Annotated in this window: 54 protein-coding genes and 3 pseudogenes; 27 read left to right on the top strand and 30 right to left on the bottom strand. The window is 59.7% G+C overall.

Annotation, left to right across the window (positions count from 1 at the left end; genetic code table 11):
* Positions 1 to 5: 5 nt before the first annotated feature.
* The 6 genes from NKG60_RS05435 to NKG60_RS05410 all read right to left on the bottom strand — a co-directional run bounded on the left by NKG60_RS05435 (position 6) and on the right by NKG60_RS05410 (position 5362).
* The gene (locus tag NKG60_RS05435) at positions 6 to 803 is read right to left on the bottom strand and encodes a sterol desaturase family protein (RefSeq protein ID WP_352862834.1); all 798 of its coding nucleotides are present in this window, start codon (positions 801 to 803) and stop codon (positions 6 to 8) included.
* A 121-nt stretch (positions 804 to 924) separates the two neighbouring features.
* The gene (locus NKG60_RS05430) at positions 925 to 1431 is read right to left on the bottom strand and encodes a prepilin peptidase (RefSeq protein WP_352862835.1); all 507 of its coding nucleotides are present in this window, start codon (positions 1429 to 1431) and stop codon (positions 925 to 927) included.
* Positions 1432 to 1440: 9 nt separating this feature from the next.
* A complete protein-coding gene (locus NKG60_RS05425) occupies positions 1441 to 1992 on the bottom strand; it encodes a tetratricopeptide repeat protein (RefSeq protein WP_352862836.1) in 552 nt (183 codons plus the stop codon).
* Between the two features lie 54 nt (positions 1993 to 2046).
* Complete coding sequence (locus tag NKG60_RS05420) at positions 2047 to 2988, bottom strand: type II secretion system F family protein (protein ID WP_352862837.1); 942 nt, start codon at positions 2986 to 2988, stop codon at positions 2047 to 2049.
* 20 nt (positions 2989 to 3008) lie between these two features.
* Entirely contained in the window at positions 3009 to 3980 is a 972-nt protein-coding gene (locus NKG60_RS05415; protein ID WP_352974311.1) for a type II secretion system F family protein, read from the bottom strand.
* Entirely contained in the window at positions 3980 to 5362 is a 1383-nt protein-coding gene (locus NKG60_RS05410; RefSeq protein WP_352862839.1) for a TadA family conjugal transfer-associated ATPase, read from the bottom strand. The genes NKG60_RS05415 and NKG60_RS05410 overlap by 1 nt, the downstream gene beginning before the upstream one ends.
* 537 nt (positions 5363 to 5899) lie before the next feature.
* On the opposite strand from NKG60_RS05410, the gene NKG60_RS05405 reads away from it, so the two are divergent.
* From NKG60_RS05405 to NKG60_RS05340, 14 genes are all read left to right on the top strand, one after another.
* Positions 5900 to 6073, top strand: a complete 174-nt coding sequence (locus NKG60_RS05405; protein WP_352862840.1) for a Flp family type IVb pilin — start codon at positions 5900 to 5902, stop codon at positions 6071 to 6073.
* A gap of 83 nt (positions 6074 to 6156) precedes the next feature.
* On the top strand, positions 6157 to 7194 hold the full coding sequence (gene cpaB, locus NKG60_RS05400; RefSeq protein WP_352862841.1) for a Flp pilus assembly protein CpaB: 1038 nt from the start codon (positions 6157 to 6159) through the stop codon (positions 7192 to 7194).
* A gap of 57 nt (positions 7195 to 7251) precedes the next feature.
* A complete protein-coding gene (locus tag NKG60_RS05395) occupies positions 7252 to 8697 on the top strand; it encodes a type II and III secretion system protein family protein (RefSeq protein WP_352862842.1) in 1446 nt (481 codons plus the stop codon).
* Between the two features lie 10 nt (positions 8698 to 8707).
* On the top strand, positions 8708 to 8965 hold the full coding sequence (locus NKG60_RS05390; protein WP_352974649.1) for a hypothetical protein: 258 nt from the start codon (positions 8708 to 8710) through the stop codon (positions 8963 to 8965).
* Between the two features lie 74 nt (positions 8966 to 9039).
* Positions 9040 to 10524: a TadE/TadG family type IV pilus assembly protein gene (locus NKG60_RS05385; protein ID WP_352862844.1), complete on the top strand. Its 1485-nt coding sequence runs from the start codon at positions 9040 to 9042 to the stop codon at positions 10522 to 10524.
* A complete protein-coding gene (locus NKG60_RS05380) occupies positions 10524 to 11057 on the top strand; it encodes a TadE/TadG family type IV pilus assembly protein (protein ID WP_352974308.1) in 534 nt (177 codons plus the stop codon). The genes NKG60_RS05385 and NKG60_RS05380 overlap by 1 nt, the downstream gene beginning before the upstream one ends.
* Before the next feature lie 2 nt (positions 11058 to 11059).
* Complete coding sequence (locus NKG60_RS05375; RefSeq protein WP_352862846.1) at positions 11060 to 11695, top strand: TadE/TadG family type IV pilus assembly protein; 636 nt, start codon at positions 11060 to 11062, stop codon at positions 11693 to 11695.
* The gene (locus NKG60_RS05370) at positions 11692 to 12855 is read left to right on the top strand and encodes a CpaE/TadZ family protein (protein ID WP_352862847.1); all 1164 of its coding nucleotides are present in this window, start codon (positions 11692 to 11694) and stop codon (positions 12853 to 12855) included. Before NKG60_RS05375 ends, NKG60_RS05370 begins: the two co-directional genes overlap by 4 nt.
* Entirely contained in the window at positions 12839 to 13429 is a 591-nt protein-coding gene (locus NKG60_RS05365) for a L,D-transpeptidase (protein ID WP_352974306.1), read from the top strand. The genes NKG60_RS05370 and NKG60_RS05365 overlap by 17 nt, the downstream gene beginning before the upstream one ends.
* Complete coding sequence (locus NKG60_RS05360) at positions 13426 to 14019, top strand: hypothetical protein (protein ID WP_352862849.1); 594 nt, start codon at positions 13426 to 13428, stop codon at positions 14017 to 14019. The genes NKG60_RS05365 and NKG60_RS05360 overlap by 4 nt, the downstream gene beginning before the upstream one ends.
* Before the next feature lie 212 nt (positions 14020 to 14231).
* Complete coding sequence (locus NKG60_RS05355; protein WP_502911833.1) at positions 14232 to 14867, top strand: ribbon-helix-helix domain-containing protein; 636 nt, start codon at positions 14232 to 14234, stop codon at positions 14865 to 14867.
* A gap of 177 nt (positions 14868 to 15044) precedes the next feature.
* On the top strand, positions 15045 to 15467 hold the full coding sequence (locus tag NKG60_RS05350; RefSeq protein ID WP_352862850.1) for a hypothetical protein: 423 nt from the start codon (positions 15045 to 15047) through the stop codon (positions 15465 to 15467).
* Positions 15468 to 16535: 1068 nt separating this feature from the next.
* On the top strand, positions 16536 to 16739 hold the full coding sequence (locus NKG60_RS05345; protein ID WP_352862851.1) for a hypothetical protein: 204 nt from the start codon (positions 16536 to 16538) through the stop codon (positions 16737 to 16739).
* A 500-nt stretch (positions 16740 to 17239) separates the two neighbouring features.
* Positions 17240 to 17449: a hypothetical protein gene (locus NKG60_RS05340; protein ID WP_352862852.1), complete on the top strand. Its 210-nt coding sequence runs from the start codon at positions 17240 to 17242 to the stop codon at positions 17447 to 17449.
* 171 nt (positions 17450 to 17620) lie between these two features.
* Here NKG60_RS05340 and NKG60_RS05335 read toward each other — a convergent pair whose 3' ends face one another.
* From NKG60_RS05335 to NKG60_RS05320, 4 genes are all read right to left on the bottom strand, one after another.
* Complete coding sequence (locus NKG60_RS05335) at positions 17621 to 18730, bottom strand: LacI family DNA-binding transcriptional regulator (protein ID WP_352862853.1); 1110 nt, start codon at positions 18728 to 18730, stop codon at positions 17621 to 17623.
* Positions 18731 to 18840: 110 nt separating this feature from the next.
* Positions 18841 to 20370: an amino acid ABC transporter permease/ATP-binding protein gene (locus NKG60_RS05330; RefSeq protein ID WP_352862854.1), complete on the bottom strand. Its 1530-nt coding sequence runs from the start codon at positions 20368 to 20370 to the stop codon at positions 18841 to 18843.
* Positions 20371 to 20446: 76 nt separating this feature from the next.
* The gene (locus tag NKG60_RS05325; RefSeq protein WP_352974303.1) at positions 20447 to 21283 is read right to left on the bottom strand and encodes an ABC transporter substrate-binding protein; all 837 of its coding nucleotides are present in this window, start codon (positions 21281 to 21283) and stop codon (positions 20447 to 20449) included.
* Between the two features lie 159 nt (positions 21284 to 21442).
* Entirely contained in the window at positions 21443 to 22309 is an 867-nt protein-coding gene (locus NKG60_RS05320) for a PfkB family carbohydrate kinase (protein WP_352862856.1), read from the bottom strand.
* A gap of 101 nt (positions 22310 to 22410) precedes the next feature.
* Here NKG60_RS05320 and NKG60_RS05315 point away from each other — a divergent pair, with 101 nt between their 5' ends.
* A complete protein-coding gene (locus NKG60_RS05315) occupies positions 22411 to 23412 on the top strand; it encodes an SIS domain-containing protein (protein ID WP_352862857.1) in 1002 nt (333 codons plus the stop codon).
* Positions 23413 to 23476: 64 nt separating this feature from the next.
* Complete coding sequence (locus NKG60_RS05310; RefSeq protein ID WP_352862858.1) at positions 23477 to 24604, top strand: NAD(P)/FAD-dependent oxidoreductase; 1128 nt, start codon at positions 23477 to 23479, stop codon at positions 24602 to 24604.
* A 406-nt stretch (positions 24605 to 25010) separates the two neighbouring features.
* Here NKG60_RS05310 and NKG60_RS05305 read toward each other — a convergent pair.
* The 6 genes and pseudogenes from NKG60_RS05305 to NKG60_RS05275 all read right to left on the bottom strand — a co-directional run.
* A pseudogene (locus tag NKG60_RS05305) lies at positions 25011 to 25428 on the bottom strand (TA system VapC family ribonuclease toxin); the annotation flags it as partial.
* Complete coding sequence (locus NKG60_RS05300; protein WP_023718512.1) at positions 25425 to 25652, bottom strand: ribbon-helix-helix domain-containing protein; 228 nt, start codon at positions 25650 to 25652, stop codon at positions 25425 to 25427. The gene NKG60_RS05300 and the pseudogene NKG60_RS05305, both read right to left, overlap by 4 nt.
* A gap of 329 nt (positions 25653 to 25981) precedes the next feature.
* Positions 25982 to 27007, bottom strand: a complete 1026-nt coding sequence (locus tag NKG60_RS05290; RefSeq protein ID WP_352974646.1) for a zinc-binding alcohol dehydrogenase family protein — start codon at positions 27005 to 27007, stop codon at positions 25982 to 25984.
* Between the two features lie 93 nt (positions 27008 to 27100).
* Positions 27101 to 28015 (bottom strand): sugar ABC transporter substrate-binding protein, encoded by a 915-nt coding sequence (locus tag NKG60_RS05285; RefSeq protein WP_352862859.1) that lies wholly within the window; start codon positions 28013 to 28015, stop codon positions 27101 to 27103.
* A 93-nt stretch (positions 28016 to 28108) separates the two neighbouring features.
* The gene (locus tag NKG60_RS05280) at positions 28109 to 28894 is read right to left on the bottom strand and encodes an ATP-binding cassette domain-containing protein (RefSeq protein WP_352862860.1); all 786 of its coding nucleotides are present in this window, start codon (positions 28892 to 28894) and stop codon (positions 28109 to 28111) included.
* Positions 28891 to 29943: an ABC transporter permease gene (locus tag NKG60_RS05275; protein WP_352862861.1), complete on the bottom strand. Its 1053-nt coding sequence runs from the start codon at positions 29941 to 29943 to the stop codon at positions 28891 to 28893. Before NKG60_RS05275 ends, NKG60_RS05280 begins: the two co-directional genes overlap by 4 nt.
* 167 nt (positions 29944 to 30110) lie before the next feature.
* Here NKG60_RS05275 and NKG60_RS05270 point away from each other — a divergent pair, with 167 nt between their 5' ends.
* On the top strand, positions 30111 to 31022 hold the full coding sequence (locus tag NKG60_RS05270) for a GntR family transcriptional regulator (protein WP_352862862.1): 912 nt from the start codon (positions 30111 to 30113) through the stop codon (positions 31020 to 31022).
* A 133-nt stretch (positions 31023 to 31155) separates the two neighbouring features.
* On the opposite strand, the gene NKG60_RS05265 is transcribed toward NKG60_RS05270, so the two are convergent.
* Together NKG60_RS05265 and NKG60_RS05260 are read right to left on the bottom strand one after the other, a co-directional pair.
* The gene (locus NKG60_RS05265) at positions 31156 to 31749 is read right to left on the bottom strand and encodes a DJ-1/PfpI family protein (RefSeq protein ID WP_352493019.1); all 594 of its coding nucleotides are present in this window, start codon (positions 31747 to 31749) and stop codon (positions 31156 to 31158) included.
* Positions 31750 to 31900: 151 nt separating this feature from the next.
* The gene (locus NKG60_RS05260) at positions 31901 to 32602 is read right to left on the bottom strand and encodes a GntR family transcriptional regulator (protein WP_352862863.1); all 702 of its coding nucleotides are present in this window, start codon (positions 32600 to 32602) and stop codon (positions 31901 to 31903) included.
* 323 nt (positions 32603 to 32925) lie between these two features.
* Here NKG60_RS05260 and NKG60_RS05255 point away from each other — a divergent pair, with 323 nt between their 5' ends.
* The 3 genes from NKG60_RS05255 to NKG60_RS05245 are packed head-to-tail and all read left to right on the top strand — an operon-like array spanning position 32926 to position 36488.
* Positions 32926 to 34152, top strand: a complete 1227-nt coding sequence (locus NKG60_RS05255; protein ID WP_352862864.1) for an iron-containing alcohol dehydrogenase — start codon at positions 32926 to 32928, stop codon at positions 34150 to 34152.
* Between the two features lie 18 nt (positions 34153 to 34170).
* Positions 34171 to 35658, top strand: a complete 1488-nt coding sequence (locus NKG60_RS05250) for an NAD-dependent succinate-semialdehyde dehydrogenase (RefSeq protein ID WP_352862865.1) — start codon at positions 34171 to 34173, stop codon at positions 35656 to 35658.
* Between the two features lie 8 nt (positions 35659 to 35666).
* Positions 35667 to 36488: an alpha/beta hydrolase gene (locus NKG60_RS05245; protein ID WP_352862866.1), complete on the top strand. Its 822-nt coding sequence runs from the start codon at positions 35667 to 35669 to the stop codon at positions 36486 to 36488.
* Between the two features lie 123 nt (positions 36489 to 36611).
* Here NKG60_RS05245 and NKG60_RS05240 read toward each other — a convergent pair whose 3' ends face one another.
* The 5 genes from NKG60_RS05240 to NKG60_RS05220 all read right to left on the bottom strand — a co-directional run bounded on the left by NKG60_RS05240 (position 36612) and on the right by NKG60_RS05220 (position 41513).
* Entirely contained in the window at positions 36612 to 37691 is a 1080-nt protein-coding gene (locus NKG60_RS05240; RefSeq protein WP_352862867.1) for an ABC transporter ATP-binding protein, read from the bottom strand.
* 10 nt (positions 37692 to 37701) lie between these two features.
* A complete protein-coding gene (locus tag NKG60_RS05235) occupies positions 37702 to 38547 on the bottom strand; it encodes a carbohydrate ABC transporter permease (protein ID WP_352567136.1) in 846 nt (281 codons plus the stop codon).
* On the bottom strand, positions 38540 to 39472 hold the full coding sequence (locus NKG60_RS05230) for a carbohydrate ABC transporter permease (protein ID WP_352862868.1): 933 nt from the start codon (positions 39470 to 39472) through the stop codon (positions 38540 to 38542). Before NKG60_RS05230 ends, NKG60_RS05235 begins: the two co-directional genes overlap by 8 nt.
* 50 nt (positions 39473 to 39522) lie before the next feature.
* A complete protein-coding gene (locus NKG60_RS05225; RefSeq protein WP_352974298.1) occupies positions 39523 to 40761 on the bottom strand; it encodes an ABC transporter substrate-binding protein in 1239 nt (412 codons plus the stop codon).
* A gap of 116 nt (positions 40762 to 40877) precedes the next feature.
* Positions 40878 to 41513 carry a GntR family transcriptional regulator gene (locus tag NKG60_RS05220; RefSeq protein ID WP_502911836.1) on the bottom strand — a complete coding sequence of 212 codons (636 nt, stop codon included), beginning with the start codon at positions 41511 to 41513 and terminating at the stop codon, positions 40878 to 40880.
* A gap of 135 nt (positions 41514 to 41648) precedes the next feature.
* Here NKG60_RS05220 and NKG60_RS05215 point away from each other — a divergent pair, with 135 nt between their 5' ends.
* Positions 41649 to 42788: a mandelate racemase/muconate lactonizing enzyme family protein gene (locus NKG60_RS05215; protein WP_352862871.1), complete on the top strand. Its 1140-nt coding sequence runs from the start codon at positions 41649 to 41651 to the stop codon at positions 42786 to 42788.
* Between the two features lie 292 nt (positions 42789 to 43080).
* Positions 43081 to 43359: a hypothetical protein gene (locus NKG60_RS05210; protein WP_352974669.1), complete on the top strand. Its 279-nt coding sequence runs from the start codon at positions 43081 to 43083 to the stop codon at positions 43357 to 43359.
* Positions 43360 to 43502: 143 nt separating this feature from the next.
* Here NKG60_RS05210 and NKG60_RS05205 read toward each other — a convergent pair whose 3' ends face one another.
* Positions 43503 to 44810 carry an NRAMP family divalent metal transporter gene (locus NKG60_RS05205; protein ID WP_352862872.1) on the bottom strand — a complete coding sequence of 436 codons (1308 nt, stop codon included), beginning with the start codon at positions 44808 to 44810 and terminating at the stop codon, positions 43503 to 43505.
* Between the two features lie 547 nt (positions 44811 to 45357).
* Here NKG60_RS05205 and NKG60_RS05200 point away from each other — a divergent pair.
* Positions 45358 to 45594, top strand: a pseudogene (locus tag NKG60_RS05200) (hypothetical protein); the annotation flags it as partial.
* Positions 45595 to 45864: 270 nt separating this feature from the next.
* On the opposite strand, the gene NKG60_RS05195 reads toward NKG60_RS05200, so the two are convergent.
* The 6 genes from NKG60_RS05195 to NKG60_RS05170 form a co-directional block, all read right to left on the bottom strand.
* Positions 45865 to 46614, bottom strand: coding sequence for a ribonuclease activity regulator RraA (locus tag NKG60_RS05195; RefSeq protein WP_352862873.1), 750 nt, complete (start codon positions 46612 to 46614; stop codon positions 45865 to 45867).
* A 22-nt stretch (positions 46615 to 46636) separates the two neighbouring features.
* Positions 46637 to 47800, bottom strand: coding sequence for a mandelate racemase/muconate lactonizing enzyme family protein (locus NKG60_RS05190; RefSeq protein ID WP_352862874.1), 1164 nt, complete (start codon positions 47798 to 47800; stop codon positions 46637 to 46639).
* Between the two features lie 33 nt (positions 47801 to 47833).
* Positions 47834 to 48931 (bottom strand): ABC transporter ATP-binding protein, encoded by a 1098-nt coding sequence (locus tag NKG60_RS05185; protein ID WP_352862875.1) that lies wholly within the window; start codon positions 48929 to 48931, stop codon positions 47834 to 47836.
* Positions 48932 to 48941: 10 nt separating this feature from the next.
* Entirely contained in the window at positions 48942 to 49832 is an 891-nt protein-coding gene (locus NKG60_RS05180; protein ID WP_023679256.1) for a carbohydrate ABC transporter permease, read from the bottom strand.
* Positions 49829 to 50788, bottom strand: a complete 960-nt coding sequence (locus NKG60_RS05175) for a carbohydrate ABC transporter permease (protein ID WP_352862877.1) — start codon at positions 50786 to 50788, stop codon at positions 49829 to 49831. Before NKG60_RS05175 ends, NKG60_RS05180 begins: the two co-directional genes overlap by 4 nt.
* A gap of 78 nt (positions 50789 to 50866) precedes the next feature.
* Positions 50867 to 52345 carry an ABC transporter substrate-binding protein gene (locus NKG60_RS05170; protein ID WP_352862878.1) on the bottom strand — a complete coding sequence of 493 codons (1479 nt, stop codon included), beginning with the start codon at positions 52343 to 52345 and terminating at the stop codon, positions 50867 to 50869.
* 218 nt (positions 52346 to 52563) lie between these two features.
* Between NKG60_RS05170 and NKG60_RS05165 the strand changes: the two genes are divergently transcribed.
* The 4 genes and pseudogenes from NKG60_RS05165 to NKG60_RS05150 all read left to right on the top strand — a co-directional run.
* Positions 52564 to 53274: a GntR family transcriptional regulator gene (locus NKG60_RS05165; RefSeq protein WP_023679253.1), complete on the top strand. Its 711-nt coding sequence runs from the start codon at positions 52564 to 52566 to the stop codon at positions 53272 to 53274.
* A 54-nt stretch (positions 53275 to 53328) separates the two neighbouring features.
* Complete coding sequence (locus NKG60_RS05160; RefSeq protein WP_352862879.1) at positions 53329 to 54495, top strand: mandelate racemase/muconate lactonizing enzyme family protein; 1167 nt, start codon at positions 53329 to 53331, stop codon at positions 54493 to 54495.
* A gap of 53 nt (positions 54496 to 54548) precedes the next feature.
* A complete protein-coding gene (locus tag NKG60_RS05155) occupies positions 54549 to 55910 on the top strand; it encodes a mandelate racemase/muconate lactonizing enzyme family protein (RefSeq protein WP_352862880.1) in 1362 nt (453 codons plus the stop codon).
* A gap of 17 nt (positions 55911 to 55927) precedes the next feature.
* Positions 55928 to 56895 (top strand): annotated as a pseudogene (locus NKG60_RS05150) (mandelate racemase/muconate lactonizing enzyme family protein); the annotation flags it as partial.
* Positions 56896 to 56977: the final 82 nt, after the last annotated feature.

The raw sequence follows: 56977 nt of genomic DNA, 5'->3' as shown, positions 1-56977 counted from the left end.
TGAAATCACGTATCTCCGGTGGAGGGAGTTTCATTGATTCTGCCCTTCGGGATCACTGGATAGGCGAGTTGCTCGACGTAAGTCGATGGAATCGGATCATCGACGCCATAGCGCTCCGGGACAGCGTTACCGGGCAGGTACATCGTTCCGAGGAGCGCATCGATCAATGAAAGTTGACCTGCGAAGTTCTTGTCGTATGCGGCGCGCTCGTGAGCGTGATGCCAATGATGGAACTGGGGTGACGCGATCAACCACCGAAGCGGGCCGATGTTCAGCCTGACGTTGGCGTGCAGCAAAAGTCCGTGGACGTGAAAAATTATTGCAAACAGGGCGATCGCCGAGCTGCTGAAACCCAGCAGATATACAGGCACGAGTGACGCGCTCTTTGTCAGAGCCTGATCAACAGGGTGAATCCTGTGCGCTGCCAACCAGTCCAGTTCTTCAATGCTGTGATGAATCGAATGGAAGCGCCACAAAAAGGGAACGGCGTGAAAGGTGCGGTGGGCCAGGTAAAAGCCAATGTCCGCAATGACAATGATCTCTGACACCTGGAGCCAAACAGGTTGCGATGATACTGCGCCGCCGACGTAGGCCGGCACCAGCCGCCCCACCGTACTCGTTGCTAGCGTGATAGCCGCGATCAGGCCAAGGCTTATCGGGATCCCATTAAACAGCGCATAGATGAGATCATTGAAAAAGGCTTTCCTGAATATCTTTTGATGGGGGCGCAGAGCGAACAGGTATTCGATCGGAACGAAGATCAGAACCGCAATTAAGAGCGCTTTGATATTCAGAATGTCCATACGGCGTCCCGCCGGCAAGACGCAATCCAAGCACTTCGCCAATTTGAGCGCAAGCTAATGGTTTCTCCCAGCTTGATTGAAAGTTAGTTTGCGCGCCAAACATGTCAGACTGAGAGCCCGCCTAGAACCGTGCGTTGCCATAAATCTGAAGCCCTAGCGTGCAGATGGCACCGATCGAGATTGGCACGCCGAAGGGGACGACGCCTTTGCGATCCAGATGCTCAGCGTAGAGGCGGAAGGCGCCTTCGGGCAGCATCAAGGGGTTCTTCACGACTAACGCGGTCGCAAGCGCGAAGACCAGCAACAGCACGGAAAACGCCAGGAGCCCGCTGCCGCCGATCAGAAACGAAACCACCGCCATTAGCTTGACATCGCCAGCCCCGACTTTGCGCATGGCCCAGAACGGCAATAGCGCAACGAACAGCAGAAGGCCGGCAAGCGCGCTCAGGCCCATGTCCCACCACGACCCGGTTAGGATCGACATAAACTGCAGCGAACCCAGCCCAAGACACAAAAGCAGCAGCACGTCGCGGTTAGATATTTTTTGGGTGGTGAAGTCGAGCCATGCAATCCTTGCAAGCAAGGAAACCGCCAGCCCTTTCATCAGCAGCGCTCCGGCAAGCAACATGCTAGCGCCTTATCGTTCGAGATTCTTCACGCTGGACGACAGGAGCCGCAAATTGTTGGCGACGGTCGGATCGTTGGGGGCCAGTTCGTATGCTTTAAGGAAATTGCTGCGCGCATCCTGCAGCTTGCCGCGCAGCAGATAGGAATAGCCGACATTGTTGTAATATTCGGGCGTAGGCCCAATCAGCCGGAAGGCATGGCCATAGGCCCTGTCGGCGAGATCGAAGCGGTGGATGCGGTCGCTGCAGGCGGCCAGGCCCAGCCACGCAACACCATCGTTGGGGGCAAGTTGCGTCGCCTTGTAGAACAAGGCGCCCGCATTGCCATAATTTTCCGAGCGGAACTGGTTCTTGGCTTCGGCAACGGCTTGGTCCGAGGCATAATATTCGACGTCGCTGACCGTCTTCAGTCCGTCGAAGGCATCGCCGAAGGCAGTAAGCTCCACTTTCGCCGGCTCGTTAGTGCGGACGACTCCCGTTGGGTCCGTCGCATTCGACTGACAACCGGAAAGCACGACAGCCAGCAAACTGGCAGCGGCAACGAGGCACATTGGCCTTGTCATTTTATCCCCCAAGGAATCTTTCCGATCCTGCCCCTGACCAAAGCACATCCCTGTCTAGAAGAAAATGCCCTTCATTCGAATGATCACCGGAAGCATCACGACCATCATCACAACAGGAAAGATGCATAGCCCCAGCGGTATCATCATCTTGACAGGCAAAGCATTGGCGCGTTCCTCGGCGAAGAGAATTCTTTGTCCCCGCATTTCGTCGCTGTAGACGCGCAAGGCGTCGGTCAAACTGGTGCCGAGCTCTTCCGATTGACGGAACAGCACGGCCAGCGCGCGCGCCTCCTCCAGTCCAACGCGGTCGGATAGTTCGCGCAGGGCCTCGCGCAACGGCTTGCCCGCGCGCAACTGAAGATTCATGATCGCGAGTTGGATGCCGAGCCATCTATGGGTGCCAGCCAGTTCGCTGCCGACACGCTCGACAGCCGCTTCGAGGCTCATGCCGGCATCGGCGCAGGTGATCATCATGTCCATGAAATCCGGAAAGCCGCGACGATAGATCTGCTTTTGTCCCTTTTCGAACCGATCGAGAGCGATGCTCGGAATGACGATGCATCCCAGCCCAAGCAGTGCAGCGCCTGCAAAGGCGACAAGACCGGGAAGTTCGGGTGGCAATATCCGCGACAGGAGCGCATACGTCACGGAAAAGCCAAGGCAGACCGCGCCAAGGCGCGACAGAGTATAGATCAATGGCGCGCTTGACTGATAGAAGCCCGCGCGAAAGAGTTTTGCGTCCAGCGCGCTGGGCTCGTCGCGTTCCTTTTCGATCGATCTGAAATAGGCGTCGACCGGCCGCTGTGCTGAAATCTTCGCCAGTTCTTCCTGGCCCAAAAGCGAGCGGCGGTTGGGAATGCCCTCTGCCATCAGGCTTTGCGCAACCAGTTTCCTCGTCTGCAGCGCCGGCAAGAAGATGAGCGCGCCAACCAGGAAAAGCGCTACGGCCGCCAGGAAGACGGCAATGGACACCAGCAGGCTCAGATCCTGGGTCACAACTCCATAGCTCCGACCCCTCAAAAATCGAAATTGACCATTCGGTACATGATGAAGTCGCCGAGCAGCGCCCAGAGCCCGAAAATCAGGAACACAGGCATGATCAAGGGGCTGCCCCAAACATCACCGTAGTAGCTGGGGGCCAGGCCCGTGAGGATGGCGAGCATCAAAAGAGGAAACAGGGAAATGATCCACGCGGACATTCGCCCCTCGGCAGAGAGCGCCCTAATCTTCAACCTAAGTTTCTGCCTTTCACGCAGCACCGCTGAGAGATTCGACAGAATTTCGGTAAGATTGCCGCCTGTCTTGGCTTGAATCGACAGCGACACCGACAGCAAATGCAGACCTTCGAAACCGACGCGTTGCGAGAGTTTTCGCACGGCGTTTTCAAGGCTGAGGCCAAAGGTGATCTCGTCGGAAACAATGCCGAATTCGGTGCCCAACGGATCAGGCATTTCTCGTGCGACAAGGCTTATAGCCACGGAAGTCGGATGACCGGCACGCAGCGAACGCACGATCATCTCAAGGGCATCCGGCAATTGCTTCGCGAATTTCTGGATACGCCTGGCGCGCGCGCGACGGAGAACCAGAAACGGTAGGACGAATCCGATGAGCAGAAAGATAATAAACGAAACCACGGTGGAGAAGTGCAGCAGGAACGCAAATACCAGTGCCAGGGCAAGTCCACCGAGAGTAAATGTCGCGACGAACGACAGCGGATTCCCGGTAACGCCGGATTGGGTGTACAGCCTGTTCAGGCCAACAGCATTGAAAAGAAAATCGCCCGAGCCGGTAAGCCCACGTTCTCGCAGCAATCGCTGCAAGGTCTGTTCGGCCGGAGCGTCATCGACGAGCCGCTTCAGCCGACGGTTGATCGTACTGACCGTTGAGCGCCGCTTGGAATAAGTCACGTACAGAGCCTCGGCAGCGAGGATGAGCGACGCAGCCGCCAGTACATAGATGAAGTAGAGCAACGTCTGGCCGGTCGGCATTAGAGCGGGACCTGTGGGTTGAACGCGTCCTTGGCGAACTGATGGCCAAGGGTCGCCGCTTCCTGGGCAAAGCGCGGACGAATGCCGGTCGCACGAAATTCCCCAACGATCTGGCCCTCTGCAGTCACATCGCGGCGGACGAAATGGTAAAGCTCCTGAACCTGTACGACATTGCCTTCCATACCCGTGAGTTCTGATATGGAAACAACCCGCCTTCCACCATCTGAAAGCCGTTGCGTCTGCACAATGACGTCGATGGCTGAGGCAATCTGAGCCCGTATTGAATCGTGGCTCATCGGCATGCCGGCCATACCGACCATCTGTTCCAATCGCGATATTGCATCCCGGGGCGTGTTGGCATGAATGGTGGTCATTGAACCTTCATGGCCGGTGTTCATAGCCTGCAGCATGTCGAAGGCTTCCTCGCCGCGCACCTCGCCGACGATGATGCGGTCCGGCCGCATGCGAAGCGCGTTTTTCAGCAATTCGCGCTGGCGAACTTCGCCCTTTCCCTCAACATTGGGCGGACGCGTCTCGAGACGGCCCACATGCGGCTGCTGCAGTTGCAGTTCCGCTGCGTCCTCGATGGTGATCAGGCGCTCCCTGGCTGGGATGTAGCTCGACAGGGCATTGAGCAGGGTCGTCTTGCCGCTGCCTGTGCCGCCCGAAACCAGGATCGACTTGCGGGCCTGCACGGCAATGCGCAACAGGTCGACCATCGGCTGGCGGATCGAATTAAACGCCATCAGGCGTTCGAGCGAATAGGGGTTCTTGGAGAACTTGCGAATCGAGACCAGCGGGCCATCCACCGAAATCGGCCGCACCGCTATGTTGACTCGCGACCCATCTTCCAGCCGCGCATCGACCATTGGCGCCGATTCATCGACGCGCCGGCCGATAGCCGAGACGATCTTGTTGATGACACGCAGCAGATGGGCTTCATCGCGAAAGCGGATCGCCGTCTCCTCTATGACGCCACGCCGCTCTATAAAGACTCGCTTGTGGGTGTTGATCAGAATATCGGAAATCGAATCATCCTTGAGCAACGGCTCGATCGGACCCAGCCCGAGCATCTCGTCAGCGGTGTCGCTGGTCAACTGGTCAAGTTCGCGGGCGTTAAGCGGCACGTTGCGAGCACGAACGAATTCCCGCACGATCGGGCGGATCTCGTTCAGGATTTCCTCTTTGGACGCACTTTCCAGGGCGGTCAGGTTGAAGCGATCAATCAAGTGGCGATGGAGTTCGACCTTGAGCGTGAGGAAATCATCCCCCGGCGATTCGAATGCCGCAGAACGGGAGAGTGCGGGGACTGCCGGCACGATCGGATCGAGTTTCGGATCGACCCGCGGCTCGCTTGGCCCTTTCGTGAATCGGCCCAGCATTTTGCGCTACCCCCCTTGGACACGCTTTGGGGAACCAAACGTCAACCCCGCAAGACGGCAGGCACCGAGCACGTTCCCGAACTCAATACTTCTTGCATATTTAACATCTATGTCAAAGAAACATCTCATCTATTCGAACGAGGCGTCCGGCCGTAAGTATACAAGGGCGTGCCAAAACATTCCCTGTGTCTTTTTGGCCACAAAGGCGCTTTGCGGGCTCGCGCAACCCGTTGGATATAATGGCATATGCCTATCCGCTAATATCGCCTCGCTTCTGCCACAGGCGCGGCGAAATTCTGAACGGATGGTCAAAGACAGGCGAAAAACAGGCAGATTCAATGTCTTGCTGCAGACAGAACCTCGAAACGTTATTACTATTTCAGGCACAGCACAGGTATAAAGAGGTTAAAGAACCCCTAACTTATTGACTCTGCTTTTTATCGGCCACTACGATTAAGTCGACGGAGGATGCTCAGGTATGCGATTTCATCCTTGGCTCGTCTCGTCGGGGTTTGAACCTCCAAAGGGAGAATTGGCATGAAGAAGCTCATGACAATGGCCCGGCAGTTCCGCGATGACGAACACGGCGCTGCCATGGTCGAATATACTATCCTGCTCGGCATCATCACGGTCGCAGTGATCGCTACCATCATTCTTGTCGGTGCCTGGGTTGCCGGCCAATGGACAACGCTCCTAGGGCAGCTGCCGTGATATCTTGATTGTCATTATCGACGCCGGGGGCTCTCCCGGCGTCGATCCAGGCGGTGGGTGAAGGAGTCTGGCGGGGAAAGAAAGTGCGTGCAAACACTGTCATTATGATCGTTCTCGCCGGCGTATTCGGCGTGCTCGCAGTGGTTCTCGCCAATATCTGGCTGACCAGTCAACGCAGCGCTATGGCGAACACGGACGTGCCGCGCGACACCATTGTGGTGGCAGCCGTGTCGTTGAAATTCGGCGACACGCTGTCGGCCGATAAGCTGCGTGAAATCACATGGCCGGCGGGGGCGGTTCCGGCCGGTGCTTTCAAGACGACAAAAGATCTACTCGCTGGCGAAGGCACAAAGCAGGCGCTGCAGGCGATCGGCGCCAATGAACCCGTTCTCGCCACCAAGATTACCGGCCCTGGCCAGCGCGCCACGCTTTCGGCGGTGCTCGGCGAAGGCATGAAAGCTGTTTCCATCAGAGTCAACGACGTGCTCGGCGTCGCAGGATTCGTTTTCCCAGGTGATCGGGTCGACGTGCTCTTGACCCGGACCGTGCGAAATGCTGGAGGTGCGGACCAGAGTTTCGTCGACGTGCTGTTGCAGAGCATGAAGGTGCTCGCCGTCGACCAGGTCGCCGATGAAAGCACGGATAGTCCGACAGTGGTGAAATCGGTGACCGTAGAGGCCAGCACCAAGGACGCTCAGAAGCTGACGCTGGCCGCCGGCGCCGGCCAGTTGTCGCTGGCGCTTCGCCAGGCAGCAGCCAGCAAGGACGAGATCACCCAACGTATCACCCTTTCCGACCTGACCGGCGAAACGCCGGCCGATGTCGCAGCCAGGCAGGCCGAACTCGCCAGGCAGGCGACAGCCGATGCTGCTGCGGCAGCCGAGCGCAAGCGAGCGGACGACAAGATCAATGGCCTGACTCGGGCCGTCGAACAGGTCGGAACCCGGCTCGACGACTTGAGCAAAGCAAAGCCTGCTCCGGCCGTGACCTCGGCACCCGAGGCGCAAGAGGTCGTTAAGGAAGTGATCAAATATGTGCAGCCGGAGCCGTCAGCCCGTGCGACTATCGGCGTTTTTCGGGGCGTGAAGCTCGAAACATATGATGTACCGCGACAAAGATAACTCTGGTATATTGGGATAAAGAGCGTCCGAAGAGCCGCCAAAAAGAGGGGAACGTAGATGCGAACGGTCCGGGAAACACTGGCAGCCGCCGCGCTGGCCTGTTCGGTGATATTACTGCCGATCGGCCTTGAGGCTACGGCAGCCGATCGCCGCATCGACGTGTCGAACCCCAGCGTCCATCGTATCTTCCTGCCCATGTCGCAATCAGTGACGATCGAAGTGAACGCCACTCTTGGCGATATCGTCGTCGCCGACGAGAAGATCGCAGATGCCCAGCCGATGACAGACAAGACGCTCTATGTCATTGCCAAGGGCGCCGGTACCACCACCGTCAATCTCTTTTCCGAAGACAAGCGCTCGCTTGGCGTAATCCAGATCGAGGTCGGCGTCGACGTCAATGATATGGCGCAGGCAATTCGACAGGTAGCGCCCAGATCGCGGATCGATATCGGCTCGGTCAATGGCAAGGTCCGGCTTGGCGGGCATGTGAAGGACGGTGCCACGCTGGCGTCGATCCTGGAAGTGGCCCAGCAATACGGTCCCGACGCGATTATCAATGCCGTTACCGTTGATGACAGCCAGCAAGTTAATCTGGAAGTGCGCGTGCTTGAGGCCAAGCGCAATGCCGGTCGCGACCTTGGTGTGTCGATCCGGAGCACGAACAACAGCGGAACGACCCGAACTGGAACGGGCATTGCCGCCGTCGATGAAGATAACGTGGTGCTCGGACCGGGCGGTCTGCTCACTGGCCTGCTGTCGAATACCAATCCATTCGCGGCGCTGATCACTCGCGTCATCGACAGCAACATCAAGGTCGATCTGATCATCGAGGCGCTTGAGGCAAAGGGTGTCGTGCGCATGTTGGCCGAGCCCAATCTCACCACACTTTCCGGCGAGTCGGCCAGCTTCAACGCCGGCGGTGAAGTACCCATCCGCAGCCTCAACAGCGATGGCCAGATCAACATTGTGTACAAGCAGTTCGGCGTGAATCTGCAGTTCACGCCAATCGTGCTCAACGACGACAAGATCCATATCGAGCTAGCGCCGGAGGTAAGTGACCTGAACGGCTTCACGCCGGCCGGCGACCCGATCTTCACCACCCGCAAGCTGGCGACCGTCGTCGAGTTGCGCGACGGTCAGAGTTTCGCCGTCGGCGGGCTCTTGTCCAGCAAGAATACCAAAATCCAGAGGCAGGTACCATGGCTGGGCCAAGTGCCGATTGTCGGCGCGCTGTTCCACAATTCAAGCAATCAGAAGGAAGAGACCGAACTGGTCGTCATCGTCACCCCGCATATCGTTCGCCCGGTGAAACCCGGCGAGCAACTGGCGACCCCATTCGACAAGACACGGCCGGCCAACGACCCGGAATTTTTCGTGCTCGGCCAACTGGAGGTAACCAAGGACATGGTGCGCAAATATGAACTGGGCGAAGGCGTCGTCGGCCCCTATGGCCACATGCTCGACCTGAAATCCAAGGACAAGATGATCTATGTCAAGAAATAGGGTGTTGATCATGCTTTTGTGCGCCAGCGGGCTGACGGGCTGCGCGGACTATCTGAACCGCTACGACACGGTGACATTGGCCGCGGGCGACACCCAGAAATACAATTCGCTTCTGCAGACGGTCGACCCTCTCAATCCGGCGTCGAAAAGGACCGCTATTGAGGGGGATGGCGCGCGCGCTGCAGCTCTTGCCCAGAGTTACAAGTTCCCACCGCCACCGCCGCCGCCGCCGGCGATCACGGTCAATGTCGGGACGCCGAAAGACTGAGCGGATTGAACGGAAGGGATCAGCGCGTCAGGTAAACGAAGGATCCTGGCGTCAAGGAGCAAAAGAGCAAGGCCATGCTGCGTATTATTCGCGCGTTCTGGCACGATCAGAGCGGAATAGCGCTGATATTGGTCAGCGTCATGCTGCCGGCGATCATCGGATTTTCTCTGCTGGTGATCGATATGAGCCGGGTCAACAACCTGCATAACGATCTGCAGAAGGGGGCTGATGCGTTTGCGCTGGCAGGCGCGGCTGAGCTGGATGGGACATCGGACGCTATCAGCCGTGCTGACAGGGCGATCGCTACGCTGGTAAGCAATCGATACACCTTCTCGACCGCCGGCCCTCCTCAAACGCTCGCTTCCGCCGGAGTAACACGCCGATATCTTCGCTCGTTGCCGGCCACCGACAATCTCCCCATTGTGCCCGCCAATGTGATCACCGACGAGCTGAATGACGCCAAACTTGCCCGTTTTGTTGAAGTCACTGTAACCCCGGTCGGGTTTGCCGCAATCTTCCCGGCTTCCTTCTTGTCATCCCGCGCGAGCAACAGTTTCAATGTCGGCGCAGTCGCTGTGGCGGGCTTCACCTCCGGCGTCTGCGATTTCACGCCGGTCTTTATGTGCAACCCCTACGAGACGGTGAACGGGACGAATGCAGCGGGCGGATACACACTTGAGCAAGCCATCGCAAATCCGGCTGTCCATCGTCGACTGATCGAACTGAGGAAGGTCGGAAACGGGGCTGCCGCTGGTCCTGGTAACTTCGGCTTCCTCGAACCTCCGGCCGGTGTGGGGAACGGTGCTCAAGCTCTCGCTCAGACGATTGCAACATCAAGGCCAGTTGGTTGCTACAGTTCCGCCAGCGTTACCACGAAGACTGGCCAAAACGCCGGCCCAGTGCAAGACGCCTTCAATGTTCGTTTCGGCATTGCGGCAAGCGGCAACCATTTCAATAGTGCTGAATACGGTCCAGCCGCGAACGTCCGCAAAGGGGCAATCAAGACCCGAGGAAGCGCAAACCAATGTCCTTCCATGAACCAACTTTCATTCACCCAAGCTGGAACAATGGGCCTTCCACGCGACGCGGCCACTCCATACCTCGGCGGCCGGATGGGCGATGGAAATTGGAATTTCTCAGGTTACTGGAGCACCAACTTTGGTTCCGCTGCCTACCCATCTTCATGGAATACGACCAAGCCGACGCGCTATCAGGTCTACCGTTACGAAATATCGGCCGGGTTGGTAGGCACGGCGTCGACCGGTGGAGAGATCGGAACCCCGTCGGCAGCTTGCCAGCCCGCTGTCACGACGGTTGACCGTCGGTTGATTTACGGCGCGATCCTGAACTGCAATGCACTCCAAGCTGCCGGCAACAATCTGTCCGGCCACAGCACGGATCTGCCGGTCCAAGCTTTTGCAAGCTTTTTGCTCACTGAACCAGTTGCGTCCCCATCGGAAGATGCATCCGTGATGGTTGAACTGGTGGACGTTACTGGGGGTGGTGGCCAGGGCACGCTTGACAATTTCCTCCGCGACGAAGCTCAGCTTTACCGGTGATGGCCATGTTTGGAACGCTGTTGCGTCATCTCGATAGATTTCGATGCGACCAGCGCGGTGCAGTGCTCATCGAAATGACGCTGATCACGCCGCTGATGCTGATTTTGGCGAGTGGCGTGTTCGAATTCGGCAATCTGATTCACGAAAAACTCCTGATGGAAGCCGGGCTTTCAGATGCAAGCCGCTTCGCCGCGCGCTGCAACAGCCAATTGTATACACAAGCCGGGCTTGCAGCGATCAACTGCGCCGACATTGCTGCAAATATCGCTGTGTTCGGCAATGCGGCGGGAACAGGCAGTGCACGCGTCAGCGGCTGGCAGAAATCGAATGTGACGGTGACAATCGCTGCCGCCGGTTCCTGCCATGACGCTGTGGTCGCCGGCGTCGCCCAATATCGATCAACCACCGCGCAGGTCTGTATCGTCAGGGCTGCGGGTACCTTGGCGTACAGCGGGGTCGGCATGCTATCGATCATCGGCATCGGCCCGATCACGCTGAACGGCTCTCACGAGGAGCGGCTGATCCGGTTCTGATCATGATCAAGCGTTTTGCGGAATCGGACGACGGCGCGGCGATGGTCGAAATGACCATCGTTTCGACGCTGCTGTTTGCCCTTGTCCTCGGTTTCGTCGATTTCGCTCACGCCTTCTACCAATGGAACGCTGCTACCAAGGCGGTCCAGCTCGGCGCCCGGATGGCCTCGATTTCAGACCCCATTGCGACGGCCCTTGCGACTGCGGCGCCGACGACGACACCGGGTGCGCCAGTCGTTGCCGCGGCATATGGGCCCTTCGTCTGCACATATACTGCTGGTACAGGGGCTTGCACCAACGGGGGCGTATTCAATGCCGCCAACTTCAGCCGTGTCTTCCGCGGGGACACGGCAAACACCAACAACGATGCCTGTCCCCCACTCGCAGCAAATCAACGGCCCGGAATGTGCCATTTCTTTCCGCGCTTGCGCCGCGACAACGTGGTGGTCACCTACAGCGCGACTGGCTTGAGCTATCAGACCCGGCTGGGCGGACCGGTGCCGACAATCACCGTAAGTCTTCAAAACGTGACCTTTCAGTTCTTCTTTCTGCAAGGGCTGATGGGCTTTGCGAACGTCACCATGCCGTCCATGCTAAGCACGGTCACGGGCGAAGACCTGAAGAGCACATCACCATGAACGCTATCAACACCAAGGTTCTCCCAACCAAACGAAAGCAGGTCGCCCTGTTCTCGTCGGATTCGCAATTCAGACACGACGTGGCGACGCGGCTCGATGCGCTGGCGATCTATGATGTCCGGATTTCCGAAACGGATGACTTTCTCAAAGGCCCGACCCCCGACACGCGGCCGGGCATCGTAATCCTCGACTTTGCAAATGGCGATCTGCTTGGCAAGCCCGGCATTGTCGAGGGGCGCGCCCTGTGGGCGGCCGTGCCGCTGATTGCGGTTTCAGACGAGCTGACCTCTGAACAGACGCGCATCCTGGTGCGCATGAACGCCTCGGACTGGCTGCACAAACCACTCGATGCCAAGGAGCTTCTGAATGCGGTCACCTTTCACGACACCGGCAACCAGGGCACCAAGAGCCGCATCATCACCTTCATCAGCGCTAGCGGCGGCGCCGGCGCCACGACGTTCGCTTTGTCGGCCGCGGACTTCCTGGCCTCGAAATCCACCGAACGTGCAGCTTCGACCTGCCTCGTCGACCTCGATTTCCAAAGCGCCAATTGTGGCGCCTATCTCAACCTCTTCAACCAGTTCGACCTTGCCGGCATCATCGGCCAGCCGGAACGGCTCGATGTTGAACTGATGGACGTCATCAAGCTCTCGCGCCCGTCCGGCCTGACGCTGTACGCCTTCGAACGGCCGCAACTCCCATTCGAGCCGCAGGGCGCGGATTTCGTGTTCCGGCTGCTGGACCTCGTCGCCTATCGCTTCGATGACATCGTCATCGACCTGCCCAACATCGAAACTCCCTGGCAGAATCCTGTGCTTTCCACGAGCGACGCGATCTTCATCGTGTTCGAGCTCAACGTCGCCTCGCTGCGGCAGGGCAAGCGGCTCTACAAGAAGATCCGCGATTTGCGCGGCAATTCGGTGAACATCACGCTGGTCGCCAACAAGCACAGGCGCAAATGGTTCGGCAACCACTTTTCGCGCAGCGAACTCGAAAGGATATTCAAGGCACCGCACATAAAATCGGTTACCTTGGACAATGCGCTGCTGACCGATGCGCTGAACCGAGCCATCATGCCTTCCGAGGTGGACGGGCGGGCACGCTTCAACAAGGATCTGAAGCGGATGTTCAAAGAGCGGCTCGATGACACTGCCCGGTAGATATCGCTTCGTTCCAACGCTTGCGGGCGCCTGCATCCTGGGCCTGGCGTTGGGGGCACCGGCCTGGGACTGCGCCCATGCCCGCTCCGCGTTATCGAACCAGCCGCCGCTGCCAGCCATGGGCCCCAGCCTGCGCAAGTTCGTTGTTTTCCAAACCGCGGAACAGCCGGGCACGATCATTATCCGCAAGCAGGAGAAGGCGCTCTATCTTGTGACCCGAGAGGGTGAGGCGCTGCGCTACCAGATCAGCGTCGGGCGTGACGGATTTGGCTGGACCGGCGCTGTTGAAGTGGGGGCGAAAACCGAATGGCCGGAATGGCGCCCACCGAGAGAAATGCGCGCGCGCCAGCCGGAGCTGCCGGAGATGGTGCCGGCCGGTCCCTACAATCCGCTCGGCGCACGGGCGCTCTACTTATCGCGAGACGGGCACGACACGCTTTATCGCATACACGGCACCAACGACCCTTCAGGCGTTGGCTTCGACGGCACATCGGGATGCTTTCGTCTTACCAACACCGATGTGATCGATCTTTTCAGGCGCGTCTCGGTCGGTGCAAAGGTGGTGGTCCAATGACGATGATTAGCGACCCGGACATGCCGGCGATCGACATTGGGCCTGGGACCCAACCTATAGAGCAAGCTGTCGCTGGGAAACCGAGCAATGTCACGATAATCGGCGTTGTCGCTGCAGGCGCCTTGCTGATCACAGCCGCAAATTTAACAGCCGCGATCTATCTCTTCAGCGGCATCAACGAGCTGCGCTCTGTCGAAGGGAGGCTGGAACAGCTCGGATCGTTCGAGCAACGGATTGCGGCCCGGCTCGACACCGTCAATAACGGTTTCCAAAGCCGGTTCGAAAAACTGGACAATCAACTGCAGGGTAGCTTCAGCCAGATCAACGGCAGCATTGCCCGGATTGAACAGAACTTGCCGCTGGTCCACGACGACGCTTCTAGCGTGGCGGAGCCTCTTGTTGAGACGACCAGCGCCACGGCGGAGCCGCTCAGCGATCTCGATGGTGAAGAAGCGACCGAACGCAGTATCGTGGAAGCACCACGCCCGCCCAAAAAGAGGAGCGCAACACCGGTGCCTCCTGCCCCAAGCTCCTCCTACCGGCGCATAGAGCAGCCTGACGGCAAGGTGTATTATCGCAAGATCGATTAGAGCGGGATACGGGAGCGTAGGGAATGCTTGCCAGAGAAGATCGTCCGCCGCTTTTGGCGTCGCGCGTGTCGCGACAGACGAATCGACGCTCGAAAGGGAGGCAAGACTTATTTGGTCATCCGGGACATGATGTGCTCAGTCGACATCGAGACGGGCAATACGACACTGAGTTACCTTTTGAAGCCGACCATCAAGGCGTCAGGAGATCATGAGTGAGCGCTATCGCCACCTGTCCTCCCACCAATCGTGATCGGCTGCTTCTAACGATCACGAAAGAGGATTTCGGGCTGGAATTCCGGGTGGTCGCGCGTGGCGGCATACGCCGCGGCATCCGTCTGGAAAAGGCTTTCTGGATATCTCTGAAGCAGATGGCTGAAAGTAGGAAATGCACTATTGGCATGCTGATCGAGGAGATCGCCGAAAGTGCGACCAACACTGGTAACCTGACATCGGCGATACGGGTGGCTTGCATAAACGGGCTCGCCGATGAAAACATCGTCCTGCGGAAGCTTACATCGATCAGGACGATCAATGCCATATTGCTTGCCTGCCCCTCGCCCGCTTTTGCCTTGGCGTCATCGAAGAAGATCCTGACGTTCAATGCTTCGTTCCAGCAATTGGTCAAGCGTCAGTTGCCGATCGGAGCAAACAATGATGCACGACTAAATCTCAAGCTGGCGCTGGATCTTAATGTCGCCGACATCTTTGCCCAACTCGACGCCGGCGAAGTACCGATCGCCAGCGGCTTTGTAATCGCGGCCGGCGAACGTCGGTATCGAGGTCAATTGAATATGGTACGGGCGCCCGTACCAGAACCGGAGTTGTTGATGGCGTTCGTCAACGGTTAGAGCTGCGGCCTCAGGGAGCGAGGCTCAATCCGGGCTGAAGATGCCTCATTTCGGGCGAATAGGAACTGTCTGCGCGCCTTCGCTTGGACCCGACCGCTATGGCCAGCCCGACGGCCCACGCCGCAGGAGCGGATTCTTTCATTACAATGAAGGGCGACAACCTCGAAGAGAGAGGGCATGACGACGTACTGGCGCCAGAGAAGGCTTGGCGAGCGGAAAGCGGAATTGGATCCGAAGCGGGCTGATCGCCGCGCGAATCCGCGGCGAAAGGCTGCGTCCAAGAAGACATTTCGCAGGACCGAACACATGTGTTGGCTGGAAAATAGAAGGCTTAACCGCTCCGCGAAGCTCATTGCCGAAGCTGAGCATGCCGAACGTACCGAAAAGACAGCAAGATTGAGATCGCTTCGGATGGCAGCTCAGAGCGACCAGAAGGCTCCGTTCCTTGAGGAACTCGATTGCTCTCTACTTGTCGCCGCATTGACTCAAGGCGAGTTATCGGCTGAACCTGCCGACGGCCTGAATGATCGAATTGGCAGGGGCCGAGCAAGGGCAGCGGGCAAAAACCAGTATTCGTCCGCGCTCGCCATTTCGAATTAGCGAGTGTTCCCTCGTTCGATGATTCAGAAGGCGATCTTGACACCTGGCCTGCCGCTGACAGTGGAACTGTCTTGAGACCACTGGCCGCGAATTTCACTGCTGAGCGTGGTCGATTGCGTTGAACCCAGACGACATTGTGACATTGCCACGAGAAGTCTGCGTCTTCAAACTCACTCTCTCTGCCCTCAACGCTTGCCGTGTTGGAATAGCCGAAGCGCTCCTGGATATCCGCTCGCGCATAGGGGCTGATCACCATACCGTCGCCGAACAGAAAATCGGCGTAAACTCCAGGTTCGAACTTGACTGCGCCAAACGACAAACGGCTCTTCCGATACGAGACCTGAGCCCGTCAACAGCGCAGCCTTGGCAAGTTTTTGGCTACCCTGCAGACCCATTGGGCCCCATTTCCATCATCGATGCCGCAGCTTTGATGTTCGCCGCACCTTGGCTTCGCACGCCTACAAGTTCGGTCTCCATGCTGCTCTCGATTGGCTGCCAGTCTCTGCAGGATTAGCTGTCGTGGCCTACTTCACAGTCGTTGCCGATAATTAGAAGCCGTGTGGCAAGGTACTTGCGTTGGTGGGATCGCGTGTCATCATCCCTCATGACCAAGGATGAAGCGGAACAGGCCGTTCGCTATTTCTGTACGAAATGGGCCGAGGAGCGCGGACTTCCTCATGCGCCTGAGAATCCAAATTTTTCCGACTTCTTTTCCTAGCTTGAGCAGAAGTCTCCTGGTCACCTGAAATTCCGGAGTAGCACTCCAGTGCGCGATGACGTGGAGCGATGGTTTGTCGATGAATTCAAGCAGGGCTGGCGCTACTAATTTAGCGGTCTTCCTTACGGCGAAATAGCCGCCTCGAACGCTTGGATTTTTAGATGCAATTCCTTGGGAGCTTGAGAATCTCAAGCCTAACCGGCCCGCGGCTCCAGCCTTCTCGCGCAAGCATAACGACATGTAGGCGCGACTGCGGAGTGCATCTTTAATCGATTGACTCGTGTGATGCACCGGCAGTTAATTGCCCGGTTGGTCCTGACAAAAGAGGGGCAGGAAATTGGGAGCAAACGATGACGGTGCAGAAGGAAGACTATCGAACGAATAGGGCCGACTATGCCATTGCTGCGATGCCTAGCCGAGCTACCGCTGAAGGCGTTCGCGACGATTTACTGGCAAGAAAGAAGTCTCTGTGGCTAAAAGATCGGCGATCTGCGAATTTGGCTGCAAACCCGTCGGAAAGCTCGCCAGAACCGAAGGCCAAACCGCGCGGTTAGCGACAGCACCTCTTCTTGGTGCCTTATCAAGTACGCTCCTTGCAGCGGCGAAGTTTTGTGCGCGATGCTCTGCCGTTACAGGACACGGCTTGAACGCTGCCGCGCGAGATTCCTATTGGGCCGCACCTAAATTCCAGATGTCCCGATGCAGGCGCCACGTCCCGTCGTCGCCTTGTTTCCACACGACGATCTAGTTGCGCGCCACGGTGGAGAGGGCGCCGTTTGCTCGGCACACCGAGCGAAATGCGCCAACTTCGTAGGCGAGATTCCCGCTCCCTTCTGGCGGTCGCCCGACTGGAACCCCGAACTTTTGCGAATTGTTGGCGGATCCGACAGGACTCTGAGGTATAGCTAAGATTGCCTTAGCTCGTGCCCGAGCATGTTCCCGTCTTCGATCATCTGCGGGGTCATCCCAACATCTTCTATGGCATGGGCTTCAACGGAACCGGCATTGCACAGACGCCGATCGGCGGCCGCGTCGCCGCGTCCTGGCCAGTCTGGTGCTCGAGCGCAAGGATCGGCGGAGCGCCAGCGGTCTGGTCGGGATCGACCGGCGGCTGGCATTGCCTCCAGAGCCGTTCCGCTATCTCGGCGCCAGACTTGTGCGCGGCGCTATCCGGCGCAAGAACGACATCGAGATCCGCAACGGGAACCCGGATGTTCTCACCCGTTTTCTTGCGCAGCTCACGCCGGGGCATCGTAAGCAGTAGTAGTCGTGCCCAGCAGTCCGCCTGGGCTGTCATTCAGCCGAGCCGATCCGCACCGGCCGGTGTTACTGTAGGTAAGCGAAGGCGACAAGGCAGTACAATCTCCCTGGATGGCATCGACCCCGGCGTAGAGGCGCTGCAATTCAGCTCCAGCCGGACCGTCGCGGCCGGAGATCAGACGGCCTGGCGGTTGCGATGGACCGCAATTGAGTTACGCTCCACCAAGCGGGCCGCCAGCACACGGTGCTCGAAAGGCAAAGTGGCCTCCCCTAACCTCCTCAAGAGAAGCTCCGCCGCGGCCGCTCCGATCAAATGCGCCGGCTGCGCGATGGCTGTGATCCCCTGTGCCACGAATTGCATCCAGTCGAGATCGTCGAAGCAAAGCAGCGAAAGGTCTCCTGGGATCACAAGCTTCAGTGCCGATGTGGCCTCCAGAACGCCTGTCGACATCACGCCATCGGCGGTAAACAGGGCGGACGGCGCATTGCGCATTGTCAGCAGATCGAGTGCCTCCTTGCGGGCCGCCTCGCTAGAATAGATCGCCACGCGGCGGATCAACTGCGGATCCGGCGTAATGCCCGCGGCGCGATGGGCTTCGAGGTAACCTAATAGCCTTTGCCAGCTTGGATGATGATAGCGAATATCAGCGCTGGAGAGATCGGCATTTGCCACAAACGAGCCAACACCATCGCGTTGGCCCGGCCCGAGCTCGGCCAGAATTCCAATGCGGCTGTGTCCGGCACCGATCATCGCCGCGATGCTGCTACGCGTTACGGAAACATTGTCGACCACGACTGAATCGGTTTCCAGGCCCGCAACCACGCGGTCGAACTGCACGACGGGACAGCGGGCTGCGACTGCCTCACGAAGATGATCCGGTTCGTCCACGAAAGTCGATGAGACAATCAAACCGTCGACCTGCTTTTCCAGCAGCAGCTGCACCGCCTCTCGCTCGAGCTCGGCATTTTCGTCACTATTCGTAACGATAACCCCGAAGCCGCCACGGCGCGCCATATCCCCTATTCCGCGAAGCACGCTCGCGTAGAACGGGCTTTCGATGTCGCCAACCACAACTCCGATAGTCTGCGTCTTACCGGTGATCAGACCTTTGGCCAGGCGATTGGGGCGATAGCCCAGCTCAGCTGCAGCGGCACGCACCTTCTCCTGGACCTCGGGGCTGCTGTAGCCGTAGTCACCAAGTACACGCCCCGCCGTGGCGGAACTCACCCCGGCCCGGCGAGCGACCTCTATGATGGTTGCGTTTTTCGACAATCTTTCAGTCACTCGGCAAACTCCGCCGCCAAGGCGCGCGTTGTGACGGCGACCTAGCGGCAGTTAAGCCCGCCCCGCAAGGCCGAACACTGCAACCCCCGCGGTTGCGCACATCATTGCAATCACAGTACCTCTGACAGAAAGCGCCGAAGACGTGGACTCTGCGGATTGTCGAAAAGGTCCTCAGGCCGTCCTGCCTCGACGATCCGCCCCTCGTCCATGAACACGACCTGGTTCGCGACTTTGCGGGCAAAGTTCATCTCGTGTGTGACGACCACCATCGTCATCCCGCCGCGACCGAGATCGGCCATCAAATTGAGGACACCCTTGACCAATTCAGGATCGAGCGCGCTGGTGACTTCGTCGAACAGCATGATTTCGGGCTCGAGGGCGAGCGCACGCGCGATGGCCACCCGCTGCTGTTGCCCGCCCGAGAGATTGGCTGGCCGGTGATCCTTGCGCTCCAGCAGTCCGACTTCATGCAGCCTCGCCAAGGCCGCGCCCTCAGCCTCCTCGCGCGACATGCGTTTCACCTTGCGCAGAGCCAGGGTGATGTTGGCGAGCGCGCTGCGGTCGGGGAACAGATTGAACTGCTGGAAAACCATGCCGACGCGCCGCCGGAGTTGGTCAGGGGTTTGTTTGTAGATGCTTTCGCCGTCGAGCAGAATGTCACCGGCTCGACACTCTACGAGGCGATTGAGGCAACGCAGCAAGGTCGACTTGCCCGAGCCGGACGGACCGATGAGGCAGGTGACCGTCCCGGGCTGCACCTTCAGACTGACGTCATGAAGCACCTGGACGACGCCGTAAGCCATGTCGATATTCTTCACCTCGATGCCGCCGCCCTTGAAGCGTGTGGGCGCTGCTACAGGCAACGTCGCTGCGCCCGGCACGATCGCTTCGGCAAGCTCGGCGACTTCCTTGAGGCCGCTGTGCACGGCGGTGATACGTTTGCCAACGCGCATGCGCGCGTCGATATAGTTGACGAGGTGGGTTAGCGGGACCGTGATCACGAGATAGAACACGCCGGCCAGCAACAGCGGTGACAGATTGCCGGTCAGCACGGCCTGGTCCTGGCCGACGCGGAACAGTTCGCGTTCGGAAGCGAGCAGGCCAAGGAAATAGACCAGGCTGGAGTCTTTGACGTTGCCGATGAACTGGTTGACCAGTGCAGGCAGGACGCGGCGGATGCCTTGCGGAATCACCACCAAGCGCATGCCTTGGCCATACGTCATACCAAGAGTGCGGGTCGCGTCGATCTGACCACGCTCGACGCTTTGAATGCCGGCGCGGAAAATCTCCCCGATATAGGCGCCCGCAATCAGGCTGAGTGCCAGAATGCCTAGCGGATAAGGCGATGGACCGAACAGCTCTCGGCCCAACCGCGCGAAGCCCTGGCCAATGATCAAAATCGTGACAATGGCCGGGAGCCCGCGAAAGATATCGGTATAGACCCGCGCAAGGATTTTCAGCGGCTGGTTCTCGGAAATCCCCATCACGGCGAGTACGATACCGATCAGCGTCCCGAAAAACGTCGAGGCAAGGGCCAGGATCAGGGTGTTCTTGAGGCCGACCATCACCATGTTCGGCAGAACTTCTGCCATCGCCTGGAAATCAAGAAAGCTGCGGGCGAAGTTGTCGAACCAGCTCATATCAAGTCCATCTATAACTCGGCCGGGCACCGTTGCTCACGGGCCCGGCCGGAAACGATAACGAATACGCGCGAATTTACTTCTTTGGCAGATATTGATCCGGCATCGGGGTACCCGGGAACCATTTCTCGTGAAGCCGTTTCCAGGTGCCATCGTCCATGGCCTCGCGCAGTGCCTTGTTGAGCGCTTCGCGGAAAGCGTCGTTGCCCTTCTTGACCACGAACCCGGCAGGCGCGTCGAAGGACGGCACATTCATTGTTATCTTAAGGTTCTTGTAGCGCTCCACATACTGCTTGGCCGACTCATAGTCGGTGAAATGGCCATCGATCGTCCCGTTGTTCAGCGCCGCCACCGCAGTGTTGTTGTCGGGGAATTTGACGATGTCGCCCTTCAGGTTCTTCTCGGCATAGATTTCCTGGAGCGTTCCCTGGATCACGCCGATGCGCTTTCCGGCGGTGCTCTCATTGCTCGTCAGAGCCGGATCAGCCGAAATGATCGACAGGTAGCCGGCGAGATAGCCGTCGCCAAAATCGGCGGTCTTCTTGCGCTCCGCGGTCGTCCCAATAGCGGCGACAGCGACGTCGAAGCGGCCGTTGGCGACAGACGGCAGGAGCGCCGAGAATTCCTGGCCGGTGAAAACAACCTGCTCCTCCTTGAACCCGAGCCGGCGCGCCACGTCGCGGAAGAGTTCAGCGTCGAAGCCGGTGAAGTTGCCGTTGGCGTCGGTGAAGACATAGGGTTTCGCATCGCCCATGGTTCCGACGCTGATCACCGTCGGGTCGATCAGGTTGTAGGGGTTGTCGGCCGCTTTTGCCTGCGTTGGTGCGGCCAGCGCGCCAAGTCCTGTCACCAGCGCGATCGTCAGCGCCAGACCGGATTTCATCAGTTGGCGCCTGCTCGAATTCGTTTGCATGTCTTCTCCTCTTACGATTGGCCGAACTCGGCCTGCGGTCCCACTCGAAGTCTCATCCGTCAAACGCTCTTGGGGGCGCCTCCGCGAACGAATGAGAACGTTATCACTTTCTCTAGCATTGTCTATTTCTTGCGTCAATTGTTCCGTGGAATTTCGCAGCTAGATGGCTTTCCCGCCTCGAAGGTGCCCCGCTCCGCGGAGGATCTCTGGCGTCATTGTCCCTATGTCGATCGCTGTCGCGTGGCCAATCGCCCCGTAGTACTGGCACGTAGCGGCTGCTGCCTCCGCCGCATGATCGAGAATGGCTTGAGGCGCCTCTTCCCTGAGCAGGCCGACTAACGTTCTGGCGATGAAGGTGTCGCCCGCGCCCAGCGTGTCGACGGTTTCGACCAGTCGCGCCGGCGTGCTGTAGGAGGTCGAGTCCCGGTAGAGTGCGGCGCCGGCTCGACCGCGAGTCACCAGGACCCACTTTGAACCATATGCAAGCAGTTCGGCTGCGATTGCAGTCAATTCCTTGTCGTAGAGGCCGTCACCCGAAACGGAAGCCAGATAGCAATAAGGCCCGATCTCGCGTCGATGTTCCCGTTCGCGCCGCGTGGAAAAATCGTAAGACAACAGTGACTTACCCGACACCGCGGCAACCCACGGGTCTAACCCGCTGGACTGGCCGATGTGGACGGCCTGAAAGCCTGAGAGAAAATCCAGATCTTCTTGCGTTGGCGTGAACATCGACACCCCGAGATCGAAATCCAGGAAAATCCGATCGGCGTTGCGGTGACCTATGAGGCAATAAGCGGTCGCCCCCTCGAGGCGTCGCAATCGGGTGACGTCCACGCGCTCGGACTTGAGTACGGCGTGGATCAAGTCCCCGGCCCGGTCTTTGCCGATTGATCCAACATAGGCAGATTGTCCGCCGAAGCGGCTCACATACACCGATAGATTGAGGCAATTTCCGCCAGGATACATCTCGCCGCGAGCGAGATAGCAATCGACCACGTTATCGCCTATCGCGGCAATCTTGACCATCGCAGGACTTTCAGTTTAATGGATATGAGAACGTTCACACAATGGCCGCCGTTTGTCAATTATGCGCCGGCCCAAGCTCTGTCAACGAAAAGAGGAAGCTCATGATTTCCACCCTGCCCGCCGACGTGGAACGCGCGCTGACCGCTACGGCGGGCAGGCAGTTTTCGCATCTATTCCTCGTGGCGTGCGGCGGCTCGCTCTCGATCATGATGGCAGGCAAATACTTCATCGATCGTCGCAGCGGTACATTCGCCTGCGATATCTACAACGCGGATGAGTTCGTTTGCCGAGACCCACGACGGTTGGGACCTGACACACTCGTTGTTCTTTGCTCGCAGACCGGAACCACCAAGGAGACCGTCCGAGCGGCCAATCACGCAAGAAATCGAGGCGCAACGACAATCGGCATGACGCTTGACCAAGTATCGCCCCTCGCGCGCTCCGTCGACCACCCTGTGGCGTACCAGGCCTCCTACACGACGGGCAAACCGATCGATGCAGCCCGCAGCAATTACGGCGTGCTCTACATGTTGCTCGCCGGCTTGATCGATGCTCGGGAAAATGCCGGGCTGACCGCCGATCTGCTGATGAGCCTGAGCCATCTTCAGCCGGCGATCGAACGTGCGCACCGGACCTATGCCGACCGGTTTAAGGCCTTCGTACCCCGTTTCGCGCCGTGCAATACGATCTACACACTGGCCAGCGGTGCAAGCTATGGCGCGGCCTATTCCTACGCTATCTGCGTGTTGATGGAGATGCAGTGGTACGACTCGCAGGCCATACACGCTAACGAGTTTTTCCACGGCCCTTTTGAGGTGGTGGATCGGGACGCTTGCTTCGTGGTCTTGCTGGGTTTGGACGAAACGCGGAGCCTTTCCGAACGCGCCCGCGATTTCCTTTTCAAGCACGGCAGCCGGGAAAACATCCTGGTGCTCGATGGAACGGAACTCGACCTCAGCGGTATGTGCGAACACATCAAACCTTATCTCGTGCCCCTGGTCTTCTTCGACACTCTATGGCGTTTTGCCTACGAGCTGGCCGGTCTGCGCGGCCAGCCAATGCTCGAGGGCCGGCGCTACATGAAGAAGCTCACGGATTACTAGTTCCGCAGCACTCTGCAGCCATCCAACAACCCCCAGCCCGTCTTCCGCGAAGAAGGATTTCTCCATGACTGCATCCCCAAAGCCGCGCCATGTCGTCGTCATCGGCGCAGGTATCGTCGGCATCTCTTCCGCGCTGCACCTCGCTCGTCTTGGCGTTGATGTAACCATTGTCAACGACGGCGCACCGGCCAACGGTGCATCCGGCCGTTCACTTTCCTGGCTGAACTCAGCGCGACGTGCTGACACTGCTTACCACCGCTTGAGGCTTGCGGGCATCGACCGTTATCGGACCCTGGCGGCCACAAGGCCGGAAACGGCGTCGTGGCTTCGCTTTGACGGCGGCCTCACCTGGGATGCGGATGATGAGACGAACCAGATTGCCTCCATCTGCCAGCTGGAGCAGGATATTGGGTATGACGCGCTTCTGCTCGGCCCTGCCGAAGTCGGCGCAGTGACGCCCGGTGTCAACGCCAACGCAATCACTCCGCAGGGTGCCATCTTCAATCCTGGCGAAGGATGGGTTGACCTGCCCTTGCTTATCGATCTGCTGCTCAATGAATTCCGCACCCGCGGCGGCAGGCTTGCTCAGGACGCTGGACGGGTGCGGATAGATGCCACCGGTGGTCGCGCGCGTGGCGTGGTCACTGCTGACGGTGTGCCGGTAAAGGCGGATGCAGTCGTCCTTGCCGTTGGGCCAGCGACGCCTGCCATGCTTGCGGAGATCGGAGTCGATGTCCCTGATGCCACGCCGATTTCACTTCTCTTGAAGACCAAACCGGTCAAGACCGAGCTCCGTGCCGTGCTGAATACGCCGCGCGTGGCGGTACGCCCGACGCCGGATGGCGCACTTGTTTTGGATTCGGCGTGGTCGGAGGAAGAGGTCGTGGTCAACTCTGACGGAACCTACGCCGTGCACGACAAGACGGTCAAAGGACTGCTCGACGAGGCTAGTGCCGTGCTCGACGGCAATCCGCGGCTTCAACTCGCTACCTATGCCGTTGGCCCGAAGCCAATCCCCGGTGACGGCGAGCCAGTGCTTGGCTTCGTCGAGACCGTCGCCGGCCTTCACGTCGCCTTTAGCCACAGCGGCGCCACGCTCGGATTGATCGTCGGCGAATTGCTTGCCAAAGAAATTGTTTCCGGAAATCCCCATCCCATGCTTGCAAGCTTCCGCGCAAAGCGTTTCAGCTGAAAGGGCAATCGCGGCCGAGGTCGAACTGTCCAGATGGACCGCGCGCCTGAGGAATCTTATCAAGAATCGCTAACAGCGAATATCCGTCTCCCGCGGTTTCAACGTTGGTCGGAGGGCGGTCTAGGTTAAGAAGCTGAGGTGACCTTGCCGAGAGATAGGTGACATGATCGTTTTATCGGGTTGTCGTCTTACGGCAACAGAGACGGCGACGAGTGTCAGCGCCGCGCGTCCAAGCGCGAACGCGCAGGGGAGAGATGAATGCCCCATAAACTATGGTCAGATAGCCGCTCGCGATCCCCTGGAGTGCGCTGAGTGCGACAAGTTCCGGAATCCTCAATTCAAAGCCAAGAAGATCGAAAGGCAGACTGCACCGAAGAGTCCGGCGGTCAACCTTGTGGGAATCAGAATGCAGTGCAGACTTGCCGCCCTTCACGGCCGCCGCTGACAGCTTGCGGTCAAAGCTGGCAAGTTGGCCGCCGCGCGCCTTGGCGAGGGCGAGAAGGTACGTATCCGTCACCTGCGCCGAGGTCGGGATTTTCGCAGCATCGATGCCGCGGAGCCAACCAGGCTCACATCGTCGGGCCAGAAGCTTGGCCCGTGCAGAGTCCGCAACTTAGTAACGATTTGCGCAACGACGGCGGGCGAGCCGGGACATTTGGAATATCTTTGGTTGCCGACGATGCGCAGGACGCCGTTTCGGTGATCGGACAAGTAGCCCATGCCGCATTGCCCGTCTCTTCGAACCAGCCATGCGCGTCGCCATGGGCGACGTGACCAGGATCGATCAGTGCGATCAGCACATTGACACCGAGCAGGAAGGTCAAGGCAGTTCGTTTCGCAAGGCGTTGACCGTCTCAAGCGTGACAGGAGGTGCATGCGGCCGAGGCGACAGAAGAGGAATCCCGTTGCGCTCGCCGCCAGCTTGAGGCCGGCGCAGCGAGCGCCGGGCGAGATCGCTAATGACCTCGCCGAGGCTACGACCCTGCTGCCGGGCCATGGCCCTGGCCGCGACCAGGACGTCGTCATCAATCGCCAGTGTGGTTCTCACATCACTCTCCTGACGCGCATCAAACATCACGCATGATGTGGACTAGCTACGTCGGACACTCAAGCGGTGCGAATACCCGGCGGATTTGCGTGGAACACGTTTTGCCGGAAAGATCGTCGCTCCGCGGCTTCAACCTTTATGCGACGAAAACTGCGCCCGCGGTAATCAGCGAAACGCCAAGCCAGTTCGGCAGGAACAATTGTTCTCTGAGGAAAACCACGCCGAATACCGTGTCAAGCGCGACGCTTAGCCTTGCGTCACCGAGCAACTCCCCCTCCTACAATGCAGCGCCAGGGCTGCGATGACATGTCTTGATAGTGTTGCCGAAGTCAGCCAGATCCCGCTACGTCGATAACGGCCTTGATCAGACCGGACTTCTGCTGCGCCCAGATTGCGATGTCGCGTGGGCTGTCGCGCAGGGTGGTGCGGTGGGTGACGAGCTGGTCGATTGGTATTTTTCCAGCGCGGATCGAGGTAATGACGTGCTGGAAATCGCTACGCGTCGCGTTGCGACTGCCGATCAGCATCATTTCCCGTTTGTGGAACTCTGGATCTGAGAAGGTTATGTCGTCCGGCACGACGCTGACCATCACCATGACGCCGCCATGGGCAACATAGGCAAAGGCAGACTGCATCGAACGGCTGTTCCCCGTGGCGTCGAAGACGACGTCGAAAGCTGCTCCCGCAGTTCGCTCCGCTATCGTTTCGGCGATCGATCCCTTCGATCCGTCGATCACCAGGCAACCCAATTGCCTCGCGGCAAAGGTCAGCCGCTCGGTATCGACGTCCATGACGGTCACGTTCTGTTGCGCGATGCGCGCAAAAAGCGCGGTGCCGAGGCCGATCGGCCCGGCGCCGATAACCAAGGTGCGCATGCCCGGCCCCGCCATGGCTCTGCGGACCGCGTGGGCACCGATGGCCAGAAACTCGACCGTGGCAGCCTCGACCGGTGACAGGCCGGCCGCTGGTATCAAGTTCTGCGCCGGCACGAGAATCTGCTCACTCATGGCACCGTCACGGTGCACGCCAAGCACCTCAATCGACATGCAGCAGTTAGGCTTGCTCTGGCGGCAGGCGGCACAATTTCCGCAGGCAAGATAGGGATTGACGAGGATTTGCTCTCCGACCGACAGGTCCACGGGCGCGTTGATTGCCGCGATTGTTCCCGAAACCTCATGGCCCATGACGCGTGGATAGGCGAGGTAAGGATGCCTGCCCTCGAAGATGTGGTAGTCGGTTCCGCATATCCCGACAAAGGCGACATTGACCAGTGCCCAGCCTTCGGGCGGAGCCCCTGGTGCCTGCTGCTCCTCAAACACCAGTCTGCCGGGCTCGGCGCATCGCACGACTTTGATGGTGGGGTCCATGACTGCAATTCACCCCTAGCTAAGCTGGGGTCCGGCAACAGGAAGTGGTCCAGCGGTGCAATCCGCCGGACCGCTTGTGGATTACTCGAAGTCCTTGACGTTCTGCAGCGTCACCAGGCCGGCGCCGGTATCCACATTGGCCTCGACGGGTTCCCCACGGATAGCCTTGACGACGGTGTCGATGCCAAGCTCGCCCATTTTTGCGGGAAATTGAGCTACGCTGGCGTCCTCCGCCCCCGACTTGATCGCTTCGATCTCACCGCAGCAGGCGTCAAACCCGACCACTATGAGGTTGTCGTTGGCAATGCCAGCATTGCTGATCGACTTGACGGCGCCAGGGATCGGCGGTCCGCAGGCCGCGTAGATTGCCTTGAGATCAGGATTGGCGGTCAGGATGTCTTCGGTCACTGACGTGCCAAGTTCCAGCGTGCAGTTGGTTGCACCCTTGCCGACGACCTCGACCTTGACGTCGCCCAGTCCCTCCATCATGCCCGTGACCCGGTCATCCAGAGCCGGCACCCCGGGAACGCCTTGCAAAATACCGATCTTGTCACCGCTCTTGAGCACCGTCTTAAGATACTCTCCGGCGATCTTGCCGCCATTGAGGTTGTTGGTCGATACCAACGCCGTCTGGCCTTTCCAGTTGGGGATGCTGTTGTCGACGAGAACCACTTTGATGCCGGCGGCCACCGCCTTGTCGAGCGCTGGCGCGACCGTCGGGTCGACCGGCGTGATTGCAAGCCCCTTGACGCCTTGCGTGATCATGGATTCGATCAGAGCGATCTGGCCTTCAATGTCGGTAGCCGCCTGGCCCTGGCCGGTGACCAGTTCGATCTCCGGATGAGCGGCCGCGTATTTCTTGGCGGCGTCCTCCATGGTCGAGTAGAACGGCACCGGGAATTTCGTAATCAGGCCGACCTTGATCTTGTCTGCGGCCGAAGCCGGTACGGAAAACGCAACGGCGATCGCCAGCCCTGCGAACAGTTTTCGGTTCATTGGCATTGTATTCCTCCCTTGGATTGAGACGCCTCCCGGCGGGAGACGCTTCAGGCATTTGCGGACCGGAAAGGTCCCCAAATTTCGAACGGGTCAGGCTCCAACGATCATGGAAACCAGTTCCTGTTTGTTGCCCTTGGTCGGCACCAGCTCGCCGACCCTGCGGCCTTGGCGAAGCACCACCGCGCGGTCGGCGAGCTCGACGACATGTTCCATGTTGTGAGTGATCAGGATGACGGCATTGCCCTGGTCGCGAAGCGCAGCGACCAGATTGAGCACCTGGCGTGATTCACGCAGGCCAAGCGCGGCGGTCGGCTCATCCAGAATGACAACTTTGCGGGCGAACACGGTCGAGCGGGCCACGGCGATCGCTTGCCTTTGACCGCCAGACATCATGGCGACGACGGCATCCAGCCGCGGCAATGTAACCTTCAGGTTTGCCAGCAGAGCGCGGGTCTCGGCGTCCATCCGGCGCTGCTGCAGAAATCGTAGGCCGCGCGGAAGCCATTGCGGCCTAGCTAGCTCGCGACCGGCAAAGAAGTTCTGTCCCGGCGTCAGATTGTCGAACAGCGCCAGATCCTGGTAGACGGTCTCGATGCCGGCGAAGCGCGCATCCGCAGGGGAGCGTATCTGCGTTGGCGCACCGTCCAAAAGGATCGCGCCGGCATCGAGTTGGTGCACCCCGCTGATGCATTTGGTCAGCGTCGACTTACCCGCGCCATTGTCGCCGAGCAGGCCGACGATCTCGCCTCGCCGCACCTCGATGCTGACATCGTCCAGGGCCAGAACCGAACCGAAACGCTTCGTAGCACCACGTACCGCTAGCACGGGATTGTCCGCGGTGACCGCGTGATCGATTTTGGCCGCAACGGCGCTCATGACTGCCTCCCGGCTTGCAGGAAACGCACGCGCCCTTCGAGGTAATTGCGCAGCACGTCGGACTCGACCGCTATGACGATAACCACGCCGATGACGATGAGCTGGAAGAAGACGTTGACGTTGAGCAGGTTGAGCGCGTTGCGGATAACGCCGATCATGATGGCGCCGATCAAGGCATGGCCGAGGTGGCCGCGACCGCCAAGAAAACTGGCGCCGCCAATGATCACCGCCGCGATCGTATCCAGTTCCAGCAGATTGCCGAACAGCGGCGAACCGGCGTCGGTGCGGCCGGCAAGGATGACGGAACCGATGCCGGCGCACAGGCCTGAGATGACATAGACGGAAACCAGGACCCAGGACACGGGAATACCCATGCGCAATGCAGCGTCGGGCCGGCCGCCGACGGCATAAATCCAGCGCCCCCAGACCATGGTTTTTGCCATGATGAAAAGAACCGCGGCAACGCCCGCAACGACGAACACCGATCCAGGCAGACCCCAGACCGCGTCGCGGCCAAGCGCATCGATGGAATCCGGCATGCCGGGAATGGCGCGCCCGTCGGCCAGTTGCAGCGCCAGCCCCTTGGCGATGCTCAACGTCGCCAGCGTGATGATGAAAGGATGCGGCAGCCGGCCGAAGACGTAGAAAAGCCCGTTGACGGCGCCGACCGCGGCACCGCAGCCAACCATCACGGCGATCACAAGGATGGCGGGCGCGCCGGCATGAAAGCTCAGCGCGCCGACGACGGATGCCAGTGCAAGGTTCGAGCCGACGGAGAGATCGATGCCGCGCGTCAGGATGACCAGATGCTGGCCCATCGCGACAACCGAGATGACGGCCGTCTGGGCGAGGATGTTGCTGAGATTGCGTCCCGTCAGGAAATAGGGTGACAGAAAGCTGAGGACGGCGATCAGCAGCACCAGGATGACCACCGGACCAGCGCTCAGCAGCATCAGGCCAAGCGAAAGGCCGGGGACGGCTTCTGACTTCCTGGATGCTTGCAACGCGGCTTCGCCGACAGTCGTGCCGGTGTTTCCCGTTTCAGGCAAATTTCCCCTCCCCGCCGCGGCTCGCGCGAGCCGCGTCGTCAAAAACTCAATTCGTGTTCAGGTCCTCTTCTTATCGATAAAAAACAACCAGCCGGGTCGGGTCAAGTTGTTTTTTATGGATAAAGTTCATGCTAAAAAGGACAAGGTATTGTTGCAGGGAAAATCCGATGAGAACCGACACCGTCTACAAGAAGGCCTTCAATCGAGCTGCAAATATGCTGCGCGACGGGCAACTGGCCGGTGAACTTCCTTCCGAAAATGAGCTTAGACGGCGAATGTGCGTCAGCCGCACAACCGTCAGAAAGGTTTTGCGGGAACTGGTTCACCGCGAACTTGTCACCGAGCGTAACGGCCTCAGGTCGACGGGCCGCCCGGTCAGCGACAACGACCACTATCCGGACGCCGAAACCACGCCTCGCGCCAAGCACGTCGAACAGCAGTTCATGGAGTGGATGCTGCGGGGTGACACCAGGCCTGGAACCAGCATCAATGAGCTCGAGCTTGCGCGCCAATTCGGCGTTGCGACCAATGGAATTCGCGAATTCCTAATCCGCTTCAGCCGGTTTGGATTGATCGAGAAAAGGCCGAATACAGGCTGGCTTTTCAAGGGTTTCACCGAAGACTTCGCACTTGAGCTCTTCGAGATCCGGGTAATGTTCGAACTGCGTTCGGCACAGCTGTTTTCACTGCAGCCGGACAGTTCTCCGATATGGTCGAAACTCGCCGCGCTCAAGATGGCGCATGCCGACCTGCTTGAGCGAATTGAAGGCCGTTTTCACGATTTCTCCGGCCTGGACAACCGGTTTCACCGGCTCATAAACGAGGCGTCGCCGAACCGCTTCATCGATGATTTCTACGACATCATCACATTCATTTTTCACTATCACTATCAGTGGAACAAGCAGGACGAAAAGCAGCGCAACCTTGCCGCAATCCACGAACACATTGCCTATATCGATGCGCTTGAGAGCCGCAACTCCACTCGGATTGAGGTGGCCTGCCGAGCGCATCTGGCTTCAGCAAGGGAAACACTGATGCGCTCGCTTACGGGATTTGATGAAACGAGCATCAATGCATAGTGAAAGACCTCTGTCCCTGGGAGGCAAACTCAGCGTGATGCAGGCGTTTTATGATCCGGACCGAACTGGCGGTGACAAGTTCCCCTTCCAGAAGGGGACCGACGCACCCCTTTGAGATGCGTCGGAAGAAGCCCTAAGCGTGGCGGATTTCCGTTCCCAGCACCTTCAGGCATTCGCGGATGAACGCTGCAAGCGCCGTCCAGCCTTTTGCCGAAACCATCGTCCCATCCACATATGCCTCCGTTGGAGACAGGTCGATATAGGTTCCGCCCGCAAGCGTCACTTCGGGCTCGCACGCCGCCAGCGCGCCGACCTTCTTGCCGCGCACGACACCGTCGACCGCGATCAGGATCTGCACGCCGTGGCAGATCGTGAAAATCGGCTTCTTGGTTTCGTGGAAGTGGCGCACCATCGCCTGCACCCGCTTGTCGGTGCGGATGTATTCGGGCCCGCGACCGCCGGCGCAGTAAACAGCGTGGTATTGCTCCAGCTGCTTCTCAGCGTCAGAAAAGGTCTTGTTGATCAGCGCATAGTGGCCGAGCTTTTCGGTGTAGGTCTGATCGCCCTCGAAATCGTGCAGCGATGTTTTGATCAGGTCTCCGGCGCTTTTGTCTGGGCACACGACATGAACAGTGTGGCCCACCGCTTCCATCGCCTGCTGGTAGACGAAGATTTCGTATTCCTCGGTGAATTCACCGGTCAGCATCAGGATCTTTTTGCCTGGCATGGTACTTCCTTTCCTGTGACAACGGCTGGGCGAGACCTGTACTCGCCTGGTAGGTTTGAGTTTCTAGAAGGGTGAGTCGGGGAAGTAGTCTTGGTTGGCACTGGCCTGCGTGATGACCGTCGAGGGCGGGTACGGGAACATCGGGACAGTCTCAGTCGAACGCTAACAACAAACGGTCGCGGGAATGCTCGATATGGCGACGCATCGCCTGCTCGGCAGCGGCAGGATCGGCCGCAGCGAGAGCGGCCAGAATGGCCTCATGCTCGTCAAGCGCCTCCTCGGTGACGCGCGAATGGAACATCAGGCGAAATATGTGGAAGTGGGTATGCTGGTGCGCCAGTGTCTCGCGCACGAGTTCGTTGTTGGCGAATTCCATGACCTTGTCATGGAAAATGGCATCCTGGCGGGCGAAGTTGGAATACCGCAGGCGCTCGTCCTTGCCCTCACGGTGCGCCATGACGCCGGCCGATTTCTGAAGCTGTGCGAGCTTTACCTCGTCCATGAGCACCGCTGCCTTGGCTGCACCATGAGGCTCGAGCAGCAGGCGAAGCTCGTAGAGTTCGTCGAACCGTCGTTTCGTAATCTGCGGAGCAGCGCGGTAACCGATCAGATGCGTCTTCAGCACCAGGCCTTCGCCTTCGAGCCGGCCGAGCGCCTCGCGGATCGGCGTGTGGGAGACGTTGAATTCCTTGACCAGGCTATCGACCGTGATCCGGGAACCCGGTGCAATCTTCAGCGACATGAGTTGCGCGAAAATCGCTTCGTAGACGTCCTCAACCAGGCTGCTGGAGCGCTGGATACGCCCGCCGGCGAGGTTCGCTTCGTCTAGACTGGGTAAGTTCATGGCCTGCATGTTTTGCGTCTTGACACATTGAGTTGCTAACACGATGCTCCAACCAATGCAATCCTATATCCTATACGATTTTATAGAGGATATAATTTGAGGCTGTTTCGAGACAAAGTAATGGCACTTGCGGTAGCCCTGCTGGAACAGCGTGCCGCCCTGGCAACCCGTGCTTCCTCACCCGCTGAACGGACCGCCAGCGTTACGGGCGATGGTTCGACGCGTCGATACCCAACCGCGCTGCAGGACGGGTTTTACATCGAACCCGGCCTTTGGGCCGAGTTGAACGCCATCTCGCATTCCAGTCCAGACATCATCACAGGATGCAGGTCATGAGCCTTTTCGCTGCCCTAAGGCTGCCGCGCGAAATCCTCTTCGGGAAGGGCCAACGCCACGTCATTCCGGTTGTCGCGGCCAGACTCGGACGTCGCGCACTCGTCTGCACCGATGAACGTTTTGCCGCAACCGGCCCGTTCGGAGAGATCGTCGCGGCGCTGCGAGCCGCCTCGATAGACGTACTGGTGCATGACCGTGTGCTGCCCGACGTTCCCCGGGATACCGTTGCCGTCTGCGTCAAGGAAGCACTGAAGTTCGCGCCCGACATGGTGATCGGGATTGGCGGCGGCAGTTGTCTCGACATGGCCAAATGCGCCGCGTTGCTCATCAGTCACGGCGGTCAGCTCCAGGATTACTACGGCGAGTTCAAGGTGCCCGGCCCGACGCTGCCATTGATTGCGGTGCCGACGACCGCCGGCACCGGCTCTGAAGTGACCCCGGTCGCCGTGATCTCCGATCCGGATCGTACGCTGAAGGTCGGCATCTCCAGCCCGTATCTGATCGCGGCCGCGGCCATCTGCGATCCTGAACTGACGATGACATGCCCGCCGGCATTGACGGCGATCGCAGGCGCCGATGCGCTGACGCATGCAATCGAGGCCTTCACCGCCGTCAGGCGCGGGACCGATCCCGGCCTTCCGCAACAACATGTCTTTATCGGCAAAACCGCCTTGACCGATCACTTCGCCCTGCTGGCGATCAAGCTGCTTGGCCGAAGCCTCGAAACGGCATACCGCCGGCCCTCCGACGAGGACGCCCGGGCCGACGTCATGATGGGTGCACTTGCAGCCGGCTGCGCGTTCGGAACGGCCGGCACGGCGGCAGCGCATGCCGTGCAATACCCGGTTGGCGCGATAACCCACACCCCGCACGGATTGGGTGTCGCCACCATGCTGCCATACGTCATGAAGTACAACAGAACAGCCGCAGCGACCGAGATGGCCGAGATCGCCAGCGCGCTCTGCCTCGATGGAAAAGGCCGGACGCCCGAAGAGTTGGCCGACGCGAGCATTGGCGAGGTCAGTCGGCTGTTTGGGGCAATCGGGATCACTCCCTCGTTGGCCGAGCTGGGACTGCCTGCCGACAAGCTCGATTGGACGGCGGAACAAGCGATCGGTATCGAGCGCCTCATCAAGAACAATCCGCGGCCATTCGATTTGAGGTCCATGCAACGCCTGGTCCAGGCCGCCTTTGATGGCGACCTCGCCAGCTGCGTCATGTAAACAATCGGGAATATCGAGATGAACACGTTTTCACAGGTTCTGTCGGATGATCAGGGCGTCAGCGACTTCCACACAATTTCGCACGGGCTGTATATTGACGGCCAATGGCGGCAATCCGCGGATGGCAGGGTAATTCCGGTCATCGATCCTTCGACGGAAGCCATCATCGCTGCCGTACCCGATGCGACCTTGGAGGACGCGGCCGCCGCCGTTGCCGCCGCTGCCAAGGCGGCCCATGGCTGGAGGACAACGTCGCCGCGAAAGCGCTCCGAGATCCTCCGACGCTGCTTCGAACTGATGACGGAACGATCGGAAGCTCTGGCTACTCTCATCGCACTGGAAAACGGCAAGGCCCTGCGGGATGCCCGAGGCGAGATCGCTTACGCCGCGGAATTTTTCCGTTGGAATGCCGAGGAGGCCGTTCGCATTACCGGTGAATTCGGTACTGCGCCTTCCGGCGCCAACCGCATTGTGGTCGACTACGAACCGATCGGCATATGCGTTCTGATCACGCCGTGGAATTTTCCTGCCGCGATGGCGACGCGCAAGATCGCGCCGGCACTTGCCGCTGGATGCACGGTGATCCTGAAGCCGGCCAGTGAGACCCCGCTTACCGCCTACGCGCTGGCCGCGCTCTACCAGGACGCAGGCGTTCCACCGGGGGTGGTCAACGTCCTGACAACCTCCAGTCCCGGGCCTTTGACAGCCGCCATGCTGGCCGATCCGCGGGTGCGCAAACTCTCCTTCACCGGCTCAACGGGTGTGGGTCGCGCTCTGCTGGCAGAGGCTGCCAGGCATGTGGTCTCGTGTTCCATGGAACTCGGCGGCAACGCACCGTTCATTGTGTTCGACGACGCCGATCTCGAAGCGGCGCTCAATGGCGCAATGGTGGCCAAGATGCGCAACGCCGGTGAGGCCTGCACGGCCGCAAACCGCCTCTACGTGCAAGCTGGCATTTACGAAGCCTTCTGCGAGGGCCTCGAGAAGCGGATGTCGTCGCTCAAGGTCGGCGTCGGCACCGACCCGGACACGGAATGCGGGCCCATGATCACGAAAAGGGCGGTCGAGAAGATCGACCGACTTGTCATCGACGCGGTCGGACGCGGCGCGCGGGTCTTGTGCGGTGGCTCAGTCCTGTCCGGACGTGGTTTCTTCTACCCTCCGACAGTGCTTCGCGACGTGCCGGGCGATGCAAACATGGCGCATGAGGAGATATTCGGGCCGGTGGCGCCAATCTCTAGCTTCGAAACCGAGGCCGAGGTCATCGCACGCGCCAATGACACTGAATATGGGCTTGCTGCCTACATCTACACGCGCGATCTGGCGCGCGGCATGCGGGTGGCCTCCCGGATCGAGGCCGGGATGATCGCTCTCAACCGCGGGCTGATGTCCGATCCGGCAGCCCCCTTCGGCGGCGTCAAGCAGAGCGGGCTTGGCCGCGAGGGAGGGCAGCATCACGGCATTGCGGAATTCATGGAGGCGAAATACCTCGCCATCAGCATGTGAGCAGAAGAATGCAAGGCGATCCCTTTCGCATCCGCGACCACGTCGCGGATTTTGACGAAATCGTGCAGGACTTCGTTGATCGCAGCGAGGCCGCCCGCGCCACCATTGCGATGACCGCTGACGTGGCCTACGGACCGGATCCGACCGAGACCATGGACCTGTTCTTTCCCGCGGGCAAAAGAACGGCGCTTCCGGTGCACATCTTTGTCCATGGCGGCTACTGGAGAATGTTCTCCAAGCGCGACTATTCATACATGGCGACGACGATTACCCAGGCCGGGGCTATTGCCGCCATCCTTGATTATGCGCTGATGCCCAAGGTCCGAATGGCGACGATAGTTGACCAGGTGCGCCGCGCCAAGCAGTGGGTCCTGGCCAACATCGCCGATCATGGCGGAAACCCGGCGGCCCTGACCGTCAGTGGCCATTCGGCCGGAGCCCATCTTGCAACGTTCCTGTTCGGCGGCGAGCATGCCCCCTCGAGTGTGAGGGCAGCCCTTCTGCTGAGCGGGCTTTACGATTTGAAACCGCTCCAGGATTCCTTTCTCGCCAAGGAAATTGGAATAACCGACGAGGAAGTCGCCATGTTTACACCTCTTGCCTATCGGTATGATCCTCAAACCAGGACGACGGTTCTGGTCGGAGCCAACGAGACGCCACCCTTCCATCAGCAGGCCGATCGATTCAAAGCAAGCTTGCTGCGGCAGGGATCGCTGGTAACGTCGCATGTGCTCCCGAACCGCAACCACATGGACAGCGTCAGAGATCTCGGCGTGCCGGGGACTGAGGCTGCCGATTGCCTGGAAAAACTGATCGCCAAGGCCTGCTGACTACCATGCCGGGATACCGGTCAGCGCAGCTTGACCGCTAGCGGTCCGCATTCGCTCCGGATAAGTTCGAGGCGACATCGCGGGACCTGTGCGCAACTGCCTCCAGCCGCTGGTATCCACGCCCTAAATGTCGATGCGCTGTCCGCTATCCGGATCGAACAGGTTGACGCTCGCTGGATCCACAGCAAGACATATTGGCTCTTTGCGCCGGCCGGCAAACCTCGGCGGCAGCCGCGCGATGATCGCGTGCTCGCCGACCTGCACCGTCACCATGGTTTCAGGCCCGGTAGGCTCTACCACATCGATCTCCCCCATGATCGAAGCTCGATTTTGCGGAACGGTTCTCAGCTCTTCAGGCCGTATGCCCAGCACCACCGGTCGCTCAGAGTCCACCTGCCGGTTCCGCGTCGGCAACACGATCGATACTCCGCTCGCTTGAAACCGGACACCTTCCGAATCCGGGACCAGTCGTCCGGCAAAGAAGTTCATTGCCGGAGATCCGATGAAACTTGCCACGAACATATTGGCGGGCCGTTCATAGATGGTGCGCGGGTCGCCCAATTGCTGGATGTAGCCGCCTTTCATGACGGCCACCTTGGTGCCCAGCGTCATCGCCTCGATCTGATCATGCGTGACATAGACGATGCTCGTGCCGAGACGCTCGTGCAGGCGCTTGATCTCCGTACGCATTTCCACGCGGAGCTTGGCATCGAGATTGGACAGCGGCTCATCGAAGAGGAACAGCTCCGGGTCGCGCACGATCGCGCGGCCCATCGCAACGCGCTGCCGCTGTCCACCCGAAAGATTGGCGGGGCGTCGGTCGAGCAGATGGGAGATTTGCAACATTCGCGCGGCATCTTCCACGGCGCGCTTGCGTTGGTCGGCGCCTACGCCACGCATTTCCAATCCGAAGCCGATATTCCTCGCGACCGACATGGTGGGATAAAGCGCGTAGGATTGGAATACCATCGCGATATTGCGGTCCTTGGGCGCAAGGTCGAGGACCGAGCGTCCCCCGATCAGGATGTCACCGCCGGACGTGTCGTCGAGGCCGGCAATCATGTTGAGCAGGGTCGACTTGCCGCATCCGGACGGCCCGAGCAGAACCAGAAAGCCTCCGTCCTCGAGCTCGATGTCGACCCCGTGAAGAACCTGTACGGAGCCATAGGACTTGCGCACGTCCCTGATGGAAAGTGTCGCCACGCGAATACTCCTAACCTTTGATGGCGCCTGCGGTCAGCCCCTGGACCATGGTTCGCTGGACGATCGCGAAGAGCACGATGACCGGGATGATGCTGAGAATGCCGCCTGCCGCCAGAACGCCCCAAGGAAGCTGGAACTCTCCGACCATCAGTTGCAGGCCCACAGGCCAGGTGCGAGACCCCTGCCCGGTCGTCAGCATCAGCGCAAACAGGAACTCGTTCCAGGCTGCGATGGCAATGAACACAGAACTTGCGACCAGGCCGTTCCGCGCAAGGGGCATGACGATACGAACCATGGCGCCAAGCCTTGTCGAGCCGTCGATGCGTGCCGCGCTCTCGAGTTCCTTAGGTGCGGAATCGAAGAACCCCTTGAGCATCCACACGAACAGCGGCAGCAGGAAACTCGTATAGGCAAGCGCCAGGCCGAAACGGCTGTCCACGAGCCCCACACCGCGCATAACGACGTAAAGGGGAATGATCATCATGACTGCCGGGAACATGCGAACGACAAGATAGCCGAGCATGAGCTGATCCCGGCCTCGAAACGCGAAGCGAGAAAATGCATAGGCGGCAAGCGTGCCCGTCACGACGCAGATCGTCACCGTCAGGAAGGTGACGACGAGGCTGTTGCCTATAAGCCGTGGGAAACCTGACTGCGTCCAGATGGCGACATAATTGTCGAAGGTGACGCGGCTCGGGAGGTACTGCATCGTCTGGGTGACAATGTCGGCCTCGTATTTGAGGGATGTCAGGAACATCCAGATCATCGGACCGATGCAGAACACCGTCAGGCTTGCGAGCACGACGTAGGTGGCGATGTTCGCGATCATCCGCCGGTGACGCTTGCTTTCAATCATCGCCCTGTCCTTTGGTAATCCTGGAGATGCGGATGTACCCGGCCGCGAAGATCATCAGGGTCACGAACATCACCACCGACAGGGCGGATGCGTAGCCGAAATTAAATTCCTTGTAGGCGGTCTGAAAGGCATACAACGACAGCACCTGCGTGGCATCTCCGGGTCCGCCGCCGGTGAGAATGAGGAGCAGATCAGGCGAATTGACCAGACCGATGACGCGCAGGATCACTGCCGCCGCGATGACGGTCTTGAGCATCGGCAAGGTGATCAGCCTGAGCTGCGCCGCCAGGCCTGCGCCGTCGACCGCCGCTGCCCTGTAGAGGTCCTCGGGAATACCCTTCAGGCCCGCGAGCAGCAGCAGCGCGAAGAATGGAAACCCGTGCCAGGCCTCGACGAGAATGGTCGCCGCAAGTGCAGTGTTGGGATCAGCAAACCATGCCTCGTAGGACTGCAGGACGCCTATCCGGACAAGAAGATCGTTGATCACTCCGAGTCGCGGATCGAGCAGCAAGGCCCACATATGGCCCGCCACGACGTTGGGCAGGAAGTAGGGAAGCAGGATGAGCACGGCGAAGATTTTCGTGCCCGGCAAATCCCTGTTGAGAGCTGTCGCGGCGAGAAGACCAAGCGACAGTTCCAGCGCGACCGCGGCCGCGACCCACACGACTGTGTTCTTCAGTGCGATCCAGAAGACCGGGTCTGACCACATCGCTACATAATGTTTGAAGCCCACCCAGCCGTCCAACCCGGGACGCGTCAGACGCATCTCGCGAAAGCTGATGGCCATGCCGTAAAGCGTTGGATAGGCGATCACGAGAAGGATGAGGGCGAGGCTGGGAAGGAGCAGCAAATACATCCAGTATCGGGTCTCGGACAGTTCGCCGAGTGCCCGCAAAGGCACATATCTGCTCGAGCTTATTTTCATGAATCTGCGATGCGAAAGCACCATCCTGAGCACAGCTGCAGGTCCGGGGATCAGCGGAGCGCCGCCTCCAGGCCCTGGATCATGCGGTCCACTGCCTGTTCCGGCGTCGACTGACCTGTCAGCACCGACTGGAAAGCGGGATTGACGACATTTTCGGACCAGCCCGCGGCGCCGACAAAATTGTTCGGCAGGCGTCCGAACTTGAGCGTCTCCGTCGCCGCACTATAGATCGGATTGCCGGTGATCCGCTGATCCTGCAGCGCAGCGGCGGAAGCCGGAAAATAGCCGGTCCCCTCGAGCAGGGCCAGGGCAGCGTCCGTTTGGCCCCAGAAACTCACCCACCGCCAGGCAGCTTCGATATTGTCTTCCCTCATGACGCCGTTGCCGGCGTACGCGACGCGAGCGACGTGCGCCTTCGGACCGGCCGGCATCGGCGCAGTCGAGAATTGTTCGCCCTGCTTCATCGCACTCGAGATTTCGTTCAGCGAACCGGTATGATGCCACACCATGGCAGTCTGCCCGGTGCGGAACGCCTCCATGATCTGACGGTAGCTGTCGTGGGGCGCGCTCGGCGGCACGACCTTTTCCTTCAGGAAGAGATCGGAATAGAACGTTATCGCCTCGATCGCCGCGGCCCTGTCGATGGCCGGCTGCCCGTCCTTGACGATCGGCGAGCCGAACGCCTCCATGACATCGATGACATATTTGAAACCGCCGGCGCCGGCGCGCATGCCGAAGGCATACCTGCCCTTCGAAGGATTCGTCAGCTTGCGGGATGCCTGCAGGAATTCGTCGAAATTTCGGGGTGGCCCCGCCAGTCCAGCTTCCTCGAAATAGTCCGCGCGGTAGTACATCCAGTCAACGAAGGCGAAGGCGGGAACCGCATAAATGGCGCCATTGCTGGAAAGCCCGGTCCAGCGGTTGTCGGGAAAGTTCGCCTTGCCCTCCCACCCATTCACGCGCTCGGTAAGATCGATCAATCCCTCCATCGCGGTAAGATCGGCGAAGCGCTCGGCGATCACCATGGCGGTATCGGGACGCCCGCCGGCCAGCACGGCCGAAGACACCTTGGCCATATATTCCGAGTTCGGGATGTTCTCTTGGGTTACCGCCACGTCTGCATTCGCCGCCTGAAACAATCCGATGATCTTGAGCAAGCTGGCCATTTCCGACTGACTGGTGAAGTGGTGCCAGTAACTGATGGCACTTGCGGCACGGGCACCACCAATGCGCCCTGCCATCGCGAGGGCCGCCGAACCCACGAGAAACTGCCTCTTGTTCAACTGCATGCGACCTCCTCCAAGATATCAGATCAGCAGACTGATCGATCAGTTGGAGCGTTGGGTAACATCATTTTCCAAGCCGTGCAACCTCGCCGGAGAGGCAAATGGCAAACGACGACGTGTCAGACCAGACCCAGGTTCCGCTGCATGGCCGCCTGGAAATGGGACTGCAGCTTTGCTTCGGCAGCGTCGGCATTCCTGCTGCTGCAAGCCTCGAGAATGTCCAGGTGCTCCTTGAGCGTCCGGATGATGATCGGCGAGGTGAGTTTGCTGTCCAGCCGCAACAGACGCAGATAATTGTGCATGCGCCGGTAGGTGCTATCGATCAAGGGATTGCGCAGTGCGCCGATGACTGCGCCATGCAGCTCTCCCTCCAGCGCATCCATCTCCTCCAGTTGCTCCTTTCCCACACCCTCACGTTCGATGCGCCTGACCAGCCGGGAGTGCCGCATTTCCAAGGCATTCATGACGGCTTCATCGCCCTGCTCGGCAAAGACGCGAATTGCCGAACGCTCGATGATGGCGCGGAATTGGTAGGTGGCGCGTGTGAGTTCCATGCCAGGTTTTATGAACTGGATTCCGGAGCGTGGATGGATGGTGAGAATTCCTTCCGCCTCGAGCTTGCGCAGAGCGTCACGAAGCGGAGCGACAGGCACGTCAACGATCGCGGATAGTTCGCTCTGCGAAACGAATGCCCCGACCGGAACGCGCCTGTCGAACAAGCGCTCCAGAATTCGTTCGTAGGCAACATCGCTCATACGGGTGGCCGCCACCGGGGTATGAGAGATGGCTTTTGCTTTGCCCGCCACTTGCGGCTCCTCCGCTGATTCGGTACTGAGACATCTTGACTGATAGATCAGTAACTTGCACTAAACGATCAGAAAGCCCATGTGATGAGCCTCTCGCATTTTCGTATAACCCGATTTCAGTTCGCCCGCGACCGGGTAATCGGGGACAGTCAGGTTCGAGCCGACGATGTAAACGTCGCGGCGCTGGAACTCGTTTCGAAAAGTGGCGAGGTGGGGCTGGGCTTCATCCAGACACTCTTCAATCCCCTGCCCGACCAGACTGAGATTGAGACCGTTTTCGAAAACGAGGTTTGGCCGGCCCTGAAAGGACACAAGGCGATCGCGCTGGTTCATCGTGTGAACCGCCCGCGCGGCGGCAATCAGCGGGCCTACTCCCTGCCTTTTCATGAAGCGGTCCAGGTCGCGCTTTGGGACCTTGCGGCAAAGGAAGCCGGCCTACCCCTTCACGTGCTGCTCGGCAGTCGTCGCAACCGTGTGAAAGCCTACGCCAGTGGCCTCGATTTTCACCTCGACGATGATGCTTTCGTTTCCTTGTTTTCCCACGCGGCGTCGCTTGGCTATTCCGCTTTCAAGATCAAGGTCGGCCACCAGGATTTCGATCGCGATCTGCGGCGCCTGGAACTGTTGAAATCCTGTGTGCCGGCAGGCTCGAAAATCATGATCGACCCGAATGAGGCGTGGACCTCGAAGGAAGCGCTGGTGAAATTGGTGGCGATCCGCGATGCCGGTCACGACCTTCTCTGGGTCGAGGATCCAATCCTGCGTCACGACCACGAAGGATTGAGAATGCTCAGGCAGGCAATAACATGGACTCAGATCAACAGCGGCGAGTATCTAGATCTTCAAGGCAAACGGCTTCTTCTGGAAGCCCACGCAGCCGACATCCTGAATGTCCACGGTCAAGTCACCGATGTTATGCGCATCGGTTGGCTGGCCGCCGAGCTCGGCATCCCGGTCAGCATCGGCAACACCTTTTTGGAGATCGGCGTGCACATGGCGGTCGCGCTTCCGGAAGTCGAATGGCTGGAATATTCGTTTCAGAACTTCGATCATCTGGTGGAGCAGCCCATCGAAATCCGGGACGGCTACGCCTATGCACCCGATCGACCTGGCCATGGATTGGTACTGTCCGAAAAAGCGCGCGGTGAATGGACGAGACCAAGGCGCCTGATGCGGTCGGAACTGGATCCCGCGCCAGAAAATGCACGCCTCCCTGGCAAGTGAGTGAATGATCGAGCCGGCTTTGTGCATGGCGCAATTCACGCCACCTCGAAGACCACATGTCCGAAGAAGTGCCGAGGACGCGATGCGCGCGATCATCTCCTGGGGGTGCTACGCGGAGTTGTTCGGCTACGACGAGCGCTCGAAGCAATTCGCCCTCGAGAACCCGGCGTGAGCGAGTTCGCATGGCTGTCTTCTCAGGAACATTCCATGATTTCGATCGAACAGGTTGCCAATTAATCTGGGCATCGTCCTGCCGCGCGGGTCCGGGATCGGGTTCCTCGGTGCTGGTATTATGTTTTTCAAGGAGGAACTGAACGTGTGCGACCTCAATACTGCGCCGACCCGCTGGTCTTCCGCCGCGTTCGGCGTCCTCGCCAAGCCCGCCGGACGCTCCTCGCCGCGGTCGCGGCTGGTTAACCGAGTTCGAGCCCAGTTTCTCGTCCGTGTGGTCTGCCGCAATCCCGACGTCGGCATCGGTCATCTGAGCCTTCGGCGCCTCGAACTGAAGAGCACCGCGCGTGTCGAGGTAACGTCCAGCAATCGGCGACAACCCGCAACCGATGCCGCTTGAAGCCGTTGTGGGACGGCTCGGCCTCGAGCCTGCGGTTTCGGCAGCGCGATAGTCTAGGGCGTCGAGACCTGATTGAGTGTCGAAGATAGCTTCCGGCCTGGTTTGCACCGCCATAAGAACTGCGGCGGGTGATCGATTGGCTGTCACATGAACCAGCTCATGAGCATTCCGACCATGCACATCGCCATAGCGATCGTGGAGGCCCATCCCAGCCAGCGCAGCCAGCCCTTGACGGTGAAGTCGCCCATGACCTTTGGCTGGGCTGTCATTATCATCATGACCGTCATGACCGGAACGGCGACGACACCGTTGACGACGGCTGTCCAATACAGCGCCTTGATCGGGTCGATTGGACTGAACGTGATCGCTGCTCCGAGCCCCGTGGCCGCGGCAAGAGTGCTGTAAAACGCCACAGCCTCCTTAGGTCTGCGCGACAACCCCACGGGCCATCGTCTCGCCTCGCCAATGGCGTAAGCCGCCGCGCCGGCCAGGATCGGTACCGCCAGCAACCCTGTCGCGACGATGCCGAAAGCGAAGATAGCAAAGGCAAAATCGCCGACGATCGGCCGCAGCGCCTCGGCCGCCTGAGCGGATGTCTCGACGTCGGTGATGCCGGCTTTGTTCAAGGTCGCCGCGGTCGCGAAGATGATCGCCAGCGCGATGACGTTGGAGAATGCCATGCCTATGAGAGTGTCGGCGCGTATTCGCGAGAACGCGTCGACCGCCTGACGTGGAGCCCTCAACAACGATTTTCTGCGATGATTTGCGTGGACCTCTTCGGCCTCCTCTGACGCCTGCCAGAAGAAGAGATAGGGCGAAATCGTCGTGCCGAAGATAGCGAGAAGCGTAGTGAAGAACTCGTTGCTCCAGACAATTCGCGGGACCAGCACGCCACCCAGTGCTTCGGCCCAGGGAACTTGCACAGCAAACACGACAGCGACATACGAGAACAGGCTCAACGTCATCCATTTCAAGATGAGCGCGTAGCGATCGTAGTTCACGAAAACGATTCCAATTACGCAAATGGCTGCGAACAGGACGACATACAGAACGGTCGGGCCGCCGATTAGAAGCTTCGTCGCATCGGCCATGGCGCTGAGATCGGCGCCGATGTTGACGGTATTTGCGATGAACAGAAGAGTTACGATGGACTGTAGAAGCCAATTCGGATAGTGGCGGCAGAGATTGCCTGCGATGCCGTGGCCGGTAGTCCTTCCGATACGCGCACTGATTTCCTGAATCGCGACCATCAGAGGATAGGTCAGCAGCATCGTCCATCCAATCCCGAACCCGAGCTGGGCCCCCGCCTGGCTATAGGTGCCGATCCCGGATGGATCATCGTCCGACGCGCCAGTGATCAGCCCCGGCCCCAATCTGCCGAGGATCGTCTTCTTCACGGGCGAGACAGAAGAAGTCGGTTGATTTTTCTTGGAAGCCGTCAGCTCATCCATTGCGTCCGATCCACAGAGCAAAGCCAGCGGCGCCCGTGGCTGCCAACACCTGTCCGATATGGATCAGTTGGGGCGGTTCGGCCGAAGTACCTCTGAAGCAGAAGTGACACGACGGTGGCGCCTAAAGAGATCGCCAAAAGAACGCCGACCGTTTGTGTCCTGCGGATCATGACACTGTCCCTTAGAGTGGACTGATAACTTCTTAGAAGGGTTAAGGTTCCTGGATCTGCTGCTGCCAATGGGAAGCACAACTTCATCGTCTGGGGAGTGCCATAGCGACCGCCGGCACTCATCTCACGCAGTGGCCCTAGAAGCACCGGTATCGACCAACCGGCCACCGGGCGGTTCTCGCGTACGCCGAACCGGCTTGAGCAACTAGTCGGTAGGCTCTCCGCTGACTTCGTTAACCAATACCGCCAGGCTGGGCCCCGCAACCCGATCAACTTGCGGGATATCTGTCTCATGGCGCCGCGGCCGGCACCAATCCAGCAATTCCGGTTAGCACGGTGTGGTGTCACCGCGTGAGACAGCTTGACTGTTCAGACAAGTTGCTGAAATCAGCGCAGGCTTCTCCTGCGCCGCCCTGGATATCGTCCCGACAGTCCGGCACGCCGATTACAGGCCCCTGCGGGAAGACAATCGCGCCATCGTTCGCGCCGCCAGCCGGGCCAGCAAGGCTGCTGACACCGTGCCATACGGCATTATTTCACTCCTCGTGACAGTCGGACCGCACGCGAAAATGACCGCGCTGGTTCGAATCTCAGCTGGCCATGTTACGGGGTGATTTCGGGATTCGGGCAATCGGTTACGGCTGAAACAAACCGGCGGTTCGCCCGATGTCAAGCAGCGCGCCGATGCTGCCGAACACCCGGTGCTACGTCAGCTTCCAGGCGCTTATGATGCTTCCGGTTCGCCTTGGGAGGTCCGCATAGTGTAACGCTTGGTGCTCGCACGAGATGGTGGGAGCCGGACCCGTCTCGGCCGTTCAGTGCAGTGCAGTGGGCGCCCGACGATGAAACTCGACTCCGCAGCCCGCCACGAGGTAATCCATGCGCTAACTCGGGTTCTCCAGGCGATTTGCTTTGCGCCACTCCTCGTACTCCCCGCGGGCATCGTCATGCAGCGGATAGTAGCGTTGCAACGGCCCACCCTCCATGAGCTTCACTCGCGAAAACTCCTCCCAATCGTGATGCTTCTGTGATTCTTCGATCACCTTCGGGGCCATCACGACGGGAAGCACCACCACCCCGTCGTCATCGGCGACGATGATGTCGCCGGGGATCACCGTGACACCGCCGCAGGCAATCGGAACGTTGACGGCATTGGGATAGATGCTGGTCTGCACGTGATAATTTGGCGTCCAGCCGCGCAGCCATAGGGGCAGGTCGAGCTTTTCGACATTGGGCCGGTCGCGCATGCACCCATCGATGACGATACCCGCCCCGCCCCTGCCCTTGAAATAGGTCGACATCATATCGCCGAAGACGCCCGAGCTCATGTCGCCGCGCGCGTCGACCACGACCACATCGCCTTCCTGCGCGTGATAGAGCACGTGCCGGTGCAGCTGCGTCTCCGGGTCGGCATATTCTCCTTCGGTGAACAGGTCCGGCCGCTGCGGCAGAAACTGCAGCGTCAGCGCCGGCCCGACGATCGACTTCCCGTGGTTTTGCGCCACCGGACCGACCATGTGCGGATTGCGGAAGCCCATGTGGCCAAGCGTGCCGGCAACCGTCGCGGCGCCGATCTCCCTGAGTGCGTCGATCAGGTCTTTAGGCGGCCGCACGATGTCGGAAGTATGCGTCATTGTGGACTCCGATTGAATGGAACTACCAGTTCGTAACAGAACCGTCGCGGCGCTTAAGGTGAGGCGCTTCCCAGAAACGCAAACTCTGCGCCTGGACCGCAACTTCGTTGACCTCGACGCCGAGCCCCGGGAGATCGCCGACCGGGTAGTCGGTCCCGTCGAGCCGTGGTTGTACGGGGAAGAAGTCGGAATTGTCGAAGCCCAGCTTTGTTTCGGGCGCCCTGGTCTCTAGCCACGCGAAGTTGGGTACCGCGGCGGCGAGATGCACGGTCGCGGCCGTGCACACTGGACCAAGCGGATTGTGCGGCATCAGGTCCACATAGTGCGCCTCGCTCCAGCCAGCGATTTTCATCGCCTCGGTGAGCCCGCCGACATTGCAAACATCGATCCGGTTGAACTGATGGATGCCGCGCTCGATGTAGGGCAGGAACTGCCACTTGCTGGCAAATTCCTCGCCGATTGCAAAGGGGATTTCGGTCATTGTGCGCAGCGATTCATAGGCCTCCGGCGTCTCGTCCCGTATCGGCTCCTCGAGGAAATCAAGCACGCCGCGGCCGAGCTTGTTGCAGAAGCTCGCGGCCTCTGCCACGGACAGCCGATGATGATAGTCGAGGCCGAGGACCACGTCGTCGCCCAGCGCCCCGCGCGCCTTGTTCAGCATACTCGCGGTAGCGCCGATGGATTCGCGCGGCTCGAAGATGTCCTTGCTGTTTTGCCCGAATGGGAAGAAGCGGATCGCCTGCCATCCCTGCGCGCGGAGTTCGCGGGCGCGTTCGATGGCAAAATCGCCCTCGGTCTCGTCGCCGGTCGAGGCAAAGGTGGGAATCCGGTCGCGCTGCTTGCCGCCCAGCAGCTCGTAGACCGGCACGCCCAGCGCCTTGCCCTTGATGTCATGAAGGGCGATGTCGATGGCGGAAATCGCCGCCTGAAGGACTCGCCCGCCTTCGAAGTACTGGCTGCGGTAAACCTCCTGCCAGATCCGCCCGATCTGCATCGCGTCGCGGCCGATGAGAAACTCGCGATAGTGCTCGACCGCGCCGGCCACGGCCCTCTCGCGACCGCTCAAGCCGCTCTCGCCCCAGCCGAAGATGCCTTGGTCGGTCTCGACCTTGACGAGCATCTGGTTGCGCGTTCCTACCCACACCGGATAGGGCTTGATCGCAGTGATCTTAAGCTTCTCAGTCATCCCCGCCCACGTTTCACGCGCATTCGCCCTATCTCAGTTGGCCTTGAGGGCCATCTCAGTTTCGCCATCGAACAGATGCATCCGCTCCTGGTCGAACTCGAGCCAGATCTGCTCGTCGGGCGCGACGGCAATGTTCGGCGGCACGCTGACGTTGACGATGGCGCCGGACAGGAACGCCTGCACGAAGGTGACGTCTCCTGTCGGCTCCACCGTGTAGGCTTTGGCCGGGACGCCGCCTGGCAGCGCACTCTTGTGGAGTTTGATCGTCGAGTGACGTGCGCCGAGCACGACTTTCCTGGTCGTCGCTTTCGCCACCTTCTGGGCATTGCGCGGTGAGAGCTCAAGGCGCCAGCCCTCGGCGCCGGTCAACACCGTGTTGCCGTTTGCCGTGGAGGCCTGCAGCGGAATAAGGCTCATCGCCGGGCTGCCGATGAAGCTGGCCACGAACATGTTTACCGGATGGGCAAAGACCTGCGCCGGTGAATCGTATTGCTGCAGGTAGCCGCCATTCATCACCGCCATTTTGTCAGCCATGGTCACGGCTTCGAGCTGGTCGTGCGTCACATAGATGATCGTCGCCTTTAGGTCCTGGTGGAAACGCTTGATTTCCGACCGCATCTGCACGCGCAGTTTGGCATCGAGGTTGGACAGTGGCTCGTCCATGAGGAACACGGCGGGGTCGCGAACGAGGGCACGGCCAAGGGCCACACGCTGCTGCTGCCCGCCTGAAAGTTCGCGCGGCTTGCGCTCGAGCAGGTGCGTCATATCGAGCACTCGTGCCGCTTCCTTGACCTTCCTGTCGATCTCGTCCCTGGGGAGTTTGCGCATCTGAAGCGGGAATGCCAGGTTCTTGTAGACCGATTTCTGCGGGTAGAGCGCATAGTTCTGGAACACCATTGCGATGTCCCGGTCCTTGGGGTCGAGGTCGTTGACCACCCGCTCGCCGATGATGATGTCGCCCGATGTGATCGGGGTCAGCCCGGCGACGAGATTGAGCGTGGTTGTCTTGCCGCAGCCTGAAGGGCCGACGAGCGCAACGAACTCGCCGTCATTGACCGTCAGCGAGACGTGGTTGACAGCTTTGAAGCTGCCATAGCTCTTGACGAGATCTTGGAGGACCACGTGGGCCATCGGCAACTCCCTAGTGCTTGACCGCGCCTTCTGTAAGGGCGCGTACGAAGTATCGTTGCAGGACCAGGAACAGCACCACGACGGGCACACTCATCATGAAGCTGGCTGCCATCAGGCCCGGAAAGTCCGTCGTATTTTCCGAGAAGAAGCGCTGGATGCCGACCGGCAGCGTCAACTGCTCGTTCTTGGAGAGGAAGGTGTAGGCGTAGATGTACTCGTTCCACGCGCCGATGAAGGAATAGATTGCGGTGGCGATGATCCCCGGCGTCGAGAGCGGCATCACGATCATGATGAAGGCCTGGAACCGTGTTGCGCCATCGATGCGCGCCGCCTGCTCAAGCTGCACCGGGATGTTGTCGTAAAAGCCCTTGAGCAGCCAGATCGCCAGCGGCAGGCCGAAGGTGAGATAGGTGAGTATCAGCGAGCCATGCGTGTTTATCAGACCGATCGCGCGCATCAGGATGAAGAGTGGCACGAGGAAGATCACCGCCGGGAACATGTTGCGCAGCAGCACGGCAAAGAACAGGAAGTTGCGGCCGGGGAAACTGAAGCGCGAAAACGCGTAGGCCGCAGGGACAGCCACGATCACCGAAAGGATTGTCGTAACGGTCGACACGAAAAGGCTGTTCCAGAAGAAGCGGAGGAAGTCCTGGCCAACGCTGTTCTGCGGATCGAGCAGCTTCTGGTAGCTGGCGAGGGTGGGTTCGTCCGGCCACCATTGCGGCGGGAATTGCGTCGCCGCGAATCCGGACTTGATCGAGGTGATCAGCATCCAGATCATCGGCAACGCGGTATAAAGCAGCATGAACACGAGGAATATGCGCCCCGCCCACCGCCATCCGTCGACGCGCATGCGGCGACGGGTCTGAGCTCGAGGGGCTGTCTCGGCAATCGTGCTCATGCGCTCCCCTCTTTCCGCTCGTTGCCGCTCAACGCACGGACGTAGAAGTAGCCCAGCGTCATCAGTGTGAGGAACAGGAGCACCGAATAGGCCGATGCCACGCCCCAGCGCTGCCGTCCGAAGGCGAGCTCATAAATGTGGGTTATCCAGATGTGTGATGCGTTCGACGGCCCGCCGCCGGTCATGATCCAGGGGATGATGAAGGAATTGAAGTTGGCCACCGCGAGCAGCAGCATCGTCACCACCGAGACGTTGCGCAAGTGCGGGAAGGTGACGTGCCAAAAGCGCTGCCATGCATTGGCACCGTCGACTTTTGCGGCACGCAGCAATTGGTCGGGGACTGTCTGCAGGCCGGCCATCATCATGATCATGGCAAACGGAAACTCGCGCCAGATATTGACGACGATCAGGGAGGGCAGCACCGTGTTGACATTGTCGATGAAATTCGGCGGCTGGTCGGCCAATCCGAGGCCGACCAGCACCGCGCCGATGATCCCGAAGTCCGAATGGTAGATCCACTTCCAGATATAGGAGGCGGCGACGGCGCTGATGACCCAAGGGATAATCAGGACAGCGCGCAAGACACCACGGCCGATGAAGTCGCGGTGGAGCGCCAGCGCTGTGGCAAACCCCAGGACAAAGGAGATGAGAGTTGACCCCAGTGTCCAGATCAGTGTGTTCCAGGTGACTTTCCAGAACACCTGACTGGTCAGGATGGTCGTGTAATTGTCGAAGCCAATGAACGTCTTGTCACGGAGCTGCAGGCCAGGCGGTGTCTTAAAGAACGACAGCTCGACCGTGTAGTAGATCGGATAGGCGATGACGATGAGCATCACGGCGATCGCTGGGAGCACGTACGCGTAGTCCGCGCGATGCGCCCAGATCTTCCGCAGCGTGCCGGATGTACCGGGTTGCAATCTTCGGCGAGCCTCGGCCTTGCCGGTCACGATCGTCACTTGTGGCGTGCCCTTTTTCTTCGGAACGAGGCGGCTGCGCCAGGGGCGCAGCCGGTCAGGTCGTAGGTCAGGCCTGGACTAGAGTCCGCCCATCAGGTCTTTTACCTTCTTGGCCGCGTCGTCCGCTGCCTCGTCGACGGTCATCGCTCCGGTCAGGGCATTCTGCAGCATGTCCGGGATGATGATGTTCATGATCTCGGGGGCCTGCGGCAGCGCTGGGAACGGAATGCCGTATGGCAGCATCGAGGTGGTGACGTCGAGGAACTTGATGTTGTCCAGACGTTCCTTCATCCACTTGGTCTTGAAGCCGTTGAGATTGCCCGGGTTTGATCCGGCATAGGCCATCTTCAGCGACCATTCAGGGCTCGTCCACATACAGATCATAGCTTTCGCAGCCGGCTCGTCTACCTTGCCGCCCTCGACATATTCGGGCTTCAGGATGTGAATGTTCGAGCCGCCGAACACGACGGCGCGCTTGCCGTCGGGACCAGTCGGGATCAGGCCGTAGCGCATGTTGTCGATGACCGTCTGCGCCTTGTCCTTGTCGGTGCCCGTCGCCTTTTTCTGCAGGTCGAGCATGACGTTGTAATCGGACGGGTGCGAGATCATCATGCCGAGCTGGCCGGCGACGAACAGGGGCTGGTTGTCGGCCTGCTGGTTGGTGAGTGCCGAGACCGGCACCGACTTGTCGCGAACATACATGTCGTAGGAAGCTTGCAGCGCTGCCTTGCTCTGCGGACTATCGAGCTGGACCTGCTCATATGTCGGGTTTGCGGTGGCTTCGTCGAAGACGCCGCCGCCATAGGCCCATAGCTGTGGCATGAAGCGGTACGGCGTATTGCCGGCGTTCTTGCGAGCCACGAGGCCGTAGCCGGCAATGCCTAGCTTGTCATGGATCTGCTTGGAATATTTGACGACGTCTTCCCAGGTTGCCGGAGGCTTGTCCGGATCGAGGCCCGCACGCTTGAAGATGTCGGCGTTCCAGATGAACGCCATCGTCTCGTTGTTGGTCGGTATGCCGTAGGTCACGCCCTCCCAGGTCACAGCCTTCATGGCGCCGGGCCAGAAATCCTCGGTCGAATACCCCACGTCCTCTGGCTTGAGCGGCTGCAGATAGCCCTTTGAGGCGAACTCGGTACCACCCAGGATTTGCAGGCGGACCGCCATCGGCGCGGCGTTGCCCAGGAGCGCCGTGCGGAACTTGTCGAGAAGGTCGTTATAGGTGAGGGCTTGTTCCTCGAGCTGGATGTTCGGATATGTCTTGCGGAAGGTCTCGAAGAAGTCCTTGTAGTACTGACGCAGGAGGTCGGGGTCGCCTTCGAACACGCCCTGATACCAGAAAGTCAGTCGCCCCTTGTAGTCGAGCGGTGTGACCTTGGCGCAATCGGCCGCCGTGTCAAAATCCTGTGTGCCCGCAATCGAGCGAACATATTCCGGCGACCACTTGCTCAGGTCGACCGGCGGTGCACCCAGCGCCGATGTAGACGTCAGGGATGCCATCAAAGCAGTGGCGACAGTGCCGCGCAGGACGGCACTGCCGAGCGCAATTCTCGTCATAGGTATCCTCCCTGGTTCTCCCATCCGCCCTGCGCCAAAGCAAAGCGGTCCTTGCTCGTTTCGATCGCGAGGATGCTTCTTTCAGCTCAGTGTATCCTCTCGATCGCTTAGTACGTTTTCAGATCATGGATTGCCTGTCAACGCGCAGAATCGTACATTGTTTGCCAAAGCCGTGTGTGATATCGGGCAAAAGTATGTATTAAATTGGGGAGCCGGCCTTGGCCGAAATAAGCGATTTCAAAGCGATGCCACCGGTCGGGACTGATCCCATCGGGGCCTCGAGCGAGGGCGCCTCGCTCTATGAACTGATCAGGGAAGACATCATCGAAGGACGGCTTGCCGCCAACGAACGGCTTGTGGTCACCGATCTCGCCCGGCGTCACGGCACCTCGACCAATCCTGTGCGCGAGGCCCTGCAGCTGTTGCGTGGCGAAGGCTTTGTCACCTTTGTCGCCAACCGCGGGGCGCGCGTCCGACCCATTGATCAGGATTTTGTCCGGGATATCTATGAGATCGGTGTTCTGATCGAGCCAGCCCTGACACGATGGTTTGTGAATATGGCTACCGGCGAGGACATCGCCGAACTCGAACGTCTCCAAGGCCTGATCGAAGAGAACAACTTCGCCGACACATTCAGGCACAGTGAGCTGGATACTGCTTTCCACACCGTGATGTACCAGCGGCACTACAACCGCCACGCCGCCGAGCTTTGGTGGAAACATCGCGAAGTGCTGCGAGCCGTGAGCCGTCGTTTCAATTTCACGCTGGCGCGACGTGCCGCGATCATGCGCGAGCACCGCGAACTCATCGCACTTGTGAAGGCGGGTGAGGCTGACAAGGCGGCCGAACTCGTTTCCCGCCATGTCGAGGGTTCGGGCCGGCATATTCTCGAACAGATGAGAGCGCGCAACGCCGCTCGGGCCGGATAGAACGTTCAGTCCAGAACATCGTTAGCTGACCATTTTCAGGCAAAGGTAGTTGAGATGAAAATCACGAGCATTCGGCCGTGGCTGATCAAATCCGATGCTTCTTACTGGGGAGAGTTCCTGTTCGTCGAAGTGACGACCGACGAGGGAGTGAGTGGCTGGGGAGAGATCACCACCACGACAAGGCTCGCCAACCGCGCTCTCTGCACGATCCTACGGCAGATCGGCGTCGCCGTGACAGGTGAGAATCCGGCGCGTATCGAGCATCTCTGGCACAAGATCTTCCGCAGCTTCACCTACATGGGAAGCCGCGGCGCCGCCGTCGAATGCGTGAGCGCCATCGATATTGCCCTCTGGGACATCCAGGGCAAAGTCCTCGGCAAGCCGATTTACGAGCTGCTGGGCGGACCAGTACGCGATGAAATCGCGCTCTACACCCATCCCAACCAGTCCAAATTCACCAGCAAGGAGGCTGTGGTCCGCGAAATTCTAGACATTGTCGAGTCCGGACACACTGCGCTCAAGTTCGATCCTTATCCCCACCAGGGCCGCAGCGCCGATGGCCTGCCCCGCGAACAGCGGGACGGCTACCTCGATGGCAGCATGACCCGCAAGGACGAGCGCGAAGCCGCCGAACTCGCGGCTCTGATCCGCGAAACGGCAGGACCCGATGTTGACATTCTCATCGATGCGCATGGCCGCTTCGATGTCCCCACCGCCATTCGCCTCTGTCGGAGCCTCGAGGAGGCCGGCCAGATCGACTGGTTTGAGGAGCCCTGCCCGCCCGAGAGCCTTAACGCCCTCAAGCAAGTGCGTGAGAAGGTCAATACCGCCATCTCATGGGGCGAGCGCGGCCACACGAAGTGGGATTTCGTGCCGGTACTCGAGAACAAGCTCGCCGACTACATCATGCCCGACGTTACCTGGACCGGCGGCATTACCGAACTCAAGAAGATTTCTGCGCTGTGCGAAGCCTACTACGTCCCGGTCTCGCCACATGACGCCGCGGGACCGATCAACGTGGTTGCGGGAGCGCAGGTGATGATGACCGTTCCCAACTTCTACAAACTCGAAACATCGGAGTGGAACCTGGGCAAATACGATCACCTGATCGACAGACCGCTCGACATTTCGAACGGCAGCCTGAAGCTGACGTCGAAGCCTGGTCTCGGTATTGAGATGGACCGCGACTACCTGCAGGCCCACGAGATTGAGCTGGGCTAACAACACGCTGTGCCCGCCAGAGTGCGGGCGACAAGCCGAAACGAGGATAGGTCATGGCAAAGACAGGTGGCGCCGACGAAGCGCTCAATCGAGTGAACGCGAACTCCAAGCCATCCCAGCTTCGCATCACCGACATGCGGGTGGCCGAAATCGTTGGCGCGCCGTTCACATCGACCCTGCTCAAGATTTACACCAACCAGGGTATCGTCGGGCTTGGCGAGGTGCGCGACGGCGCTAGTGCCACCTACGCGCTGATGCTGAAGAGCCGGCTGCTTGGCGAAAACCCCTGCGACATCGACCGCCTATTTCGCCGGATCAAGCAGTTCGGTGGGCACGGCCGGCAAGGCGGCGGCGTCTCGGCGGTCGAAATTGCGTTGTGGGATCTCGCCGGCAAGGCCTATGGCGTGCCCATCTACCAGATGCTCGGCGGCCGGTATCGGGAGAAGGTGCGCGTCTATTGCGATACGGACGCGACCGTGCCGAGCGGCACCGAGACCGGCAAGCGTCTCAAGCAGCGCATGGAGCTCGGCTTCACCTTCCTCAAGATGGATCTGGGGCTGATGCAGATCGCGGATGTCCCCGGTGCGGTCGTGTGTCCTGCCGGCTCACTTGAAGGGTACCGCGTCCATCCCGGCCGCGGTCCGGTCAAGACCCTTGAAGAGCGACGCGCCCGCAACGCCGCGTACGATTTGCACAACATTGCCCACCCGTTTACCGGCCTCCACTTTTCCGACAAGGGCCTCGACCTGCTTGAACAGTACATTGCCGAGGTTCGCGAAATTATCGGCATGGATATTCCGCTCGCCATTGACCATGTCGGCCACATCTCGCTGCAGAACGGTATTCGGCTCGCCAGGCGGATTGAAAGATACGTGCCGGCCTGGCTCGAGGATGTGATCCCATGGCAGTACACCGAGCAGTACCGGCAACTGCAGGCAGCCACCACGGTGCCGATCTGCACCGGCGAGGACATCTACCTTAAGGAGGGCTTCGAGCCCCTGCTCAAGAGCGGCGGCCTCTCCATTATCCACCCGGACCTGCTCACCAGCGGGGGCATCCTCGAGACCAAGAAGATCGGCGACATGGCCCAGGACCACGGCGTCGCAATGGCCATCCATATGGCCGAAAGTCCAATCGCCGCAATGGCCGCGGCACATGTCGCGACCGCGACCGAAAACTTCATGGCGCTCGAATACCATTCTGCCGATGTCGACTGGTGGGACGATATTGTCACCGGCGTTCCCAAGCCGCTCGTGAAGGACGGCTTTATCACTGTTCCGGACAAACCGGGCCTGGGGATCGACGGCGTCGTCGACGAGCTGATCTCGCAGCATCTGCAGCCGGGTGTCACCGGCATCTGGCAGCCCACGGATCACTGGGACAACGAGTATTCCTGGGACCGTACCTGGAGCTGAGGCGAAAAGAACCGACGATGAAGATCACCGATCTCCGCTGCGCCGTCATCGGCAAACATCCCATCGTCCGCATCGTTACCGACGAGGGCCTCTATGGCCTGGGCGAAGTCGAGTTCACCAAGACCTATTCAAGCCTTGGGTGCTGCATTTCCGTGAGGCGCTGATCGGCGAGGACCCTACCGACGTCGAGCGGGTGATGCTGAAGATCCGCCAACGCGGCTCTTTCAAGCCCTATGGCGCGGCGGTAAGCGCTATCGAGCATGCGCTGTGGGACATTGCCGGCGGGGCCGCAGGCGTGCCGGCCTACAAACTGCTCGGCGGCAAGGTGCGCGACAAGGTGCGCGTCTACAACGGCTCGATCCGCCAGAAGCGAACGGGGGACCGGCCGGAGGATTACGCCGCTGACGTGAAATGGATGATGGAGCAGCCGCAGAACTTTTTCATGATCAAGCAAGGGATCTCGTTCCACTCCAACATGAAGGACACCATCGAGGGCTTCCATTACGGCGTGACGCAGAAGAAGGCTGGCTATCACGGTGCCATGGATCAGGGCGTGATCAGCGAGCGCGGTTTCAACCACATGCTCGACTGCGTGATCGCGATGAAAGAAGTGCTGGGCGACAAGGTCAGCCTGGCGCTCGACTGCGGCCCGGGCTGGATGCTGCCCGATGCGATCAAGTTCGCTCGCGCGGTCGAGAAATACAATTTGATGTGGCTCGAGGACATGCTGACCGGCGACTATGTGCCGTGGGTCAATCCGCAGGCCTATCGGGAGCTGACCACCTCGACCTCGACGCCAATTCATACCGGCGAGCAGATCTACCTGCGGCACAATTTCAAGGAGCTGATCGAAACGCAGGCGGTGCGCGTCATCGGCCCCGATCCGGCCGATATTGGCGGCATTGCCGAGCTCAAATGGGTCGCCGAGCACGCCTATATGCACTCGATCCTGATGGCACCGCACGGCACCGCGAACGGCCTTCTAGAGCACGTCCTGTTTAATCCGGTTCATATCCTGCGGCTTTGAAGTAGTTGGCACATTCGGCTGGGGTGAAGAGGTCGACGAC

Source organism: Mesorhizobium sp. M1428 (assembly GCF_040317515.1).
Classification (GTDB): domain Bacteria; phylum Pseudomonadota; class Alphaproteobacteria; order Rhizobiales; family Rhizobiaceae; genus Mesorhizobium.
The sequence above is the reverse complement of the archived record's forward strand: the minus strand, read 5'-3'. Positions and strand labels throughout refer to the sequence as shown.

Excerpts from the sequence above, each read along its gene's own strand:
- NKG60_RS05435 (WP_352862834.1), bottom strand. The coding sequence starts at position 803 with ATGGACATTCTGAATATCAAAGCGCTCTTAATTGCGGTTCTGATCTTC.
- NKG60_RS05430 (WP_352862835.1), bottom strand. The coding sequence starts at position 1,431 with ATGTTGCTTGCCGGAGCGCTGCTGATGAAAGGGCTGGCGGTTTCCTTG.
- NKG60_RS05425 (WP_352862836.1), bottom strand. The coding sequence starts at position 1,992 with ATGACAAGGCCAATGTGCCTCGTTGCCGCTGCCAGTTTGCTGGCTGTC.
- NKG60_RS05415 (WP_352974311.1), bottom strand. The coding sequence starts at position 3,980 with ATGCCGACCGGCCAGACGTTGCTCTACTTCATCTATGTACTGGCGGCT.
- NKG60_RS05410 (WP_352862839.1), bottom strand. The coding sequence starts at position 5,362 with ATGCTGGGCCGATTCACGAAAGGGCCAAGCGAGCCGCGGGTCGATCCG.
- NKG60_RS05405 (WP_352862840.1), top strand. The coding sequence starts at position 5,900 with ATGAAGAAGCTCATGACAATGGCCCGGCAGTTCCGCGATGACGAACAC.
- NKG60_RS05395 (WP_352862842.1), top strand. The coding sequence starts at position 7,252 with ATGCGAACGGTCCGGGAAACACTGGCAGCCGCCGCGCTGGCCTGTTCG.
- NKG60_RS05390 (WP_352974649.1), top strand. The coding sequence starts at position 8,708 with ATGCTTTTGTGCGCCAGCGGGCTGACGGGCTGCGCGGACTATCTGAAC.
- NKG60_RS05385 (WP_352862844.1), top strand. The coding sequence starts at position 9,040 with ATGCTGCGTATTATTCGCGCGTTCTGGCACGATCAGAGCGGAATAGCG.
- NKG60_RS05380 (WP_352974308.1), top strand. The coding sequence starts at position 10,524 with ATGGCCATGTTTGGAACGCTGTTGCGTCATCTCGATAGATTTCGATGC.
- NKG60_RS05375 (WP_352862846.1), top strand. The coding sequence starts at position 11,060 with ATGATCAAGCGTTTTGCGGAATCGGACGACGGCGCGGCGATGGTCGAA.
- NKG60_RS05370 (WP_352862847.1), top strand. The coding sequence starts at position 11,692 with ATGAACGCTATCAACACCAAGGTTCTCCCAACCAAACGAAAGCAGGTC.
- NKG60_RS05365 (WP_352974306.1), top strand. The coding sequence starts at position 12,839 with ATGACACTGCCCGGTAGATATCGCTTCGTTCCAACGCTTGCGGGCGCC.
- NKG60_RS05360 (WP_352862849.1), top strand. The coding sequence starts at position 13,426 with ATGACGATGATTAGCGACCCGGACATGCCGGCGATCGACATTGGGCCT.
- NKG60_RS05350 (WP_352862850.1), top strand. The coding sequence starts at position 15,045 with ATGACGACGTACTGGCGCCAGAGAAGGCTTGGCGAGCGGAAAGCGGAA.
- NKG60_RS05345 (WP_352862851.1), top strand. The coding sequence starts at position 16,536 with ATGACGGTGCAGAAGGAAGACTATCGAACGAATAGGGCCGACTATGCC.
- NKG60_RS05330 (WP_352862854.1), bottom strand. The coding sequence starts at position 20,370 with ATGAGCTGGTTCGACAACTTCGCCCGCAGCTTTCTTGATTTCCAGGCG.
- NKG60_RS05325 (WP_352974303.1), bottom strand. The coding sequence starts at position 21,283 with ATGCAAACGAATTCGAGCAGGCGCCAACTGATGAAATCCGGTCTGGCG.
- NKG60_RS05320 (WP_352862856.1), bottom strand. The coding sequence starts at position 22,309 with ATGGTCAAGATTGCCGCGATAGGCGATAACGTGGTCGATTGCTATCTC.
- NKG60_RS05315 (WP_352862857.1), top strand. The coding sequence starts at position 22,411 with ATGATTTCCACCCTGCCCGCCGACGTGGAACGCGCGCTGACCGCTACG.
- NKG60_RS05310 (WP_352862858.1), top strand. The coding sequence starts at position 23,477 with ATGACTGCATCCCCAAAGCCGCGCCATGTCGTCGTCATCGGCGCAGGT.
- NKG60_RS05285 (WP_352862859.1), bottom strand. The coding sequence starts at position 28,015 with ATGAACCGAAAACTGTTCGCAGGGCTGGCGATCGCCGTTGCGTTTTCC.
- NKG60_RS05280 (WP_352862860.1), bottom strand. The coding sequence starts at position 28,894 with ATGAGCGCCGTTGCGGCCAAAATCGATCACGCGGTCACCGCGGACAAT.
- NKG60_RS05270 (WP_352862862.1), top strand. The coding sequence starts at position 30,111 with ATGAGAACCGACACCGTCTACAAGAAGGCCTTCAATCGAGCTGCAAAT.
- NKG60_RS05265 (WP_352493019.1), bottom strand. The coding sequence starts at position 31,749 with ATGCCAGGCAAAAAGATCCTGATGCTGACCGGTGAATTCACCGAGGAA.
- NKG60_RS05260 (WP_352862863.1), bottom strand. The coding sequence starts at position 32,602 with ATGCAGGCCATGAACTTACCCAGTCTAGACGAAGCGAACCTCGCCGGC.
- NKG60_RS05255 (WP_352862864.1), top strand. The coding sequence starts at position 32,926 with ATGAGCCTTTTCGCTGCCCTAAGGCTGCCGCGCGAAATCCTCTTCGGG.
- NKG60_RS05250 (WP_352862865.1), top strand. The coding sequence starts at position 34,171 with ATGAACACGTTTTCACAGGTTCTGTCGGATGATCAGGGCGTCAGCGAC.
- NKG60_RS05245 (WP_352862866.1), top strand. The coding sequence starts at position 35,667 with ATGCAAGGCGATCCCTTTCGCATCCGCGACCACGTCGCGGATTTTGAC.
- NKG60_RS05235 (WP_352567136.1), bottom strand. The coding sequence starts at position 38,547 with ATGATTGAAAGCAAGCGTCACCGGCGGATGATCGCGAACATCGCCACC.
- NKG60_RS05230 (WP_352862868.1), bottom strand. The coding sequence starts at position 39,472 with ATGAAAATAAGCTCGAGCAGATATGTGCCTTTGCGGGCACTCGGCGAA.
- NKG60_RS05225 (WP_352974298.1), bottom strand. The coding sequence starts at position 40,761 with ATGCAGTTGAACAAGAGGCAGTTTCTCGTGGGTTCGGCGGCCCTCGCG.
- NKG60_RS05220 (WP_502911836.1), bottom strand. The coding sequence starts at position 41,513 with ATGAGCGATGTTGCCTACGAACGAATTCTGGAGCGCTTGTTCGACAGG.
- NKG60_RS05215 (WP_352862871.1), top strand. The coding sequence starts at position 41,649 with ATGAGCCTCTCGCATTTTCGTATAACCCGATTTCAGTTCGCCCGCGAC.
- NKG60_RS05210 (WP_352974669.1), top strand. The coding sequence starts at position 43,081 with ATGTTTTTCAAGGAGGAACTGAACGTGTGCGACCTCAATACTGCGCCG.
- NKG60_RS05205 (WP_352862872.1), bottom strand. The coding sequence starts at position 44,810 with ATGGATGAGCTGACGGCTTCCAAGAAAAATCAACCGACTTCTTCTGTC.
- NKG60_RS05195 (WP_352862873.1), bottom strand. The coding sequence starts at position 46,614 with ATGACGCATACTTCCGACATCGTGCGGCCGCCTAAAGACCTGATCGAC.
- NKG60_RS05190 (WP_352862874.1), bottom strand. The coding sequence starts at position 47,800 with ATGACTGAGAAGCTTAAGATCACTGCGATCAAGCCCTATCCGGTGTGG.
- NKG60_RS05185 (WP_352862875.1), bottom strand. The coding sequence starts at position 48,931 with ATGGCCCACGTGGTCCTCCAAGATCTCGTCAAGAGCTATGGCAGCTTC.
- NKG60_RS05180 (WP_023679256.1), bottom strand. The coding sequence starts at position 49,832 with ATGAGCACGATTGCCGAGACAGCCCCTCGAGCTCAGACCCGTCGCCGC.
- NKG60_RS05170 (WP_352862878.1), bottom strand. The coding sequence starts at position 52,345 with ATGACGAGAATTGCGCTCGGCAGTGCCGTCCTGCGCGGCACTGTCGCC.
- NKG60_RS05160 (WP_352862879.1), top strand. The coding sequence starts at position 53,329 with ATGAAAATCACGAGCATTCGGCCGTGGCTGATCAAATCCGATGCTTCT.
- NKG60_RS05155 (WP_352862880.1), top strand. The coding sequence starts at position 54,549 with ATGGCAAAGACAGGTGGCGCCGACGAAGCGCTCAATCGAGTGAACGCG.